General features: G+C 64.4%; 58 protein-coding genes and 1 pseudogene (1 of these 59 running past the window's edge). 25 read left to right on the top strand and 34 right to left on the bottom strand.

The window, feature by feature from the left end:
* Both KXR83_RS00295 and KXR83_RS00290 read right to left on the bottom strand, forming a co-directional pair.
* Positions 1-531, bottom strand: partial view of an esterase/lipase family protein gene (locus KXR83_RS00295; RefSeq protein ID WP_243404426.1) — the 5' portion only. 420 nt of this gene lie to the left of the window's left edge; only the first 531 of its 951 coding nucleotides appear in the window; it begins with the start codon at positions 529-531; the stop codon falls past the left edge of the window.
* Between the two features lie 112 nt (positions 532-643).
* A complete protein-coding gene (locus tag KXR83_RS00290) occupies positions 644-1,021 on the bottom strand; it encodes a winged helix-turn-helix transcriptional regulator (RefSeq protein WP_437423066.1) in 378 nt (125 codons plus the stop codon).
* A gap of 118 nt (positions 1,022-1,139) precedes the next feature.
* Here KXR83_RS00290 and KXR83_RS00285 point away from each other — a divergent pair, with 118 nt between their 5' ends.
* Positions 1,140-1,997, top strand: coding sequence for an SDR family oxidoreductase (locus tag KXR83_RS00285; protein ID WP_437423065.1), 858 nt, complete (start codon positions 1,140-1,142; stop codon positions 1,995-1,997).
* An 18-nt stretch (positions 1,998-2,015) separates the two neighbouring features.
* On the opposite strand, the gene KXR83_RS00280 is transcribed toward KXR83_RS00285, so the two are convergent.
* Genes KXR83_RS00280 through KXR83_RS00270 form a run of 3 tightly spaced genes read right to left on the bottom strand, consistent with a single transcriptional unit; the run spans position 2,016 to position 6,451 of the window.
* On the bottom strand, positions 2,016-2,762 hold the full coding sequence (locus KXR83_RS00280) for a hypothetical protein (RefSeq protein WP_437423064.1): 747 nt from the start codon (positions 2,760-2,762) through the stop codon (positions 2,016-2,018).
* Positions 2,759-5,647 (bottom strand): DEAD/DEAH box helicase, encoded by a 2,889-nt coding sequence (locus KXR83_RS00275; RefSeq protein WP_437423063.1) that lies wholly within the window; start codon positions 5,645-5,647, stop codon positions 2,759-2,761. Before KXR83_RS00275 ends, KXR83_RS00280 begins: the two co-directional genes overlap by 4 nt.
* Positions 5,648-5,698: 51 nt before the next feature.
* A complete protein-coding gene (locus KXR83_RS00270; protein ID WP_030165905.1) occupies positions 5,699-6,451 on the bottom strand; it encodes an isocitrate lyase/PEP mutase family protein in 753 nt (250 codons plus the stop codon).
* Positions 6,452-6,655: 204 nt separating this feature from the next.
* Here KXR83_RS00270 and KXR83_RS00265 point away from each other — a divergent pair, with 204 nt between their 5' ends.
* From KXR83_RS00265 to KXR83_RS00255, 3 genes are all read left to right on the top strand, one after another.
* Positions 6,656-7,792 (top strand): GGDEF domain-containing protein, encoded by a 1,137-nt coding sequence (locus tag KXR83_RS00265; protein WP_437423062.1) that lies wholly within the window; start codon positions 6,656-6,658, stop codon positions 7,790-7,792.
* A 73-nt stretch (positions 7,793-7,865) separates the two neighbouring features.
* Positions 7,866-8,249: a VOC family protein gene (locus tag KXR83_RS00260; protein ID WP_437423061.1), complete on the top strand. Its 384-nt coding sequence runs from the start codon at positions 7,866-7,868 to the stop codon at positions 8,247-8,249.
* A gap of 119 nt (positions 8,250-8,368) precedes the next feature.
* Entirely contained in the window at positions 8,369-8,656 is a 288-nt protein-coding gene (locus KXR83_RS00255; RefSeq protein ID WP_437423060.1) for a hypothetical protein, read from the top strand.
* A 63-nt stretch (positions 8,657-8,719) separates the two neighbouring features.
* Here KXR83_RS00255 and KXR83_RS00250 read toward each other — a convergent pair whose 3' ends face one another.
* From KXR83_RS00250 to rnhA, 6 genes are all read right to left on the bottom strand, one after another.
* On the bottom strand, positions 8,720-8,938 hold the full coding sequence (locus KXR83_RS00250; RefSeq protein WP_437423059.1) for an ANTAR domain-containing protein: 219 nt from the start codon (positions 8,936-8,938) through the stop codon (positions 8,720-8,722).
* A gap of 117 nt (positions 8,939-9,055) precedes the next feature.
* Entirely contained in the window at positions 9,056-9,490 is a 435-nt protein-coding gene (locus tag KXR83_RS00245; protein WP_437423058.1) for a GAF domain-containing protein, read from the bottom strand.
* Positions 9,491-9,675: 185 nt separating this feature from the next.
* On the bottom strand, positions 9,676-10,806 hold the full coding sequence (locus KXR83_RS00240) for a PQQ-dependent sugar dehydrogenase (protein ID WP_437423057.1): 1,131 nt from the start codon (positions 10,804-10,806) through the stop codon (positions 9,676-9,678).
* A gap of 137 nt (positions 10,807-10,943) precedes the next feature.
* Positions 10,944-11,153 (bottom strand): dodecin, encoded by a 210-nt coding sequence (locus KXR83_RS00235; RefSeq protein WP_099382577.1) that lies wholly within the window; start codon positions 11,151-11,153, stop codon positions 10,944-10,946.
* Between the two features lie 182 nt (positions 11,154-11,335).
* Positions 11,336-12,253: a D-isomer specific 2-hydroxyacid dehydrogenase family protein gene (locus tag KXR83_RS00230; protein ID WP_437423056.1), complete on the bottom strand. Its 918-nt coding sequence runs from the start codon at positions 12,251-12,253 to the stop codon at positions 11,336-11,338.
* The gene (gene rnhA / locus KXR83_RS00225) at positions 12,250-12,735 is read right to left on the bottom strand and encodes a ribonuclease HI (RefSeq protein WP_062796499.1); all 486 of its coding nucleotides are present in this window, start codon (positions 12,733-12,735) and stop codon (positions 12,250-12,252) included. The genes KXR83_RS00230 and rnhA overlap by 4 nt, the downstream gene beginning before the upstream one ends.
* A 98-nt stretch (positions 12,736-12,833) precedes the next feature.
* Between rnhA and KXR83_RS00220 the strand changes: the two genes are divergently transcribed.
* The 4 genes from KXR83_RS00220 (at position 12,834) to KXR83_RS00205 (ending at position 17,576) form a co-directional block, all read left to right on the top strand.
* Positions 12,834-13,856, top strand: a complete 1,023-nt coding sequence (locus tag KXR83_RS00220; protein ID WP_437423055.1) for a nitronate monooxygenase — start codon at positions 12,834-12,836, stop codon at positions 13,854-13,856.
* Positions 13,857-14,167: 311 nt separating this feature from the next.
* A complete protein-coding gene (locus KXR83_RS00215; protein WP_437423054.1) occupies positions 14,168-16,003 on the top strand; it encodes a hypothetical protein in 1,836 nt (611 codons plus the stop codon).
* On the top strand, positions 16,003-16,251 hold the full coding sequence (locus KXR83_RS00210; RefSeq protein ID WP_437423053.1) for a hypothetical protein: 249 nt from the start codon (positions 16,003-16,005) through the stop codon (positions 16,249-16,251). Before KXR83_RS00215 ends, KXR83_RS00210 begins: the two co-directional genes overlap by 1 nt.
* Positions 16,248-17,576, top strand: coding sequence for a hypothetical protein (locus KXR83_RS00205; protein ID WP_437423052.1), 1,329 nt, complete (start codon positions 16,248-16,250; stop codon positions 17,574-17,576). The genes KXR83_RS00210 and KXR83_RS00205 overlap by 4 nt, the downstream gene beginning before the upstream one ends.
* Before the next feature lie 8 nt (positions 17,577-17,584).
* Here the strand turns inward: KXR83_RS00205 and KXR83_RS00200 are convergent, their stop codons facing one another.
* From KXR83_RS00200 to KXR83_RS00185, 4 genes are all read right to left on the bottom strand, one after another.
* Positions 17,585-18,361: a glycoside hydrolase family 16 protein gene (locus KXR83_RS00200; RefSeq protein WP_437423051.1), complete on the bottom strand. Its 777-nt coding sequence runs from the start codon at positions 18,359-18,361 to the stop codon at positions 17,585-17,587.
* Positions 18,362-18,366: 5 nt separating this feature from the next.
* Positions 18,367-18,516 (bottom strand): hypothetical protein, encoded by a 150-nt coding sequence (locus KXR83_RS00195; RefSeq protein ID WP_437423050.1) that lies wholly within the window; start codon positions 18,514-18,516, stop codon positions 18,367-18,369.
* 86 nt (positions 18,517-18,602) lie between these two features.
* Entirely contained in the window at positions 18,603-19,037 is a 435-nt protein-coding gene (locus tag KXR83_RS00190) for a VOC family protein (protein ID WP_437423049.1), read from the bottom strand.
* Positions 19,038-19,102: 65 nt separating this feature from the next.
* Positions 19,103-20,101 carry an arsenic resistance protein gene (locus KXR83_RS00185; RefSeq protein ID WP_437423048.1) on the bottom strand — a complete coding sequence of 333 codons (999 nt, stop codon included), beginning with the start codon at positions 20,099-20,101 and terminating at the stop codon, positions 19,103-19,105.
* 70 nt (positions 20,102-20,171) lie between these two features.
* Between KXR83_RS00185 and KXR83_RS00180 the strand changes: the two genes are divergently transcribed.
* The 5 genes from KXR83_RS00180 to KXR83_RS00160 all read left to right on the top strand — a co-directional run bounded on the left by KXR83_RS00180 (position 20,172) and on the right by KXR83_RS00160 (position 25,490).
* Entirely contained in the window at positions 20,172-20,405 is a 234-nt protein-coding gene (locus KXR83_RS00180) for a DUF3263 domain-containing protein (protein WP_437423047.1), read from the top strand.
* Between the two features lie 70 nt (positions 20,406-20,475).
* Complete coding sequence (locus tag KXR83_RS00175; protein WP_437423046.1) at positions 20,476-20,688, top strand: hypothetical protein; 213 nt, start codon at positions 20,476-20,478, stop codon at positions 20,686-20,688.
* A 256-nt stretch (positions 20,689-20,944) separates the two neighbouring features.
* Positions 20,945-21,769 carry an FAD binding domain-containing protein gene (locus KXR83_RS00170; protein ID WP_437423045.1) on the top strand — a complete coding sequence of 275 codons (825 nt, stop codon included), beginning with the start codon at positions 20,945-20,947 and terminating at the stop codon, positions 21,767-21,769.
* Positions 21,766-24,483, top strand: a complete 2,718-nt coding sequence (locus KXR83_RS00165) for a molybdopterin-dependent oxidoreductase (protein ID WP_437423044.1) — start codon at positions 21,766-21,768, stop codon at positions 24,481-24,483. Before KXR83_RS00170 ends, KXR83_RS00165 begins: the two co-directional genes overlap by 4 nt.
* 32 nt (positions 24,484-24,515) lie before the next feature.
* Positions 24,516-25,490 (top strand): antibiotic biosynthesis monooxygenase, encoded by a 975-nt coding sequence (locus tag KXR83_RS00160; protein WP_437423043.1) that lies wholly within the window; start codon positions 24,516-24,518, stop codon positions 25,488-25,490.
* A gap of 22 nt (positions 25,491-25,512) precedes the next feature.
* On the opposite strand, the gene KXR83_RS00155 is transcribed toward KXR83_RS00160, so the two are convergent.
* The 6 genes from KXR83_RS00155 to KXR83_RS00130 are packed head-to-tail and all read right to left on the bottom strand — an operon-like array spanning position 25,513 to position 30,567.
* Positions 25,513-26,262 (bottom strand): maleylpyruvate isomerase family mycothiol-dependent enzyme, encoded by a 750-nt coding sequence (locus tag KXR83_RS00155; protein ID WP_437423042.1) that lies wholly within the window; start codon positions 26,260-26,262, stop codon positions 25,513-25,515.
* A 40-nt stretch (positions 26,263-26,302) separates the two neighbouring features.
* Positions 26,303-28,222: a signal peptidase I gene (locus KXR83_RS00150; RefSeq protein ID WP_437423041.1), complete on the bottom strand. Its 1,920-nt coding sequence runs from the start codon at positions 28,220-28,222 to the stop codon at positions 26,303-26,305.
* Positions 28,219-28,866, bottom strand: a complete 648-nt coding sequence (locus KXR83_RS00145; RefSeq protein WP_437423040.1) for a SipW-dependent-type signal peptide-containing protein — start codon at positions 28,864-28,866, stop codon at positions 28,219-28,221. The genes KXR83_RS00150 and KXR83_RS00145 overlap by 4 nt, the downstream gene beginning before the upstream one ends.
* On the bottom strand, positions 28,853-29,464 hold the full coding sequence (locus KXR83_RS00140) for a signal peptidase I (protein ID WP_437423039.1): 612 nt from the start codon (positions 29,462-29,464) through the stop codon (positions 28,853-28,855). Before KXR83_RS00140 ends, KXR83_RS00145 begins: the two co-directional genes overlap by 14 nt.
* Positions 29,461-29,964, bottom strand: a complete 504-nt coding sequence (locus KXR83_RS00135; RefSeq protein ID WP_437423038.1) for a hypothetical protein — start codon at positions 29,962-29,964, stop codon at positions 29,461-29,463. The genes KXR83_RS00140 and KXR83_RS00135 overlap by 4 nt, the downstream gene beginning before the upstream one ends.
* A 39-nt stretch (positions 29,965-30,003) precedes the next feature.
* A complete protein-coding gene (locus KXR83_RS00130; RefSeq protein ID WP_437423037.1) occupies positions 30,004-30,567 on the bottom strand; it encodes an alternate-type signal peptide domain-containing protein in 564 nt (187 codons plus the stop codon).
* Between the two features lie 371 nt (positions 30,568-30,938).
* Here KXR83_RS00130 and KXR83_RS00125 point away from each other — a divergent pair, with 371 nt between their 5' ends.
* Positions 30,939-31,973 (top strand): AraC family transcriptional regulator, encoded by a 1,035-nt coding sequence (locus tag KXR83_RS00125; protein WP_437423036.1) that lies wholly within the window; start codon positions 30,939-30,941, stop codon positions 31,971-31,973.
* A 294-nt stretch (positions 31,974-32,267) separates the two neighbouring features.
* Here KXR83_RS00125 and KXR83_RS00120 read toward each other — a convergent pair whose 3' ends face one another.
* The 6 genes from KXR83_RS00120 to KXR83_RS00095 all read right to left on the bottom strand — a co-directional run bounded on the left by KXR83_RS00120 (position 32,268) and on the right by KXR83_RS00095 (position 38,091).
* Positions 32,268-33,167 (bottom strand): universal stress protein, encoded by a 900-nt coding sequence (locus tag KXR83_RS00120; protein WP_437423035.1) that lies wholly within the window; start codon positions 33,165-33,167, stop codon positions 32,268-32,270.
* 129 nt (positions 33,168-33,296) lie between these two features.
* Positions 33,297-33,446, bottom strand: a complete 150-nt coding sequence (locus tag KXR83_RS00115) for a hypothetical protein (RefSeq protein ID WP_165842475.1) — start codon at positions 33,444-33,446, stop codon at positions 33,297-33,299.
* A 145-nt stretch (positions 33,447-33,591) separates the two neighbouring features.
* Positions 33,592-35,202: a regulator gene (locus KXR83_RS00110; protein ID WP_437423034.1), complete on the bottom strand. Its 1,611-nt coding sequence runs from the start codon at positions 35,200-35,202 to the stop codon at positions 33,592-33,594.
* Positions 35,203-35,216: 14 nt separating this feature from the next.
* Positions 35,217-35,915, bottom strand: a complete 699-nt coding sequence (locus KXR83_RS00105; RefSeq protein ID WP_437423033.1) for a cysteine hydrolase family protein — start codon at positions 35,913-35,915, stop codon at positions 35,217-35,219.
* Positions 35,912-37,342, bottom strand: coding sequence for an allophanate hydrolase (gene atzF / locus KXR83_RS00100; protein WP_437423032.1), 1,431 nt, complete (start codon positions 37,340-37,342; stop codon positions 35,912-35,914). The genes KXR83_RS00105 and atzF overlap by 4 nt, the downstream gene beginning before the upstream one ends.
* 56 nt (positions 37,343-37,398) lie before the next feature.
* Positions 37,399-38,091, bottom strand: a complete 693-nt coding sequence (locus KXR83_RS00095; RefSeq protein ID WP_437423031.1) for a GntR family transcriptional regulator — start codon at positions 38,089-38,091, stop codon at positions 37,399-37,401.
* A 192-nt stretch (positions 38,092-38,283) separates the two neighbouring features.
* Between KXR83_RS00095 and KXR83_RS00090 the strand changes: the two genes are divergently transcribed.
* Positions 38,284-38,658 carry a nuclear transport factor 2 family protein gene (locus KXR83_RS00090; protein ID WP_437423030.1) on the top strand — a complete coding sequence of 125 codons (375 nt, stop codon included), beginning with the start codon at positions 38,284-38,286 and terminating at the stop codon, positions 38,656-38,658.
* Here KXR83_RS00090 and KXR83_RS00085 read toward each other — a convergent pair.
* Entirely contained in the window at positions 38,651-39,412 is a 762-nt protein-coding gene (locus tag KXR83_RS00085; RefSeq protein WP_437423029.1) for an SDR family NAD(P)-dependent oxidoreductase, read from the bottom strand. The genes KXR83_RS00090 and KXR83_RS00085 overlap by 8 nt on opposite strands.
* 111 nt (positions 39,413-39,523) lie before the next feature.
* Between KXR83_RS00085 and KXR83_RS00080 the strand changes: the two genes are divergently transcribed.
* Both KXR83_RS00080 and KXR83_RS00075 read left to right on the top strand, forming a co-directional pair.
* Positions 39,524-40,318: a helix-turn-helix domain-containing protein gene (locus KXR83_RS00080; protein ID WP_437423028.1), complete on the top strand. Its 795-nt coding sequence runs from the start codon at positions 39,524-39,526 to the stop codon at positions 40,316-40,318.
* Between the two features lie 65 nt (positions 40,319-40,383).
* A complete protein-coding gene (locus KXR83_RS00075; RefSeq protein ID WP_437423027.1) occupies positions 40,384-40,761 on the top strand; it encodes a DUF427 domain-containing protein in 378 nt (125 codons plus the stop codon).
* A 5-nt stretch (positions 40,762-40,766) separates the two neighbouring features.
* Here the strand turns inward: KXR83_RS00075 and KXR83_RS00070 are convergent, their stop codons facing one another.
* Positions 40,767-41,789, bottom strand: coding sequence for an oxidoreductase (locus tag KXR83_RS00070; protein WP_437423026.1), 1,023 nt, complete (start codon positions 41,787-41,789; stop codon positions 40,767-40,769).
* A gap of 147 nt (positions 41,790-41,936) precedes the next feature.
* Between KXR83_RS00070 and KXR83_RS00065 the strand changes: the two genes are divergently transcribed.
* On the top strand, positions 41,937-43,136 hold the full coding sequence (locus tag KXR83_RS00065; protein WP_437423025.1) for a hypothetical protein: 1,200 nt from the start codon (positions 41,937-41,939) through the stop codon (positions 43,134-43,136).
* Between the two features lie 67 nt (positions 43,137-43,203).
* Here KXR83_RS00065 and KXR83_RS00060 read toward each other — a convergent pair whose 3' ends face one another.
* Positions 43,204-44,163, bottom strand: coding sequence for an alpha/beta hydrolase (locus KXR83_RS00060; RefSeq protein WP_437423024.1), 960 nt, complete (start codon positions 44,161-44,163; stop codon positions 43,204-43,206).
* A gap of 302 nt (positions 44,164-44,465) precedes the next feature.
* On the bottom strand, positions 44,466-45,917 hold the full coding sequence (locus KXR83_RS00055; protein ID WP_437423023.1) for an MFS transporter: 1,452 nt from the start codon (positions 45,915-45,917) through the stop codon (positions 44,466-44,468).
* Between the two features lie 453 nt (positions 45,918-46,370).
* Here KXR83_RS00055 and KXR83_RS00050 point away from each other — a divergent pair, with 453 nt between their 5' ends.
* Complete coding sequence (locus KXR83_RS00050) at positions 46,371-47,495, top strand: alpha/beta hydrolase family protein (protein WP_437423583.1); 1,125 nt, start codon at positions 46,371-46,373, stop codon at positions 47,493-47,495.
* A gap of 52 nt (positions 47,496-47,547) precedes the next feature.
* Here the strand turns inward: KXR83_RS00050 and KXR83_RS00045 are convergent, their stop codons facing one another.
* Both KXR83_RS00045 and KXR83_RS00040 read right to left on the bottom strand, forming a co-directional pair.
* Entirely contained in the window at positions 47,548-48,480 is a 933-nt protein-coding gene (locus KXR83_RS00045; RefSeq protein ID WP_437423022.1) for a 3-oxoacyl-ACP reductase, read from the bottom strand.
* Between the two features lie 80 nt (positions 48,481-48,560).
* Positions 48,561-49,055 carry a nuclear transport factor 2 family protein gene (locus KXR83_RS00040; RefSeq protein ID WP_437423021.1) on the bottom strand — a complete coding sequence of 165 codons (495 nt, stop codon included), beginning with the start codon at positions 49,053-49,055 and terminating at the stop codon, positions 48,561-48,563.
* A 163-nt stretch (positions 49,056-49,218) separates the two neighbouring features.
* On the opposite strand from KXR83_RS00040, the gene KXR83_RS00035 reads away from it, so the two are divergent.
* Complete coding sequence (locus KXR83_RS00035; protein ID WP_437423020.1) at positions 49,219-50,112, top strand: IclR family transcriptional regulator; 894 nt, start codon at positions 49,219-49,221, stop codon at positions 50,110-50,112.
* Positions 50,113-50,145: 33 nt separating this feature from the next.
* Here KXR83_RS00035 and KXR83_RS00030 read toward each other — a convergent pair whose 3' ends face one another.
* Positions 50,146-50,649 (bottom strand): flavin reductase family protein, encoded by a 504-nt coding sequence (locus tag KXR83_RS00030; protein WP_437423019.1) that lies wholly within the window; start codon positions 50,647-50,649, stop codon positions 50,146-50,148.
* Between the two features lie 185 nt (positions 50,650-50,834).
* On the opposite strand from KXR83_RS00030, the gene KXR83_RS00025 reads away from it, so the two are divergent.
* The 5 genes and pseudogenes from KXR83_RS00025 to KXR83_RS00005 form a co-directional block, all read left to right on the top strand.
* Entirely contained in the window at positions 50,835-51,704 is an 870-nt protein-coding gene (locus KXR83_RS00025; RefSeq protein ID WP_437423018.1) for an alpha/beta fold hydrolase, read from the top strand.
* Between the two features lie 2 nt (positions 51,705-51,706).
* Positions 51,707-53,410, top strand: a complete 1,704-nt coding sequence (locus KXR83_RS00020) for an FAD-binding protein (protein WP_437423017.1) — start codon at positions 51,707-51,709, stop codon at positions 53,408-53,410.
* Positions 53,410-54,195, top strand: a complete 786-nt coding sequence (locus tag KXR83_RS00015; protein ID WP_437423016.1) for a 2-keto-4-pentenoate hydratase — start codon at positions 53,410-53,412, stop codon at positions 54,193-54,195. The genes KXR83_RS00020 and KXR83_RS00015 overlap by 1 nt, the downstream gene beginning before the upstream one ends.
* Before the next feature lie 10 nt (positions 54,196-54,205).
* The gene (locus KXR83_RS00010; protein WP_437423015.1) at positions 54,206-55,108 is read left to right on the top strand and encodes an acetaldehyde dehydrogenase (acetylating); all 903 of its coding nucleotides are present in this window, start codon (positions 54,206-54,208) and stop codon (positions 55,106-55,108) included.
* Between the two features lie 32 nt (positions 55,109-55,140).
* Positions 55,141-55,586, top strand: a pseudogene (locus KXR83_RS00005) (4-hydroxy-2-oxovalerate aldolase); the annotation flags it as partial.

Here is a 55,586-nt window from a genome sequence, read left to right as displayed (position 1 = left end):
CAGGGAGATGTACTTGTCGACCTTGTCGGCTCCACCCAGGAACTTGATCCAGTAGGTGGGCATCAACGTGCCCTGCGAATGCCCCACGATGTCGACCTTGGCCGCGCCGGTCGATGCGCGCACCCTGTCGACAAATGCGGCCAATTCGGCCGCACTCTTGTCGATGGATGCGAAGCCGCCGAGTGCGCTGATCGGCCACGGCGCCCACGGGATGGCGCCATAGGTCAACGCGAAGACGCAGTAGCCGTTGTTCGCCAGGAGCGGCGCGTAGGTACCCCAGTTGGTCTGGGCACCCCCGCCCGTACCGTGCACAAGAACGACGGGCCGCGGATGCTCGGGAGTCGGCTTGCAATTCCAGTCGTTGGACCCGGGCAAGGAGCCGCCGGGCCGAGTGAGCTCGCTGGGGATACCGGCAAAGAAGTTGTAGTCGACGGGCAATGGATCCTTCGCCGCCACCGGACCGGTCCCGAACACCGTCCCCAGGGTCAACACGAGAGCAGCGATCACCCCGGCGATCTTCGCTCGTTGCATTCTGCTCCCACTGCCCATCGCAACTGGTTAGCTACGCTTCGAGGATAACCGGCAGCTCAGGCGGGGAGTCGGGATCGGTGAATCTCGCAGGAGTTCCCGACGGGTGGGACGATCACTGGTTGTCGTAGGCGGCGCGAGCGGCATAGACCACGTCCATGTTCGACTGCACAAGCTCGATCAGACCGTGCAGCCGTTCGGCGATCTCCCGGCCCATCGGCGTCAGCTCGTATTCGACCTTGGGCGGGATCGCCTCGAGCACCGTGCGAGTGAGCATTCCGTCGCGCTCGAGGTTTTGCAGTGTCTGCGACAGCATCCGTTCACTGACTCCGTCGACTCGTCGGCGGAGTGCGCTGAATCGATAGCTGCCCTCGGCGAGCGCCGCAAGAACCAGCAACCCCCAACGACTGGTGACGTCCTGGAGTGTCTCGCGGGATGAACAGTCGCGCGCGAAGACGTCTGCTTCGAGGGAGTTGTCCACCTGGTCGGCCATTGCTCCACGATAACCCAGCTGTGACCAGGATGGTTACTCATTGGCTTGCGCTTACTAAAAGTAAGTGCATACTGAAACGGTAGCGCCGAGAACGGCGCTTGGAGACGGAGGATTTGAAATGCCAACAGCGGTCACCGGTGCCACCGGCCAACTGGGAACACTTGTCATCGACAGCCTTCTCGATCGAGGTGTGCCATCGACCGAGATCGTCGCAGTGGTCCGAGACGCCTCGAAGGCGACAGCCCTGCAGGACAAGGGCGTCGACGTTCGATCTGCCGACTACAACGATCCGGCGGCGCTACGCGCGGCGCTGGCGGGAGTGGACAAACTGCTTCTCGTGTCGGGCTCGGAGGTCGGCCGACGGGTTGCTCAGCACAAGAACGTGATCGACGCGGCCGAACAATCAGGTGTCCAGCTGATCGCGTACACGAGTCTGCTGAACGCTGACCGGAGCAACATCTCCCTCGCCCCTGAGCACCAGGCCACCGAGGCCCACCTCGCCGAGTCGTCGGTGCCCAGCGTGCTGCTGCGGAACGGTTGGTACTGGGAGAACTATGCGGCAGCCATCCCCCAGGCGGTCGAGACGGGGAAACTGTACGGCGCCGCGGGCGAAGGTCGCCTCGCCGCCGCGACCCGGGGCGACTTCGCCGCCGCCGCTGCTGCAGTCCTGACGCTCGACGATCAGGGCGGCAAGATCTACGAACTCGGTGGTGGCGAACGCCTCACCTATGCCGAGTTCGCCAAGGCCATCAGTGAGATCTCAGGCGCGGAAGTGACCTACCAGGACCTCCCGCAGACCGACTACGCCGCTGCACTGGAGCAGGCCGGCCTGCCGGATCCGGTCGCTGCCATGCTCGCCGACGCGGACGCCGGTATCTCGCGCGGCGAGCTGGACACGGCAAGTGGCGATCTGCAGGCACTCATCGGACGGGAGTCGACCCCGGTCTCCGAGGTCATCAGGTCGGTTCTCAACTGAGCTCCACCACAGAGTCGCTCAGCGGATGATCCGGGCGTAGAGGTCGGCCAGCTCGTCCACTGCCTGCGCCACATCCATCGCCGCCGAACCCGATCGGCGTAGAGCCGCCGTGAGGGCAGTGGTGTCCAATTCGGACAACACGTCGATCGGCGGTGGATGTGGCAGTCCGGGCATCTGGCGCCCGTCACCGTAGAAATCGATATCGGCCGGCGGTGCAGGGGCTTCGTCAGGCTCATCCGAATCGGCTGATGGTGCGTCCCGCAGGTGGGCCAGCAAGACGCCGAGTTCAACCCCCATCACGGTGAGCAGGGTGCTGGGCTCTTTGTCGATCGCCGCCGCGATCTCGAAACACACCGACAACACGTGGATACAGCGGTCACTGTCGTCGGGGCAGGTGCAGTCGACTCGCAGATCAGACGCCTCGGTCGGGGTCACCAGCGAACCGAGCAACTGCGGCTGCTTGCCGCGTGTCAGGGCGACGAGATCGTCCGTCTTGCCCTCATGCCGCAGCATGGAGACGACAATCGCCGGATCCGCTGCGAGTGTGTTGATCTCCACCTCGAAGGGGTCGAGCTGGCTACCCTGCACCAGGGCGCTGACCCGACCCGACCGCATCACCAGGTCGATGACGTTGCGGTCCCGAAAGTAGCTGCGCGCCTTGACGATCTTTCGCTGTTCGGCAGTCGGCTCGACGGCCAGCAGGAAAGCCTTGGACCACGGCGTGAGGCCGTAACCGCGTTCAGGCGCCTTCTTCTTGCGGCTCATTCGCTCACCGCCTCGTCGTGCAGGCGCATCAGCTCATAGAGCTCATCGTCGCCGGTGTCGGCGAGCCAGTTCTCGCCGGTGGCCACGGTCAGCTCCGACAGCTCACGTTTGTCGGAGATGAGCTGGTCGATGCGCTCCTCCAAGGTTCCGACGCAGACGAACTTGCGTACCTCCACACGGCGCTCCTGGCCGATTCGGTACACCCGATCGGTGGCTTGATTCTCGACGGCAGGATTCCACCAGCGATCAAAGTGCACAACATGATTGGCGGCGGTGAGATTGAGTCCGGTGCCCCCGGCCTTGAGCGATGCGATCATCACAGGTGGCCCGTCTGCCTCGCCGAACTCGGCCACCAGTTTGTCGCGGGCCGGGCGGCTGAGGCCTCCGTGCAGGAACGACAGGGGATGTCCCAGGCGGTCGGACAACCATGGTTCGAGCATGGTGCCGAATGCGGTGAATTGGGTGAAGACCAGGGCCCGCTCGCCGTCGGCGACGATGTTCTCGAGCATGTCCGCCAGCAATTCGACCTTGCCCGAGCGGTGTTCGTTCCGGCGGAGGATGGGGGAGCCGTCGCCGAGGTAGTGCGCGGGATGGTTGCAGATCTGTTTCAGCCGGGTCAGCGCTGCGAACACCGTTCGGCGTCGCTCACTCCCGGGCTGCCCGCTCTCGCCCTTTCCGAGTGCATCCATCAGGTCGTCGATGACGGCGCGGTAGAGCCCGGCCTGCTCGACGGTGAGGTTCGCCCGAACGGTCAGTTCCGTCTTCTCCGGTAGATCGGAGATCACGCTCGGATCGGTTTTGACCCGTCGCAAGATGAACGGCGAGGTGACCGCTGACAGTCGGCGTACCGCATCGCGATCGCGTTCGCGCTCAATGGGTTCGGCGTAGCGGTTCTTGAACACCGACGCGGTGCCCAGCAGTCCGGGATTGACCAGGTCGATGACCGAACGAAGATCTTCGAGCCGGTTCTCCACCGGGGTGCCCGTGAGGGCGACACGGTGACGAGCCGACATCGCCCGCACCGCTTTGGACTGTGCGGTGTTCACGTTCTTGATGTGCTGGGCTTCGTCCACCACGAGGCGGTCCCACTTCACCGCGCCCAGCAGCGCGCGGTCGCGAGAAGCGATCGCAAACGTCGTGATGACAACATCCACCTTCGCCGCGGCCGGTTCGAAGTGCCCCTTGGTAAGGCGTCCTGGTCCGTGATGGACCAGCACCGTGAGGTGGGGGGCGAACTTGGTGATCTCACGTTCCCAGTTACCGACGACCGACATCGGGCACACCAAAAGCGTTGTGCGCGAACCGACATCATCTGGAGTCTTCTCGCCGCAGATCAGGGCGAGCACCTGAATGGTTTTACCCAGTCCCATGTCGTCGGCGAGCACCGCGCCGATGCCGAGCGAACTCAGATGCCTCAGCCACTCCATCCCACGGTGTTGGTAGGGCCTGAGTTCGGCACGCAACGATGCGGGAGCCTCGAGCGGCGGTGGTGCCAATTGTCCACCGCGCTTGATGTCGTCGAGCCATGACAGACCTTCCACCCGCCCGACCGGTAGTGGCAGCCGGTCATCTCCGTCGGTGACGAGGTTGAAGAGTTCACCCATGTCGGCCGGCTGCCCGGACTCGGCCAGTGCCCGCTGGGTCTGGATGAACGCAGCCGACCTCGACAAGGCCGCGTTGTCGGCGCGCACCCACTTGCCGCGGATCCTGACCAGATCACCCTTTTGGCGTGCCAGTGCCTCGAGTTCGGAGGCGTCGAGAATGTCGTCGCCCAAGGCCAATTGCCATTGGAAGTCCCGGATCTCACCGAGCCCCACCATGACAGCGCGAGAACGCGGCCCACCCTCGGGCTTGCCCCGCAGCGTCAGGGTCGGCCTCACATGGGCGATGGACCGGGGGAGCAGTACCTCGAACCCGGCGTCCGCCAACGCGGCGACTCCGCCGTCGAGCAGAGCCAGCACCGTGTCGGTGGAGAGCAGGAAATCCAGGGAGTGGTGGTCGTGGTGGGCGGCCTTGAGGTCGGGAAAGGCGCGTACGGCTCCGGCGACCTCGGTGGTGATCTCATCGATCTGGTGCGGATCCAGCCGGCGCAGCTCCACGGGTTGATCCGGGCGGTCCATGGTTCGACGACACACCTGCAGGCGCCACCGGGTCACCTGGTCGGAGTCGTCGTTGTCGTCTTCTTCGGGCTCGCACAGCCGGAGCACCAGCGCGGATTCGCCCTGCCGGAGGCCATCGGCCCAGCTGGCCCACGCAGCCGCCGCGGACGCGGCCCGTTCCGCCGACATCTCCGGTGAATCGATATCCGGCAGCAGGGCCCGGACTAGGCTCGACCGCACTGAGTTGGGAGCGATGTCGGAGCAGCGGATGCGACACAGGTGGTCGGTCATCTCGCCGCAGAAGTCCATGATGGCGGTGGAATCGCCGTTCTCCAGGATCACCGGGGGCGCGGACGCGATGGCCGTGGAGAGCCAGGCCCGCCAGCCCGCCGTGGTGAGCGGAGCCCAGCGCACCGCCCACTCGCCGGCGACCCGATTCACCGCCGGAGCAACAGCCCCGGCGCTGACGAAACGCTCGGTGGATTCCAAAAGGAAACGGTAATAACGTAATTCACCACCGACGGCAGGGTCATCGTTTACTGACCGCAGCAGGTCGCAGGAGGCGGCCGGGCCCAGTGTCAGCGATGAGACGTCGCGACGGGTGGGCCCGGGGCCGGTAACGGTGATGGTGCGCCGCAGTGACCGTCCCGACACCGCCGTGGCGACCGGATCCGGTAGCCCGTCGGGCACGTGACCGGTGCAGGGTTGGCCGTCTGCGTCGGTGAACCACAGCGACAACCCCACCCCTGAGCGCCACAAAGCGTGCGCCGCCGCTGTCGCAACCACGTCAACATGGTGGCACGCCGGTGCGACAGCGGACGCCGAGCGGGCCGCTGATCACTTCCAGCGTGCGAGTACCTCGCCTGCGCGTTCGGCCAAAACCATCTGCAGGATCGGACCGAAGCTGACCCGGGCGACACCGAGCGCAGCCAGGGCGGCCTTGTCGTCGTTGGCGGGGTGACCGATCGCATTGACGGGGAGGGGTAGCTCAGCGGTGAGGCGCTTGTGGACGTCGTCGGAGTGGAAGCCGACGGGGTAGAGCACGTCGGCGCCGGCGGCGGCCGCCAGTTTCAGACGGTCGATGGCGCGGTCGACGCGGTCGTTTTCATCGCCGACCTGTTTGACGAAGAGGTCGGTGCGGGCGTTGATCACCACGTGGGTGTCGGTGGCGTCCGATGCCGCGCGCAGTGCTCCGACGAAGTCGGCGTGCTCCTGTGCCTCACGCAGACGGCCACCTTCGCTGTGCACGGTGTCCTCGATGTTCAGACCGACGGCGCCGACGCTGAGCAGGCCATCGATCAGGCGCTTGGGGTCTTCGCCGTAGCCGGACTCGATGTCGACCGAGATCGGTACGTCGACAGCCTCGGTGATCTGCTTGATGCGGGTGATCAACTCGTCGAAGGTGATGCCCTCGTTGTCGGCCTTGCCGATCGAATCCGATACCGGGTGACTGCCCACGGTCAGGGCCGTGAAACCGGCGGACACGGCGAGATTCGCCGACCACGCATCCCACACCGTCGGGAGGATCACCGGGTTTCCTGGCTGGTGGAGTTCGAGCAGAGTGGTTGCCTTGCTTGCGAGATCAGTCATGGTTCCTACAACTACGCCCGTCCGAGCGGCCATTCCATTGATTCCCACATGCTGGACGCCAGCGCCGGCGCCGTCCATTTCGATGTGGTCTGCATCTCACCGAGCAATCTCGCGGCGCCTCGATGCCGAATTGACAGAGTGACATTTTCGCAGCCTGTTCACCTATTGATTCGTACCGCCCACTAACTGCTTGGGAGACGCCGCATGCACTTCATCCGGAGGTGGTGGCGGCAGCCGTTCGATTATCAGTGGACGCTGAACTACCACCGCTCGCGCGGATCCCTGGTCGTCAACCGCCAAGCCGTCGGGATGTGGTCGTTCTTCTACGGGGTGGCCGCGCTGCTGTCGCTGGGGTCGCCGGCCGGTCCACGCGAGACCATCGCCGCGCAAGGTGCGGTCGCGGTTGCTGCGGTGAGCAGTATGGTCGTCGGCCTGGCTTGGCTTCGAGGCCCGTGGCCGTCCAGGCGAGGTGCGCAACTGTTCCTGGTCTACTCCGACCTGGGTGTTGCGGTGGTGCTGTTCACGTTCGCCGACCCGTTCATCGCGATGATCGGCTGCGTGTTGTTCGCGGTGACAGCCGCCCACATCAGCGCATTCCACAGCCCACGATGGCTGGCCGCGCACCTGGTGTTCGGCACGTCGACCACGGTCGCGTTGTACCTCAAGGTGCTGGTCACTCCCGGGCAAGATCTGTTCATCGCATCCGCTCTGCTCGCTGTCCTGCTGTCGGTGCTGTTGTCGGCGCCGATCATGATGCAGTCCGGCCTGTTGAACCTCGGCCACGACGCCAGCGATGCGTTTCGCGATCACCTCACGCAGCTCCGCAACCGACGCGGCCTGGAAGTGGATTTCCCCCAGCTGCGCTTCGAAGGTCCCCGGACCTTGCTGGCCGTGCTGATGCTGGACATCGACGAGTTCAAGACGGTGAACGATCAGCACGGGCATCACGCGGGCGACACCGTCCTCGCACTCGCGGCCTCCAGACTTTCCGCGACGGCAGGTCCGGCAGCGCTGGTGGCCAGGGTTGGTGGCGAGGAATTCGCGGTCGCCGTCACGGGCTCGGTCGGGCAGCTGGTCGACCTCGCCGAACGGCTCCGGCTCGTACTGCGCAATCCGCATGACGCCTACCCGATCACGGTGAGCGTCGGGGTTGCCGTGGCGGCGCACTGCATGACCAAGTCCGGACGCCTTCGACCGACAATCGCTCTTTTGAGTGCACTTGCTCCGTCGGCTGACGCCGCGATGTACCAGTCGAAGAAACGCGGAGGAGATGCGGTGACCTTGGCGCCACCCGCCCTTGAGCACGATCTGCCGCCGAAGAACACCGGGGTCGACCGATGAGTTGAGGGCAGACCGGTGGTCGGTATTGGCAAGGCGATGACCATCGGCGGTGACCGCCGCGAGGAGGATCGACATGCTCGACATCAACAACGCGTTCAGTGGGTTCGCGGTCAAGGACATCGAGGAGGCTCGGAGTTTCTACGCCGACACACTCGGCATCGAGGTCGAGGACGGTCCGATGGGGTTGCTCAACCTGCACCTGACCGCCAGCACCAACGTGCTGGTGTATCCCAAGCCCGACCACGAACCGGCAGTGTTCACCATTCTCAACTTCGAGGTCCCCGACATCGACGCGGCGGTGACCGCGCTGACCGAACGAGGGGTCGAGTTCAACCGCTACGACGACTTCGACCAAGACGAGCGGGGGATCTTTCGTGGATCTCGAAACGACCAGGGACCGGACATCGCATGGTTCCGGGACCCCTCAGGGAATGTGTTGTCGATCATCGGGGTGTGACGGCCGGCGGTGAGGCTGTCGCGGCGGGCACCCTCATCACTGGTGAGGCCCGTGAGTCAAACAGATGAACATTCCGTGATAGGCGACGCGAGTTTGCGATAAGCGGCAGAATGTACACCGTGACTTTTCTTGAGCGGCCGAGTCGCCAATCGCAGGTCAGGCCAGTGCTGGTCCGTCCTGATGCGCGGCGGACGGTTCGTCGCGAGATGACCGGGGTGCTCTGGGACCCCACCGACGGGGGCCACCGACCCCCGCGGCCCTCTGCCGCGCGCCCGACCCGCCACGACGTGCCCCGCGAGACACCGCGCATCTCCATCACGGGCAGCGACCTGACGATGTTGCTGTCTATGTCGGGGGTGCTGGGCGGAGTGCTCGGGGTGGTCGGGCTGATCGAACTCAACTCCTGAGCGCATCACCTGGGCGGTTGTCGCCCCCGGTATGACGTCGCGGCGTCCGGATCATCCGCGTGCTCAGTGGTCTTCCAGGTCGAGGGTGCGCAGGTTCATTCGACGGGCGACCACATCGTCCGCGACGTCGTTGAGTGGACGGTTGTGGCGGAACGAGAATGCGCGCAACCTGTCGAGCGCCTCGTCGGCGGACACGGCCAGTTGGGCGGCGACCATCCCGGATGCGAGATAGACATCGGACCGGGAGAACCTGTCCGTGGTGTGGTCTTGTGTGTGACTCATGTCGGCCGCCGCCGTGGCAACACGGTCGTCGTAGTCGCCCTGGGTGGCGAGGTACTCGTGCCAGTTGCGGGTGACCGTGTACCCCGCTGTGGATGCTGCGGCCGTCGCGGCCGCGTACTACTGGGGACTCAGTTCGCCGGCGGTCCGCCGGTACAGCTCGAGGACGGCCAGAGGCGTGCCGCCGGCAGCGACCGGAAAGGCGAACAGTGCCCGTGCGCCGAGTCCGATGGCCTCCCCGACAAACGTCGGCCACCTGTCGACTGTGTGACTGTCCAGGTCTGCGAGCAGCCGGGTGTCGTGATTTTCGTAGGCCTCCAGGCAGGGGCCCTCTCCGAGCGTGAACTGCAGGTCGTCCAGTTGTTGAGCCAGCGAATCCGTGGCGTAGACCAGGTCGCGCACCCGGTTCGAGTTGGTCAACAGAGTCAGTGCGGCACCATCGACACCGGCTGCATCCAGGACCCCCTCGCAGAGCGGAGCCAGGCCCGTGGAGACCGAACCGCATCTCGCAAAACTGTTGTCGCCGCGATCGTCGCGAGCTTGCCAACTGCCCATGGGTCTCCCTTCCCTGCACGACTGGGCGCCGGTGGGTGCCGTTCGAGACCACTCCCGGATCGCGTCGGACCCGTGTCGTCTCGTGTGAAAAGCCAACCCTGGACGAATAGCCGTGAGTGCTGTCAGTCAAACATTGCGGAAAACTGTTGCGGCCCTACATATTTTGAACGGGGAATCGCCCAGTCTCAGCCAGACTGTGCTGTCACCCGCTTGATTCGGTCGTCGCCGTCTCGCGCATCGCCGCGACCGTCGGTGTTGTTGGTGAGCAACCAGAGCGACCCGTCGCGCGCAACGGTGACATCTCGCACCCGTCCGAACTCGCCGACGAAGAGGTCGCGCCCGGTCTCGGGGGCGGCTACCGGAACGGCGCGAATGCGCTCACCGCGCAGGTTGGCGATGTAGATGGTGTTCTCGGCGATGGTCATCCCGCTCGGGCTGGCGTCGTCGGGATTCCACTGCTGAACAGGATCGATGTACATGCTGTCGAACTGTTCGCTCTTGCCCTCCACGCGGGGCCAACCGTAGTTGCCGCCCTTTCTGATGACGTTGAGCTCGTCCCAGGTGTCCTGGCCGTACTCGGACGAGAACATCGTGCCGTCGGCTGCCCAGGCGATGCCCTGGACATTGCGATGTCCGAGCGACCACATCGGGCTGCCGGCTGTCGGATTGTCAGCGGGCACGTCTCCATCCGGGGTGACCCGCAGGATCTTGCCGGAGAGACTGCTGGGATCTTGCGCTTTCGGCCGGTCCTGCGCGTCGCCGGTGGAGATGTAGAGCATTCCGTCCGGACCGAATGCGATACGGCCGCCGTTGTGGGTTCGTCCGCCCGGGATGCCGGCAAGAACGGATTCGACGGGGCCGAGTCCGAGATTCCCGGTTGATCCGGTCAGCCGATATCTCACGACGCGGTTGTCGCCGTCGTCGCTGGTGAAGTAGACGTACAGGAACTCCTCCCGCACGGCGAGACCGAGCAACCCGCCCTCGCCTGCGGGTGCGACATCGACCACCGCGCCCACCACCCGGGTACGGTCGCCGACGACTTCGAGGATGTTGCCGGAGTCGCGTTCGCTGATGAGCGGTGCATCGTCGACGAAGACGATGGACCATGGCGCGTCGAGCCCGGTGACGACATCGGCGGGTTTATCCGCAGGAGCGATGGTCGCCGATGGCTGACTCGAATCGGCCGACGACCCGGTGGACTCGGAAGACTCAGTGGAATCGGCCGACGAGCCGGGTCCGTCGGCGTTGTCCGAGGCGCCACATCCGGAGACGAGCACGGCGCCCGCGAGTACCAACGCGGCGAGTCTGTGTGTCATGAGCGCTTCCGGTCGGTGGAGTAGGCCGGTCGAACGCGCCGTTGCCGGCGGCGGGCGTTTCGGTCCGCTGGTCCCGTGAAAACTGGCCCTGGGAAAAACGGTACCCGGACGCCGCGCCGCCGACCTGTCCGCGCAGGTCAGTCGGCCAGCTTGAAACCGACCTTCACCGTCACCTGGAAATGGGCGATCTCGCCGTTCTCCACATGGCCACGGGTTTCGACCACCTGGAACCAGTCGATGTTCTTCAGGGTTTCAGCGGCGCGGGACAGCGCGGTCTTGATCGCGTCATCAGAGCTGGTCGTCGAGGAACCGACGATCTCGGTGACCCGATACACGTTGTCGCTCATACTTCTCGATTCTGTTGTAGGGCGGATCCGGCTGTGGCTCAGCCTCGACACCGGGAGATGCCGACTGTTTCAGCCTCGCCATACCGATGAGACAGCGCAACCATTACGGCGCGGGAGATTCCATCACCGTGCCGCAAACTCTCTCCGCCGGTCGCCGGAGCCGTGCCAGTCCAGCGCTACAACTAGTAGTCGGCACCGGGCCGGACCACCGCGAGCATGTCGTCGCCTGCCGCGAAACGTCGTAGGTTCTCGGCCAGCCACGGCGCCATCGTGCGGGTCAGACCCGCGGACGGATTGGCCACGTGCGGGGTGATGATCACATTCGGCAGATCCCACAGCGGGTCGTCGGCGGCAGGCGGCTCCGGATCGGTCACGTCGAGCGCGGCGCCTGCGATCTCCCCGGCCATCAAGGCGTCCCGGAGTGCGACTTCGTCGACGAGTGGACCGCGCGCCACATTGATCAACCAGGCATGCCGGGGGAGCGCAGCAAGGGTGCGGGCGTTGATGAGATGCCGGGTCTCGTCGGTTGCAGGAGCCGCGAGGACCACGTGGTCGACCAGGCCCCAGACTTCGTCGATCTTGCTCGCCGGCAACGTCGCCGACGCGCCCTCGACGGGCCGGCCAGATCTGTTGACCGCGATCACCTGGGCTCCGCAGGCGTTCAACCGGGGGATCAGTGACCGGGCGATGCCACCGGCACCGATGATCCCGACCGTGGAACCGTGTAGCGACCGCACAGCCGGGTCGATGGCCTTCTCATCCCAGTGCCGCAGGACCGCGACGTTGATCTGGCGAAGGCCGGCCAGCAAGAGCGCGAGGGCGTGCTCTGCGACGTTCTCGGCGTAGAACCCCGACGCATTGGTCCAGATCCGCCGATCGTCGAGCAACCCCGCGCGCAGGAACGACTCGATGCCTGCCAGCCGTAGCTGCACCCATTCGATGGTGTCGGGCAGTGGATCAGGGAAGCCGTCGACGTTGCCGATCCACACGAGGGCCCGCGCCTCGGCGAGGTCGGCGAGTGTGCCACCGGCGGACGCGATGGCTTCGGCGAGGTGGGGATCGGAGTGGGGCAGCAGAGCCACCGGGATGGGGGCGGTCATCCGGCCACCTGGCCCGTCGGCCCGCCGTCGCGCAGTGCCCTAGCAGCGGTGGTGGCGAGTTGGTCGGCGATCTCGTTGTAGTGGTCGCCGGCGTGACCCTTGACCCACCGCCACTCCACATCATGGCGAGCGCACTGGGCGATCAGTTCACGCCAGAGCTCGCTGTTCTTGACCGGCTTCTTGTCCTTGGTGAGCCAGCCGTTGTTCTGCCAGCCGGTCGCCCACTTCATGATCCCGTTGCGCACGTAGGTGCTGTCGGTATAGAGGATGACCTTCGATGGCTTCTTGAGCGCCTCGAGCCCCTTGATGGCCCCGGTCAATTCCATCTTGTTGTTCGTGGTCGCAGGATCGGCGCCCGACAACTGTTTCTCGTGGTTCTTGTACCGCAGCACCGCGCCCCACCCGCCCGGCCCGGGATTACCGAGGCATGCTCCGTCGGTCGAGATCTCGATCGGAGTCGCCATGTCGATGTCGTCGGCCATGGCGAAGAGGCTACCGTCGCGTCGAGACCGAATGCAGCAGCCCGACTGCCGCACACCCGAGCCGGTGACCGCAGGCTCAGATTCCCGGGAGGTATCACGTGCCCACCTTCGACCTTCGTGACCTGGACGCCCCCGTGATCGGCGCTCCGATGGCCGGTGGGCCCAGCACGCCGGCGCTTGCGGCTGCGGTGACAAATGCCGGCGGTGTGGGCTTTCTGGCCGGAGCCCTCTTGAACGGCGAGAAGCTGGCAGCGGACATCGAGAAGGCGAGGTCTCTGACGTCGGGCCCGTTGGGGGTCAATCTCTTTGTCCCGCAACCAAATGCCGGTGACCCGGCGCAGATCGAGGCTTACGCAGCAGAACTCGCGCCATTGGCAGACATGTTCGGTGCTTCGCTCGGTGAGCCGCGATACGACGACGACGCCTGGACGGAGAAGTTCGAGGTGTTGCTCGACCTCAAGCCTGACGCAGTGTCCTTCACGTTCGGGTGCGCCACGGCCGACGAGATCCGGCGACTGACCGATGCAGGCATCTTCACGCTCGGCACCGTGACTACGGCGACCGAGGCGGACATCGCACTCGGCCGTGGAGTCGACGCGCTGGTGGCCCAGGGCCCAGGCGCCGGTGGGCATCGCGGGACCTTTGACCCCACCGCCGAACCCGCGCCGGGCAGCCTCGACGAGCTCCTCGCCGACGTGGTCGGGCGGGGAGTCGACGTGGTCGCGACCGGAGGCATCACGACGCCGGAGGAAGTGCGCCGGGTACTCGCCCTCGGCGCACGGGCGGTCCAGGTGGGTACGGCGTTCCTGCTCGCCGGCGAGGCGGGGACCAATGCCGTGCACCGCGCCGCCCTGGTGGATCCCGAGTTCACGACGACGGGAGTCACGCGAGCGTTCTCGGGACGCTACGCGAGGGGTCTTCACAACCGGTTCATGCAAGAACACGACGCTTCCGCGCCGTTCGCGTACCCGCAGATTCACCATCTGACCGGGCCTCTGCGGAAGGCTGCGGTCGCTGCGGGTGATCCGCACGCCACCAATCTCTGGGCCGGTACGGACTTTCGCAACGCCACCTCCGGTACGGCTGAATCCATCGTGGCCAGGCTCGTCTCGGCTCTCTGAGGTTGTCTCGGACCGTTCGCCGATCGGCCCGGATGTCTTCGAGTTCTGACTTCGAGACCCAATGGATCTTGACACCCGGCGTTGTAACGTACAAAGTCAGGTGAACGCGTGGTTACAGATGGCGGAGCCTGTGGCCCACTTCGGCGTTCAGTGTACGGCTGTGCACTGAACTGAATCCTAACAGCCTCCGCATTTTCCCAGGCACTGGTCATCTTGCCCCCTTGTGGGTGCACGTGCGTTTACTGTATTTTTACTGAGAATCTTCAGCTGAGTGGATTCGGCCCAGTGTGGTGTGAGGTGGCGGGGAGTCGATGTTGACACAAGGTGAGCACGTGCTGGCGGCGTCCGAAGGTGGCGGAGCGGCACTGGATCAGGTCTTCATCGTGAGCGCGGCTGCCGGGGTGGTCTCGGTGATGCTGCTCTGGGTTGGCTACCTCCACCGAACCCGGAAGATCACCTGGCTTGCATCGGTAGCCGAGTGGGCCGGTCGCCGCCTGAACCGCCCGCCATGGGCTGCGCTACCCATATTCCTGTTCACCAGCACCATCATCTGCGCCCTGTTCGGGTTCATCTGGGACGTCAGTCTGCATATCGGCAAGGGTCGCGACGAGGGTCCGCTGGCAAACCCGGCTCACTACTTCATCCTGGTCGGTCTGTTCCTGCTCTTCATCGCGGGGATGTTGGCCGTCTTCTTGCCGTACGACAAGCCAGGTCCGGCGGCCATTCGCATCACGCGCACCTGGTACGCACCGGTCGGCGGGGTACTGATGGCCGGCTGCGGCTTCTACGCCCTGGTCGGTTTCCCCCTCGACGACATCTGGCACCGCATGTTCGGCCAGGACGTCACCCTGTGGGGCCCCACCCACCTGATGTTGATCGGCGGCGCGGGGTTGTCGCTGATTGCGGTGGTGCTGCTCGACCGTGAGGGCCGCGCCGCGATGGGCGAGAACGCGCCGGCCGACGGATGGGGCAACTGGCTCACCCGGTGTATGGCGTTCGGCGGACTAGTCATCGGCCTGTCGGTCTTCCAGATCGAATACGACTTCGGTGTCGAGCAGTTCCGGCTTGTCCTGCAACCCATGATGATCGCCGGTGCGGCAGCTTTTGCCCTGGTCGCGGTACGTATGACCCTGGGGCCCGGATCCGCAATCGCCGCAGCGCTATTCGCAATCGCCATCAGGGGGATCGTCGCGCTGGTCGTCGGTCCGGCACTCGGAGCGCCGATCAGCTTCTTCGCGCTGTATCTCGGCCCGGCCGTGGTGGTCGAATTGCTGGCCCTGACCCCGTTGATACGACGGCCGGTGTTGTTCGGAGCTGTCTCCGGCCTCGGTGTCGCCACCATCGGTTTGTGGATCGAGTCGTGGTGGATCGATGCGGTGTACCACTACCCGTGGCCGACCGGGATGTGGGCAGAAGCCCTGGCGATGGCGATCCCGGTCAGCATCGCCACCGGTGTGTGCGGCGCTCTGCTGGCCGTCATCTTGCGAGGTGAGCCGCTGCCGCGTCCTCGCCTGAGCGCTGTGGCAGTGGTGCTCACGGTCCTGATCGTCGGAGGGGCCGTTGCCAACGGGTTGCGCACCGAGGTGCCGGAGAATGCCCGCGCCACAATCACACTCACCGATGTGCCGAGCACGGACGGTCGCATGGTGACGGCCGAGGTGACAATCGACCCGCCGGGGCTGGTCAGTGACGACCCCGAATGGGTGTCGATCCTCTCGTGGCAAGGCGGCATCGAGAACGACCGTGGTCTGTTCATCGATCCGCTCGAACGCGTCGGTGCCGGTATCTACCGCTCCACGGAGCCGGTGCCGGTGTCGGGGACGTGGAAAACGCTTCTGCGCGTGCAGGATGGCACGACGATGACCGCCGTGCCGATCTTCTTGCCCGCCGACCCGGGCATCGGGGCCCCTGAGGTGGCTGCGGAATCGACGATGACACGTGAGTTCATGCCCGAGATCAAGATCTTGCAGCGAGAGCGCAGCTTCGACTACCCGAGCTGGCTGTTCACGGTCGCCGGCCTGGTGGTGTTGGCGTGCTCGTTGATCTTGATCGCAGCGCTGGCGTGGGGCGCGGGCCGGATCAACAACAAGCAGCAGGAAACCGGGGCCCGGACGGACACGCGACCGACAGTGCAACCGCAGACCTGATGGGCGACAACAACGTCCAGTATCTGGCCGGCCACTCGCTGCTGTTGGCCGCGCCTGCGTTCTTCCCGGCGCTCATCCTGGTGATCGTCATCGTTGTCATCGCCGTCAGGGATCGACGGCGCGGCGACGATGATGGGCCCGGTCTCGATGGCGACATCGAGCACGACACCGTCGAGCACAACACCATCGAGCAGGACGGGGACGGATACGTTCGCGGCGACGGAAACGCCGGAGACACACGCGGATGATCGTTGCGCATGGCCTGGGCGGATCCGAGGACCTGCCCATCCCGTACACGTCTGTGCTCATCGGCGGGGCATGGGCTCTGACGTTCTCGTTCGCAGTGGTTGTTTTCGCATGGCGTACACCGAGGTTCGGTCCGGACAAACCAGGGCGGCCGGCACCGCAGTGGGTTGAACGCTTCGTCGATTCTCGGGTGACGCGCACCGTGGCGTCGGTGATGGCTCTGGTGTTCGCGGTGTGGGTGATGATGGCCGGGGTCTTCGGTCCGGATTCGGACGACAACCCTTTCGCAGGAAGCTTTTACGTTCTTCTCTGGGTGGGGCTCGTTGTTCTGTCCGTGCTGATCGGCCCGGTGTGGCGGGTCATCTCCCCGGTCCGCACCGTCTATCGACTCGGTAGCCGAGTTGTCGGCCGATCGCGATCCAACCGCACGCGCGTCTACCCCACGACGTGGGGTTACTGGCCCGCAGCCATCGGTTTGTTTGCTTTCGTCTGGCTCGAACTCGCCTCACCTGAGCCGGATTCGGTCCCGGCCATCCGGATCTGGCTGCTCTGCTACGTGGTGATCATGGTCGTAGGCGCTGCTGTCTGGGGGGACCGCTGGCTCACCAGATCCGACCCGTTCGACGTCTACAGCGTTGTCGCTTCCCGTCTTTCGGTGTTCGGTCGGGACCGGGCCACCGGGCGCATCGTCGTCGGGAACCCGATGAACCACCTGACAACGCTTCCGATTCTGCCCGGCACGGTGGTACTGCTGTCGGTGCTGCTCGGCTCCACCGCTTTCGACAGCTTCTCCGACTTCCCTCAGTGGAAGGACTACGTGGAGTCGATCGGCGGCGGCGAGGTGGGTTCGTCGGCGGCGCACACCCTTGCCCTTGTCGTTTTCATCGCGGTGGTGTTCGGAACCTTCACGCTCGCCACCCGGGCGACCGGTGGCGTGAGTCCGGCGCAGCGACAAGCACTTCCGGGCCAACTGGCACACACGCTGATCCCCATCGTGATCGGGTACGTGCTGGCCCACTATCTGCAATACCTGGTGGAGAAGGGGCAGGAGACGTTCCTGGCTCTCGGTGATCCGCTCGGCCGAGGGTGGAATGTGCTGTGGCTGCAGGACGCCCACCCCGGTTATGTACTCTCACAACATCCGACGGTGGCGGCCACGCTCAAGGTCGGGTTTGTCCTCGGCGGTCACATCGCCGCAGTCATAGCCGCGCACGATGCGTCGTTGCGACTTCTTCCGCCACGTCACCAGCGCACCGGGCAGTTGGCGCTGCTGCTGACGATGGTTGCCTACACCTTCCTCGGTCTGTACCTGCTGTTCGGCGGTTGACCGCCCGGTCAGGCGTAGCCACGAAGATGATCGATCACCATTTCTGGCACCAGATCATCGTCGGCCCCGTTGGACCGCTCCGGAAAGTCGAAGACGGCCAGCATCATCTGCATGGGATAGGTCGGGGGATTGACGCATCGCCGTACAAACGTGCCGTCGACGTAGAACTCGACTGCATCGGTGGTCCACTCGACCGCGTAGTCATGGAAGTCGCCCACATCGATGGGCAGCACCGTTGTCGTGAAATCATCGACCACCGACGGATCGCGAAACGGATGCAGACCGGTACCCACCGCGGCAGAGGGCGACGAGGTGATGGTGTCACCGAAGATCTCGGCCACACAGATCTCCGCGCTGCGCTCGGGAACGTCTTCGAGGCCCACCATCCACCAGGCGAACATGGATCTGGGTGAGACGGTGGCACGCATCCGGATCTCCAGGTAGCCGCCCGTCGGCGTCCAGCCGCGAAACTCCGGTTGGTGCTCTCGCACCACGGCGCCGTGGAAAGGCGGTTGCTGTCCCAGGGTGCTGCCGACAGCTCCGGATCCGTTCCCCGACTGGATACCCGACACCCGTATCGGGGGGTGCTCGCCTGCCAGCCACAGCGGCTGCTCCGGTGGGATGGACAGATGTAGACAGGATTCGGAGATCTTGTAGGTGGCCGCGGTGTGCGCCCGCGAACTCCAGGCGGGCAAGTAGTGCGGGGACCACACGCCCGGGTCCAACTCGTGGTTGTCGAACCCTTCGGAGAAGGTCAGGCGTCGGCCGCCGATGTCGGTGACCACGTCAGTTACTGCCCGTCCGTGGAACCCTCGGTTCCACCCAGAGCATGACCGCGGTTGATCTCATGCCCGTGCTCGCCGGCCTCGTAGACCGCGCCTTGTCTGCGGAGCTCATCGGTCTCACCGATGGGCTCTTCGTCTTCGAATGGAAAGGTCATCGATCCTCGCTGGTGATGGTCACGTGCTGATCCCACCGTACGTCGCCACCTGCTGGTGCCGACCGAAAAGCATTCGAAGAACCGAGTCAGGCGAGGACCACTGTTCCGTCGGCCTCGACGTGCCAGCCGGGGTTGTGCGCGATCTCCCAGATGAGGCCGTTGGGATCACGGACCTGTGCGTGGAAGATGCCACCGAAAGCGCCCGGTTGTGGTGGTTTGAGTACGGACGCGCCTGCCGCGACCATGGCGTCGGCGACCGCCCGGACAGCGTCCTGACTGCCGACGTTGTGAGCCACTGTTGCGCCGGATATGGATGGGGCAGCCGTCACGCCGATGTCCTCGGCGAACTTGCCGGCGTCGAAGAACCCGAGGACAACGCCAGGAGCGATTTGGAAGAAGATGATCTCGTTCTCCACGTCCATCAGCGGCTTCCATGCGAGGCCGTTCACATAGAACTGCCGCGCGGCGTCGAGGTCGGCGGTGGCGAAGGTCAGGAAGTGGATCTGCTGTTCGAGTTGCACCCTTTCCACGCTAGGTCAGGACGACCACGGTCTCGTGAACGTTTCGGACATCGGCGCAGGCGATGTCAGCGGGAAGGGATCAAGTGCGGGATCACGCGGACGTAGACGACCATGCCGACCACCTCGACCAGGGTCTGCGTCACCACCACGGCCGCTGCCAGTTCGTAGCCCGCCGGTAGGGCGAGGGCCAGCGGGAGCACCACCAGTGAGTTGCGGGTGGCGCCGCTGAAGACCAGCGCGCGGCGACCGGGGTTGTCGAACGCGAACCTCGAGGCCACCCAACGACCCACATAAGCCATCACGACCAGGAAGAGAACGTAGAACGGCACAACCGCGACGACGTCGCCGAGGCTGCCGGACACCTTCGGTATCTGCGACGCGACAACCACGAGCAGCACGATGACCATCAGCGGCACCATGGCGGCCGTTGCACCCGAACTCACTCGACGCGCGAGCGGCAAACGTACCGCCAGCGTCTGGGTGGCCCACGCGAGCAGCAGTGGTACCACGATGAGGATCACAAAAGCCTCGACGAGAGGTCGTATCGCGATGATCTGGGCGAGGTCCGACCCGAGGAACACGGCGAGGTAGACCGGCAACAACAACATCTGCGCCAAGAGCAGTAGAGGGGTCGCAGCCAGCAACCGATGTGCGCTGCCACCTGCGAGCCCGGAGAAGACGATCACGTAATCGATACAGGGACTGAGCAGCACGAGCAGCACCCCGAACCGGACTGCCTGGTCGTCCGGCAAGAACACGAACATCGCCGCAACCACCAACGGGACGATGACGAAGTTCAGTAGTCCGACAGCGACAAGGAACCGGCGGTCTCGCAGTGACCGGGCGAGGTCACGGGTGGGGATCTGCAGAAACGTCACGTAGAGGAGCGCGCCGAGAGCCGGGTTGATGGCCCAGTCCAGCGACTCGCCGGCGCTCGGTGCGACGAGGCCGAGGACGCTGCCGGCACCGATGGCCGCTACGTAGACGATCACTTGCCGGCGGTCGAGGACTTCGATCAACGTCGACAGTCGATGACGCACTGCCCCTCGCTTTCTGGTCCGCATGATCTTCTCAGACGGCTGGTCCGGTCCTTTCTCGGATGCGAAGTTCGGTCGCAGGATCGATAATTGGTCAATGACCACTCTGAGCAACATCCCTCCGGACGAGGTGGAGCGGATGCTCGACTTCGCCCGGCAGTGGTACCCGTACGGCGGAGGGTCGGCCGACGACATCCTGGTGGAGTTCGGGCTCGGGGAGCGGGACTACTTCGAACGCCTCACCGATGTGCTCGACACTGGTCAGGCCAGTGGCCACGACCAGTCTGTCGTCGCCGCGATCCGTCAGGTGTGCACCCGCCGCCTCGCATGACTCCTCGGGTGTGAACTGGGCTTCCCATCTGGGTCGGACAGGAACTATAGAGCGGCTACAATTTTGCGCCATGACCTCCGGGCAGTGGGAGCAGGACTCGAACGAGGCGCAGGCAACGTATTTCGCCGCCCAGCTCGAGTTGTGGGCAACGCAGATCGAAGACGAGCTGACCTACAACAAGGTGTCGGCGGAGACACACTCGCGCAAACGGTTCGAGCTGTACGAGGTCCGCCGTCAGATCGATGCACTTCGCCGACGATTTCCCTCAGCCTTCGGTGCCTGAGCGTTCAATCTTGCTCGTATGACGCCGCTTTCGCTGGGCGACAACAACTGGTTCAGAATTGCCGGAGGTTCAGGGCGGCGGACCAATTTGTCCACATAGCAGGTGAGAGGGCGCCTGCTCACGTACGATTGCGCCGCCAGGAACTAGAACGACGCGCTTCGCGCTCACGTCGAGGTGTGTACCGCGGATGCGGTGTGCGATTGGATCCAGTTCGGACGGCGACCGTGCGTCACCCGACCCCCGGAAGGGGAGTTCCATGGATCTCAACACCATCACCGAAATCGTTCGACAACCATCTGCTCGTCCCGGCGCAGACTGGCGTGAGGGCGACGCGTGGCTCGCAGGTGGCACTTGGTTGTTCTCAGATGAACAGCCGGACCTGCGCCGGCTTGTGGATGTCACGTCCCTGGGATGGTCGAACCTGGAGGCCTCCGAGGCCGGATTGCAGATCGGCGCGACATGCACCATCCGGGATCTGTACGCGTATGTGGCACCTGCCGATTGGGTTGCAGCGTCGTTGTTCACCACGAGTTGCGAGGCATTCCTGGCCTCGTTCAAGGTCTGGAACTCAGCCACGGTCGGGGGCAACATCGCGATGTCGCTCCCGGCGGGACCGATGATCACCCTGACGGTTGCCCTCGAGGCCCGCTACACCGTCTGGTCGCCCGATGGAACCGAGCGAATAGTCGACGCGACCGACTTCGTGACCGGCAACCACGCAAACGTGCTCGCTCCCGGTGAATTGTTGCGTCGCATCGATATTCCCGCACATGCTTTGCGTAAGCGTCATACCCACCGACGCTTCACCCTCACCCACATGGGCCGCTCGACCATTTTCATGATCGCCACGCAGAGCCCCGGGACGTCGGATCTGTTGCTGACGATCACCGCAGGAACCACTCATCCGGTGCAGTTGCATTTCCCGACGGTTCCAGATGCGGACACCATGGCCGCTGCGATAGACGCCATTGCCGACGATGTCTGGTTCGACGATCCCAATGGCACACCCGCTCATCGGCGGCACCTCGCAGAGCATTTCGCCGAAGAGATCCGTATCGACCTGGCAGGTGAAACGCTGTGAGCTACACCGTGAATGGCAATTCGTTCGAGCAAGAGCCGGCAGCCGGTCAGTGTCTGCGTACCTTCATGCGATCGCTGGGCCACTTCGGTGTCAAGAAGGGCTGTGATGCCGGCGATTGCGGAGCATGCACGGTCTGGCTGGACGGCCGACCCGTCCACAGCTGCATTACCCCGGCGTTTCGTGCCGACGGGCACGAGGTGACAACGATCGAGGGCCTCGGAACTCCCGACAAACTGCATCCGATGCAGGAGAACTTCCGTGCCGCACCAGGATTCCAATGTGGTTTCTGCACGGCCGGCATGATCATGACGGCGGCGTCGCTCACCGACGAGCAGAAGGCGAACCTGCCACGTGCATTGAAGGGAAACCTGTGCCGCTGCACCGGTTATCGCGCAATCGAAGATGCGGTCAACGGCGTTGCCGAGATCGAAGAAGCGAAGCCCGGAGCGGCGGTGGGTATCAGCGTCGGTGCGCCGGCGGCGCGTGAGGTGGTGACAGGGCACGCCGAGTACACGATGGATGTGGCGATGGCCGGAATGCTGCACATCAAGGTGCTGCACTCACCGCACGCTCACGCGCGTATCGTCTCGATCGACAAATCGGCGGCGCTCGCGGTTCCCGGGGTTCATCGCGTGTACTCGTGGGAAGACGTGCCGCGCAAACTGTTCACCACTGCCATCCATACCGACCACCTGGTCGACCCCGACGACACCTACATTCTCGACAATGTTGTCCGGTTCGTCGGTCAGCGGGTGGTCGCGGTGCTGGCCGACAGCATCGCGGCGGCAGAAGAGGGCTGTCGCGCGGTGGTGGTCGACTATGAGATCTTGCCGGCGGTGTTCGATCCCGAAGAAGCGATGGCCGAGGGAGCACCGGCGCTGCACGGGTCAGATGACCCGTTCGTTCAAGACCCGGAACACAATGTGCTGCTCGAGATCCACGGTCATGTCGGCGATGTCGACAAGGGGTTCGCCGAGGCAGACGTCATTCATGAGGGCACCTACTTCTCCCCGAGAGTCCAGCACGCGCATCTGGAGACTCACGGGTCGATCGCGTGGATGGAGGAGGGCAGACTGAATGTGCGAACGAGTTCACAATCGCCGTCGATCGCGAAGGTCAAGCTTGCTCACCTGTTCGACCTGCGTCCAGATCAGCTACGCGTGTTCTGTAAGAGGGTCGGAGGTGGATTCGGTGGCAAACAGGAAGTGATCGCCGAAGACCTTGTGTCACTGGCCTCCCTGGATACCGGTCGGCCGGTCAGTTTCGAATACACGCGCACCGAAGAGTTCACCACTGCATCGCCGAGGCACCCGATGAGGTTGACGGTCAAGCTGGGCGCGACGGCGGACGGAAAGCTCACCGCCTTCGAGGTGCGCAACATCTCCAATACCGGCGCCTACGGCAATCACGGCGGCGAGACACTGTTCGCCGGCAGCGCAGCGGTCGCGATCTACCGGTGCGCCAACAAGAAATACGACGCGTACTCGGTTTACACGAACACCGTTCCCAGTGGGGCGCTGCGCGGGTACGGCATGACCCAGCCGGCATTCGCCGTCGAATCGGCCATGAGCGAACTGGCGGTCGCGTTGGACATGGATCCGCTGGAGCTGCGCCGCCGCAACATCGTCAAACCCGGCGACGCGCTGATCGGGTTGGAAGACGGTCCAGACGATGTGGAGTTCACCGAAGACGGCCTCGGACAATGCATCGATCTGGTCGACGCGGCGCTGGCCCGCCATCGCGGCACCGCACCTCCGGGGGATGATTGGCTCATCGGTACCGGCACCGCAAGCTCGGTACACGAGACAGCGCCGCCAACCGAGCACATATCGGACGCCTGGGCGACCTTGGGTGACGATGGAATGTACGAGATTGCTGTCGGCACAGTCGAATTCGGCGAAGGAACGTCCACTGCTCATGTGCAAATCGCCGCAACTCAGCTCGGTACCACTCCCTCTCGTGTGCGTCTGGTCCAGTCCGACACCGACCGCACAGGCTTCGACACCGGGGCGTTCGCCAGCGCCGGGCTGTTCGTCGCCGGAAACGCGGTCTTGAAGGCGTCCACCGCTCTGCGCGACAGAATCCTCGGGTTCGCTGCAGCACATACGCAAACGTCGCTGTCGGAATGTTCGATGGATGATGACGGAGTCCTGTGCGGGAAGACCCGAATGACTCTTGCTGCGTTGATCGAGGCGGGACGGCAGCGCGGAATCCGGTTCACCGAAGCACGCAAAGCCTACGGATCGCCGCGCAGCGTCACCTCCAACACCCACGGGTTCCGGATCGCGGTTCACCGCATCACCGGTGAGATTCGCATCCTCTACAGCGTCCACGCGGCCGACCCCGGCGTGGTGATCAACCCCGCACAGGTGCGCGGTCAGGTCGAAGGTGGTGTCGCGCAGGGGATCGGGTTCGTGTTGACCGAGAATCATCACGTGGACGACACCGGCACCATGATCAATCCGAACCTGCGGAACTACCGCATTCCCACCTACGCCGACATCCCGCGCACCGAGCTGCTGTTGGTGGACTCGTCGGACTCGGTCGGTCCGCTGCGCTCCAAAGGCATGGCCGAATGCTGTATCAACCCCGTTGCCCCGGCGTTGGCCAACGCGCTGTACGACGCGACCGGTGTGCGCTTCCGGGAGTTGCCCCTGACCCCTGAACGCATTTTCAGCCGGATCGGCGACCGGCAGCCGGCCACAACCGCCTGACTCAAAGCGCAACCGATCAAGAGGAGATGGCGATGACCGCCGAAACAAAGACGACGAGCAACGCTGCGACGGTGATCATCGGACAGAAGGTACGTCCCGGAGCCGAACGGCCGTTCGCCGTCTGGCAGGACGACATGAACGCCGCGGCGGCCCGATATCCGGGGTTCATCGCCGCCGAGACGGCTCAACCGACAGACGTGCAGCCAGACTGGGTGGTGGTGTACCGCTTCGATTCGGTTGCGCACGTACAGGCTTGGATCAACAGCGCCACCCGGCAAGAACACCTCGACAAGGGCCGGGAGTACTTCGACGGCCCCGCAACGCAACAGGTCATCACCGGTGGCGCGGCCCCGGTGGATCCGCTTGTCACCGTGGTGGTGACACACCGCGTATCGCCGGAACACATCGACGACTTCCTCGAATGGCAGGGCCGCATGCGCGAGGCCGAGACCGGGTTCAAGGGGTTTCGCGGTACCGAACTGTTCCGGCCCATCGAGGGCCTGCAGAACGAGTGGACGGCGTTGTACCGCTTCGACAGTGCCGACGACCTCGACGCGTGGCTCACCTCGAAAGAGCGTCAGGTCCTGCTGGACGAGGGCAAGAAGTTCAACGAGTTCGAGTTGCGCACCATCGACAACTCATTCGGTAGCTGGTTCGCGTTCGACCAAGATGGTCACCGTGCGCCGATACCGTCGGACACGAAGATGTCCACTGCCGTCTGGGTAGGCCTCTACCCCACCGTGGTGCTGCTGTCACTTGCCCTCTCGCCCTTGGGGATGCCGCTGTGGCTGGGGCTTTTGATCGGCAACCTGCTGTCGAGCTTTGTGATGACGTTCTTCACGATGCCGTACTACGTCAACAAGATCCTCGGTCACTGGTTGTACCCGATACCGAACACGCCGAAGAAGCAGACCAATCTGCGCGGGTTCGCCGTGATCGCCGGCGTGATGGCGCTGTGGACTTTGGTGTTCTACCTCGTCACAGTGGTGTTCTGGACGCTGCCATGACGATGGCCGATCAGAACGCCGATCAGAACTGGGTACGTTCTAGCCAGGTGTCCCACACCTGACGGTCGCCGAGGATCTCGATGTCCGCTTCCTCCGCCGTCTTCCGGCGGCTGATCGCCAGCAGTAGGTTCGTTGCCTGCCCTCGCACTGCTGTGTCTGCTTTCGCATGGCGGTGGTCCCACACCACCGTTCCTTCGTCGCCGCGGATGAACCACTCACCGGCCGAGCCGAGATCGGCCTCGGCAGCGTGCAGGTGCAACGTGGCCCCGTCGTTCAGGGGAGCCGTCGGGTCTGCCGGTCGCGCCGCGATCAGAGCCAGCCACTCGGAAATCCCGTCGGCAGCGACATCGGGTCGTTCATGGTACGGAATACCGAGTGCCAGTTCGGCATCGGCGCGGTGCACCGTGGATTCGTGGAGTCGTCGTCGGATCCACCACGACGCGGGCTGTGGCCCGGTGAATGTCCACACGGGGGTGTCGGGGCCGGTTTCGGCGACCGCGTCGACGAGTGCTCGAACGCCTTCGTGGAACCACTCGATGGCACCGTCGAGATCCCCCGGTGGCTTGCCGTTCGGCACCTGGCGCGGGTCGGCCGGGCTGTCACGTTTTTCGCCCACGATCTGCGCCGCCCAGCGATCTCCACGTCCGACGTGCCGGAACAACTGCTTGATCGTCCACCCGGGGCAGGTGGGCACGGGCTGCGTGAAGTCGGCGTCCCGGATCGCCTCGCCGAGGAGCCGGTTCTGTTCTACAAGTGCATCGGTGTAGTCCACGATCGGACAGTACCGCGTTGTGGTGGTGCCAGAGGGCTTCTCATGGCGACGTTGTTGCACTCGTGGTGGCAGGGGCATCTACATACGGGGTCTTCGTCCAGTCTCCGGTTGTGCGACTGATGGTCCAGGCTCCTGATGACCCGGTTATGCGCAGCTCGTCCGAACCGGTGACCCACTGCAGGGTGTCATCGGCCGCGGCAGAGGTGCGGTATGCCTCCACCCCAGATGCGTCGCGGATCAACACAACCGGACCGGTAGCCGTTTGCATGAGCTGCGCCGAGTAGTTACCGGAGGTGGAGTCGGAGGCCTGCGAAAGGGGCTGCTCAGCTGGTGTCGTGGGCACGGTCGTGGTTGTTGTCGGAGCAGCGCTCGTCGTGCTCGTCGACGTTCCCGATGGTGACGTGGTGGACGGCGGGGTGGTCGTGGTGGTGCTTTCGGCCGGCGCCGCTGTGGTGCTGGTGGTGCTCGGCGGTGGCGTTGTCGTGGTGGGCGCCACCCGGAGTGCGGATGGCCCTGCCGCCGCACAAGCCACCGTTGTAGAACTGGATGTCACGGTCAACTGATACGACACGAACCCGGTGGACTGTGAGGCATCGATTGCCTGGGAACGGATTTCGACGGTGGCGGCGGTCCCCGTGAGTATTCCAGCGGTGAGATTGTTGTAGGCGATGGTGGAACTCACGGGTTGTCCGACCGGCGTGCCCGTGGCACTGACACTGGTGGTGTAGGCGATGTTGCCTGTGGTGGGATTTCGGACGATGAGCCTGTAGGTGTATCCGGTCGCCACGTGAGGCCAGGACACGGTGGCGGTTTTCGGCACAGCGTTGGTCACGCAGTTGATCGATGCCGGCGGGGGAACGTAGCTGCCGGTGCCCGAGGTCGCGATCAACCGGCACGTCAGATTCTCGCGGTTGATGCTGAGCGAATCCTGGTACACGCGTTCACCACGCCAGTCCGGAGAGACGGCGCCACCGGGAAGCATGGTGTGAATCTCGGCGTCATAGTCCCACTGCACGGCGCGATCGGGAAAGCCCGTTGCCCCGAACGTTGCCGACACCGTAGAGCCGGCGACGCTCCCGGCGGGAGGAACCACGTCGATGGTGCGCCAGACGTTGCCTTGGAGGTCTCGCAGGATGATGCGGTACTGGTACGGGGGGCCGATGTGCTTCCAGTTGAGCGTGACCACGCGCGCATTTGTGGGGCCGCTGGTGGCGCAGGTGGTGTAGCTGAGTCCGACGACGTGGGTGTTGATGCGTGGCACGAAGTCGGCCCTGGACGCGAACGATCCGGTGGTTGCGGTGGCCGAACTGGTGTACACCGCTGCGGTCCCGTGAACGTGTCCGATGCCGATCATCGCAGTGACGGTCATCGCGATGAGGACGAGCGAGGGCGCCACGCCTGCTGCATGTTTGGGCTTACCTGTGTCGTCCTTCTCAAGTGACCGGCGGCGGCCGGTGGGAAAGATCGTGATCCAGACCAGGGCGGCAACGATCAGCGCGCCGACGGCCATGGCAGCGGAGGTGTTCAGCCAGGCGATGGCATAGCCGAGGCCGTCGACATGAAAGGCCACCCGCTTGGCGGAGGTGATCACGTAGGGCTGAGCGTCGGGTATTCCGTTGGCGTCACCTTTGAGCGTGACTGCCGCGGCATCCCCTGACACCGAGTCGACCGACACGACACGGTGGGTGATCCGGATGCCTTGCTGATTGTCCACACTGATGACGTCGCCGGGTTTGATGTCGTTGGCAGGCAGGTCTTTCGCGATGGCGAGCGCGCCGGTGGGGATGGTCGGTTCCATCGACCCGGAGCGCACTATCAACGGAGTGATGCCGAATAGGAGGGCTGCGGCTGCGACGAGGATGCACACCAGCCCGATCACCGCGCCAAGGGTCAGTGCAATCTCGCGCGCAATGCGCGCTCGGTTGGTTCGCGCGGGCTCGATGCCAGTGATCTCGCTCATGAAGTGGTCGCTGAGAACGTCAGGATGATTGCAGAAACTGTCCGGCTCTGCTCGCTCAGTGGAGTATTCGCTGCGAGTGAAACAACGATACAGAGGTCTTGCACACTGCCGGTTGCGGTTGCTGCGGCAAGCGGCCGCGGCGCCGTGATGACCGGCACCGACGTGGTCGCACTGAGCGTCGCTGAACCGAGTTGAGTACCGCCACAACTGCCGGTGGCGAGACCGCCTGACGTTGTGTTTGTGGGGGAGGCGCTGCCGGTCACGGTCATGCGGAGATGGTTGGCGAGCGTGGGGCTCCCCGCTGGGGTGGTCGCTGCCATGGTGTAGGTGACGGGAATTGTGGACAGCGTGTTCTGTACCTGCAGAGTTGCTGCCCTGCTCTCACCCGGGAGCATGTTGGTCATGGTGAAAGGCGTTGTTGTAGCGCTGAACACGTACGTCTTCGACCCGTTGACCCGCAGATCCACCACGCCCGTGCGGAAGTCTCCCGACGTGGTCACCGCGGAGTTGCTCCAGAGGGCAAGCGTGCCAACGGCTCCCAGGCCCAGGACAATGCCGAGGGCCAGGATGGCGCGTACCCGAGTGCCGAGGGGCCCAACGAACTTCTTCCAGAGCCGGGTCGAGGCCGAGTCAGTGGACAGCATTATGAGTCTCCTCCGCCCCCATCTCCATCTCCGCCTTCTCGCGTCGAGTTCGTCGCCCATCCCGAATGCTGCCGACGGTCAAGAGGCCCGCGTAGGAGAACAGTCCGATCACCAGTCCGCCGATTATCCAAGCGCGTTGCTGGCCGGTGAGCCAGGTGTTCACATAACCGAGGTAGGGGACGCTGTACCATACTTCGCCCCGAACTTGTTCGGCGATAACAGGTTTCGAATCCGGTGCGTCGTTGGCGTCACCCTGCGTGGTGTACGAACGTTGGCCCATCGCGTTCTGTGAGGTGGCAACGATCCTGTGCGTGACCACCGCCGACTTGCCGGTTTCTAACTGGTAAGTGATTGGAAGCCCGATGCGCAGCTCCTCTTTTTCAACGGGTTTCACCACGATCAGGCTCCCCGGTGGATACGTTGGCCGCATCGAACCGGTCAGCACTGTGAATCGCTCTGCGCCGGCGACCGCAGGGATGAGAATTGTCACGACCAGCACCGCGAGCATGGCAAGCAGCAAGGCCCAACTCGCCGTCGTTCGAATCCACCACCAGGGCCCGGTGTGCTCGTCAGCCGAGGCGGAGTCGATGTCGTTCATGGCTGTTGATCCGCCCGGAAAGTCAGTGTCACTTTGGTTGTCTTGTTCTGCCCTGCATTGGCGTCAACCGTGGCGCGCAGGCACCACACTTCCGAGGTGTTGACGGTCACGGGCCGGGCAACGGTAGGAGCAGGAAAACTCGTCCACGGCCCGGCCACCACGCCTGTGGGAGCGCCCGTAGGAGGGCATCCGGCGGTGCTGCCGACAATCGACGCCGAAAACCCCAGCGGCAGATCGGTAGACGTCGCTGTCATCGACTGGAGTCGATAACTCACCTTCAGCTTCGCGGTACCCACGACCGAGACGGTCAATGGCTTTTGAACCACCGAATTCTGCAAGAGCGCAGTGCCGCCGAAGTCGCTCCAGAGATAGCTACCCGACCCGCCGGCCAGGATTTTCAGCTCGCCTGAAGTGACGGTGGCGCCCGCCGTTTGCTCCTGATCGCGCCACGTCGCCCCGGTTTGTTGCGCTGACAACAGGACCAGCGCAACAACCGTCACGGCACCTCCCGCGGTCAACCACCGGAGTCTGTTCACGGGCTATGGAGTGACGATGGGATTGGTGTTTTGCTGCAGAGTCAGTGTGGTCGCTGCCAGGTTGATGGTTTGAGTCTGCGCCGTCGTACCGGTGGTCAGTGGGTCGAATGTCATTGTCACAGTGACCACGATGGGCTGAGTGGCCACCGAGGGAGAAATCTGTACTCCCGTCGTACCGCTGGGTAGCGCCGTGCCATTTGCTGTCGCGCTCACCGTCGGATTCAATGCCGCACGCAGGTCTGCGTCTCCGGTCACCGCGCCGATGTTGGCGGTCAGCGTCGCCGTCAGATTGTTGCCGGTGGCAGTGATCGAGGTGGCGCAGTTGTAGGACACCTGATCGCCCGGCACGATACGGAATGCGGTGATGTCCGCGATGACGGTGCCCCCGTGGTTCACGTCAGTCCAGGTTCCGCCGCCTGTGCAGTCGCTGAGCGAGAGGGTGCCCGAGCTGATGTCTGCTCCGGGGGCAGTACTGCTGTCGTTCCAGTAGGCCAAACTCCCGGCACCGCCGAGTAGAAGGATTGCTCCCGCGCCGGCGGCCGCTGCTGCTTTGGTCTGCTTCTTCATTGCGCTTCTTCCTGTGGTGGACCCGACTGGACCCGCTGAAATGGAACGGTGGACACGGTTCGACCCGAACTCGACATGAACCCAAGGTCAGACGAAATTGATCTCGTCCACAGCGCCGACCGGCCCGAAACGGATATCCAGAAACAGGAACATCACCCAGCGCTCACCCAGTATGTCGCATTTGTGCGTATTTTGTTACAGATCTCTTTCTGCAGCGCAAAAGACCAGGTCACACCGTCAACAAGTTAGCGTAGGAAATAGATATCGCAAAGTTTCCCCCGGGAAGCGCAACCATGCAGCGCCGACTGTTGGAATTGAACGGGGTATTCGCATTCTTCACGGTCGTTATATGGCCTTACTATCCTCGTTTTATGGATAGTGGCGATGTCGACAGTGGGTCCGACGGGAGGTTTGATGTGGTACAGGGACAGTCGGATTTCCGCACCGCTGACGTCGATGAGGCGCGTGAGGCTCTGGGGCGAACCTACCTGGCGACGGAGCTCGTGCTCCTCCAGGGACACGCGCTCGACGCTCGGCTACAGGCCCTTGAGTTGCCGACCCTCACGTTGGGCCGCCTCGGCTTCGGGGGCGCGGTGAGGACCCGGGCAACGGATATCAGCGATTACTACATCAATATCGTGTCGACCGGTTACGCGGTAAACACCTGGGACGGGGTCGACCGGCCAGTTGTCACGGGGCCCGGCTCGGCTGCGGTGTTCGCTCCTGGAACGTCGGGTGGCATCGCATGGTCCGACGGCTGCAGCCAGCTCTGCCTCAAGGTTCGGCCCCCGAGTCTCCGTAGGGAGTTGGAGATGATGCTTGATCGACCGGTCGGCTCGAACCCGGTGTTCCCGACGGGGTTGAACATGGCCACACCAACTGCATCGACCTGGGTGACCCTGGTCAAGATGCTTGCACAAGACGGAGTGCGGCCAGACGGGATCTTCGGCAACCGCCTTGCGGTCGCAAACGTGCAGCAGCTCCTGATCCAGGGTCTGCTTCTCACCCAGCCACATACATTCGCCGACGAAGTGACGGGTCGGATCGCGAGCAGTGCGGGCGGGAAAGCGGTAAAGCAGGCGGTCGACCTCATGCACGCTCAGCCGGAACGTGCGTGGACCACTGCCGAGCTCGCCGGTGAGGTCGGTGTCAGCGGGAGAGCGCTGCAACAGGCATTTGCCGACGCCGGCGAACTTTCTCCCATGACCTATCTCCGACAACTGCGGCTGCATCGCGTTCGTGCTGAACTGAGCGACGAAAGTTCCTCGTGTACAAGTGTGGCTTCGGTGGCCCGCAAATGGGGTTTTGTCCATCTGGGACGCTTCGCACAGCATTACCGCGAACTCTTCGGTGAGCCGCCTTCGGTCACGATGCGATCAGCAACCACCAGGGGACGTTCCGGGTGATTACGTTGGGCCGCCGTGTCGGCGAATGCGGTCTGCCTTGAATCAACCGGACGTACACGTACACCGACGCCGCCAGGGAGAATGCTGGGTATCCTAGCGGCAGGGCGCATTAAAAATCGTTTTTTCAGATAAATATCGTTGATGTGTGAAACGGGATCAGCGGCCGCCGAGCATCGCCGTACCGAAAGCGGCTGTTGGCAGTGTGCCTAACCAGACGGTGGTCGAGAGCTCGGCGCGGGTTCGAGCGTTGCGCTCGTCTGAACCAGTGCGCTGGCCGCACGACCGCATCGTCGATCAATGGACGACGAGCACCGAGCAATCCGCGTGGTGGATGAGACTCTGGCTGACCGAACCCAGCACGGCACCGGCGAGTTTGCCGTGTCCTCGGCTGCCGACGACCACTAGTTGTGCGGATCGGGAGAGTTCTTTGAGCCCCTTGGCCGGCCCGGTGTCGGTGTAGACCTTGTTGACGTGGGCACCGGGGAAGCGCGCGCGCAACGGTGCGACCAATTCGTCCAACTTCTGTTCCTGGTTGGATTGCAAAAGGTGCAGGAGGTTCCAGTCGACCGGCCCTTCGCCGTAGCCGAGCCCGACCGCGGCGCCCGTCTCCCACATGTGTGCAACCGTCACCGGTGCGCGCAGCGTGTCGGCGAGTTCGAACGCCGATTCCAGCGCGCGCGTCGAGTTCTCCGACTCATCCACTCCGACAACAACGGGCAGCGTCTCGTCGGTGTCGGGGCAGGCGGTCCTGCGCCACACCAGGACCGGGCAGCGCGAGTTGTTGACGATCCGGATCACATGGCCGCCCAGGATGAGATCGCTTGCCGCGCTGGTCCAGTGAGAACCGATGACCACCAACCTCGCTGTGGCCGACACCTTTTCGAACGCAGGGCCGACGGCCTCGTTCACGATGTGCCGTTCGATGGTCAGATCAGGATGCACCGCCCGGATGGCGGATTCCGCCTCGTCGATCTTCTTGCGGCCCTCCTCGGCGAGTTCGGTGGCCAACGCCTCGGGCGTGAACACCATCGCGTTGGCGAAATACCAGTCGATCCGAGGTATGGCGTGGAAGAGGGACAAGGGTGAATGGCTTGCTGCGGCAAAGTCCGCCGCCCATCGGGCGGCGCCGAGTGCGGCCTCGGAACCATCGATCCCCACGACGATGGCCGGTGCGTTGCTGGCGTCGGTGTTCATTTCACATCCTCGGTCCGTGAACCGGATGATCGAGGCCAGCGGATCGCTGGAAACAGTGCCCGGCTCGCTTCGAACCCTATGTCGGCGCTGTCGGCGACATCAACGGATTCGGGTCCGCGACGCGGTCACCTACTGACCGTCGGACGTGCCCTCGCTGCCACCGAGCGCGTGGTCGCGTTCTTCTCCGGTGCCTTCTTCGCCCGCCTCGTAGGTCTTCTTCTGCTCGGCCGTCTCGTCGGTCTCGCCGACAGGCTCTTCGTTTTCATGCGGAAAGGTCATGCGGTCCTCCTGATCGGTGACACCTGGTCCTGTTGTGACCACCGTACGGGGCCGCCGATCGCGCCGATCAGTCGTCCGTGGTGATCAACCGAGAGCCCCACGGCGTGCGTGGGGCTCTCGATGACCGTCGCGTTTTGCTCGTGCGCTACTCGCGGGCGGCCTCGACGCCATCGGCCTTGACGTCATCGGTCTTGATCTCGTCCCTCCCGTTCGGGAGGAAGTGATAGCCGAGGCAGACGATCGCGAAAAAGAGGTAGCCAAGAGCTATCTCCGGGGCCGCTGCCCATTCGACCTCGGGAGCGTGGATGAGACCGATGAATGTCAGCACCGCACCTGCCACAGAGGCGAGTGCTGCGTAGAGGAACTTCTTGTCGATGATGAATGTGACCATGGTGCCGAGAACCAGGCCCACCAGTACGGCGCCCTCCCCGAGCGCTTTGAGTCCCTCATAGACCACACCGGCGCCGTCGAGCGAGTCGTAACCGACCTCACCGGCGGTGGTGCCTGCGGCGCTGAGTGCATTGTCGATGAGCCCTGTCGCCCATTGCGCGAGGTTGGGGATGATCGCGATGACCACCGCCACTGCGTGGATGCGGGGGACGGCCTGAAAAGCCTGCGCCCCGATGAGCAATCCGATGTACAGGAGGATGGGGACGATCGCTGGGACGGGTAGTAGGGAGTCGAGCACACCGAAAAGACCGAGGAAGCAGAGCAATCCGATCGCGACGCCGCTGGCGAGTGAGTAACTCGTGCGACCGCCGGCGTCTTTCCAGCCGGGATGGCCGATGTACACCGCGGGTGGGAAGGGTGAGCCGAAGGCCGAACCGATGACCGCGCCTGCGCCATCGGCGAGGAGCACACTGCGCAGGTTGTAACTGTCTCCGGCCGCTGCCGCGCTCTCGACGTTGCTCATCGCCTCGGTGAAGTTGTACACGCCGAGCGGGATCGCGGTACCGAGCAGTGGGGCAAGATCCTTCAAACCGTCGAACAGCATGTCGAATCGCTGGTCGGGAACGCCGACGGCGATGTCGCTCACGGCGTCGGACACCGCCGGCGCGTCCATGAATCCGCCGGCCCATCCGATGGCGGTTCCCACCAGGAGAGCGGCCAGCCCGACCGGGATGTTGCCGGGCAGACGAACATTGGTGAAGAAGCCGATCAGGATGATCGCGAGCACCGGGAGACCGATCCATGCCGCCTCCCACATCTGGGCTGCCGGGCGCATGGAGATGAACGTGATCGAGATGCCGGCCAGTGTGCCGAGCATGGCCGCTCGCGGAGTGATCTTGCGGATGTATGGCCCGACGAATGCACCGATCATCACGATCACACCGATCATGAACGCCCACGCCAGACCCGCCTGCCATGCCGCCATCGCGTCGTTGGTGTTGAGGTAGACGGGCAACATCACGACGAATACGACGATGAACATGTGTGGCACGCTCGGCCCGTACGGCAGGGCGGTGACGTCGGTGCGATTCTCCTTGGCGGCCAGCCGGCGTGCCAGGAATGTGTAGTAGAGATTCCCCAGGATCAGGGCAACGCCAAGCGCGGGAAGGACTGTGCCGAGAACATCGCCGGCAGGCACGCTGACGACACCGATCATCAGCCCCGTCAAAGTCAGGACGTTGACCAGGATGTTGAATCCCAACCCGAAGAAGGCATTGGTGTCGCCGCGGGTCCACCAGGCGACGGTCACCTTGTGGTCGGTGGGGGAGGGAGGAGTAGCCGCCGATTCGTTGACTTCTGTACTCATTGTCGTGCTTCCTGTCAGCTGTGTTGCGAAGGATCGGGGATGAGAGACAGGGCGGCGATGGCCGCCGTGGAATCGGCAACCCAGCCGAAAATTCCACCTTGCGCGCTGATCATTTCCAGGCCGACGCGCTGGAACTCGGGAAAATACGAACCGACACAATCGGATACGACAAGGCATTCGTACCCGCGGTCGTTCGCCTCCCTGGTTGTGGTGTGAACACACACCTCGGTGGTGACCCCGGTGACCAGCAGTTGGGTGATGCCCGCATCGGTGAGGATCTGCTGCAGATCGGTCGCGTAGAACGCGCCTTTCCCGGGTTTGTCGATCACGACTTCGCCTGCGACCGGAGCCAGCTCGTCGACGATGTCGTGGCCGTACTCGCCCTGGATCAGGATCCGGCCGTACCGACCAGGGTCGCCTATCCGCTTCGAAGCCGCCCCCCGGCGGAGTTTGCTTGGAGGGCAATCGGATAGGTCGGGCTTGTGGCCCTCGCGGGTGTGAATGATCATGATGCCGGCAGACCGGGCAGCATCGATCAAAGCCGCGAGTGGTGGAACCACGTCGAGGAGCAGGCCCACTTCATTTCCGAGGCTCTCACCGAAGCCGCCCGGCAAGAGGAAGTCTCGTTGCATGTCGATGACGAGTAGGGCTGTCCGGCCCGGTACAAGAGGAAACGGAGCCGGCACCGCGGTGTCGACGGTGACCACGGTCATGGGTTCTCCTCGAGGGATACGGCTGGGGTGGTGATGGTTTGGTGCAACTGGGCGAGTGACGAGATGTCTCGTGGCTCATCGAGGAAACGTGCTGCGAGGTCGAGCACCGTGTCGTCGGACAAGGCCGGTCCGAGGATCGTCACGCTGAGCGGACGACCATCGCCGGTGTGACCTACAGGGACTGCTACGCCGGTGAGATCGAGCAGATTGCCGAAGTGTGTGTAGTGCCCCAACATAGTGTTGCAGTCGATGGGTCGCTCCAGCACTTGCGCGACTGTGAAGGTGGTTCCGATGGTGGGGACAACCAGCACGTCCATCTGACGCCACAGACGCCCGACCTCTGCGCGCAACTCCTGCAGCTTCTGTTGTGCGGCGAACGCGTCGACCGCGGTGTATCGCTCGCCGCTCCGCAGGATGTCGCGCACCACGGGATGGATCGAGTCTGGTTGTGCAGCAAGGAAATCGGCGAACTCGACCAGTCGTTCGGCCACCCATGGCCCGGAATAGAGCAGGGCGCCGGCCTCGAGGAACGGGGACAGCGGGGCGTCCACCACCGTCGATCCACGCGAAAGCCGTTCGCGGAAGGCAAGATGGGCGATCTCCATATCCGAGTCGCCGAAGAAGTCGAGTTCCTGCGGTGACGGCAGGCCGACACGGGTCGGCGCACCGCTGTGTCTCTGGCCTCGTGCGCGCGACCATGAGTCGTTCTCGTCCTCGGCTGCCATCACGTCGAACGCGCGGTCGGCGTCGTTGATCGATCCGGCCATGATCGTGATGCAGTCCAACGACTTACATGCCGGCACCAGACCCACCGCACTGATGACGCCCCGCGATGGCTTGAACCCGACGACGCCGTTGAGCGCGGCGGGAACCCGGCCCGATCCCGCGGTGTCGGTTGCGACGGCGAAAGGAACCTGGCCGAGGGCAACGGCCAACGCCGAGCCCGAACTGGACCCTCCGGAGATCATCTCGTTGCCATAGACGCTGCGCGGCACGGTGAGTGGCGTTCGCGTGCCGTTGAGTCCGGTGGCGAACTGATCGAGATTGGTCTTACCGACATACAGAGCGCCCGCGTCGAGCAGGCGCTGGACCACCGCCGCGGTGACCTCTGGCACGTACGCGAAGTCGGGGCACGACAGGGTGGTCGGGACATCGGCGACATCGATGCTGTCCTTGACCCCGAATGGCACCCCGTACAGCGGAAGGGTGCGCGCCCCGGGCCGTCTCTCGATGGCTTCGGCGGCGGCGATCAATTGTTCACGCGGCACCGTGGAGATCCAGGTGCCGTCGTCACCACGTGCGGCGATGGCGTCTGCGACACGAGCTGCGGTGGTGGCCGGGGTACCGGTGCCGGTGGCGTGCGATTGGAGTATCTCGGCGATCGAGGGCCCGAGCGTCGGGCCGCGTACCGGTTTCCGGAAAGTCATAATGTCGATTGTCGACAGAATCGTGGCGACGGCGGAACGGTTGTGTGTCGATCGTGTTAGTTGTTGCTCTCAAGCCCCAGATAGGCGAGTTGTCCGTGGTTCTTGGCCGCTTCCACGGCAACTCGTGCATCGTTGGTCTCCAGTGCCTCGAGAATCCGCTCGTGCCGACGGATTCCGTCACTGGGGTCGTGGACCCGCGCCTCCGAGCGCAGATTGATGGCCATCGGCAGCTGTAACTTCAGCAGCACTGGTTCCATGGCGATGTCGAGCTGCCGGTTGCCGGCCAATCCGACCACTGCGGCGTGAAAGCGACGATGGGCATCGTCCTTCTCGAGGTCGTCGTCGCGTTTGCCGGCCTCTCGCATGTCGTCGAGCGCAGCCCGCACCGGGCTCAGGGCAGTGGTCACATCGGCAAGCGGTAGAGCCTTTTCGATGGCGTGCCGTTCGAGTACGTGCCGTAGCTCGAAGAGCTGCAAGATGTCCTGTGGCGACCACTCGGTCACCCTTGATCCGCGCCGCGGGAGATGCTCGACCAGCCCCTGCTGCCCGAGAAGTCGCAACGCCTCGCGCAGTGGGGCCCGGCTGATGCCCAACCCCGCACACAACTGTTCTTCGACGATCTTGTCGCCCGGTTGCAGTGCGCCGCTGAGTATCGCGTCACGAACCCGCCTCGCGGCCACGTCGACCAGACTCACCGGTAAGCCGTCGCCTCCCACGGCTCGTTTCGGTGCTCCCACAGGTGAACCCATCCCCTCCGTCGTCGGCGTCTTCACCATTCTGTCGACAATCCTAGAGCGCGCCGACGGATGCGGGCGTTGCCGGCCGGAGCCGGCGCGCGGCAAGTGGTCGATCGAAAGTGTTACCTCGGAGGTCATCGCTTCAACACACCGCGGCGCAGCAGCATGGTCATCACAACACCAACGCAAGACGAAGGAGATGCGATGACCGAGATGACTGCCCTGGTCGACGACTACCTGAGCGCCTGGAACGAAACCGATCCAGGCGCACGGCGGGCGATCGTCGACAAGGTGTGGGTCCCCGAGGGTGTCTACACCGATCCGCTCGCGTCGGTGACGGGCACAGAAGCGATCGATCAGGTGCTTGCCGGGGCCCAGCAACAATTCGCGGGGATGCAGTTCGTTCGGGGTGACGTGTTCGAGACCCACCACAACATCGCCCGCTTCACCTGGGAACTGGTGCCGCAGAGCGGAGGAGAGGCAGTGGTGATCGGCTTCGATGTGGTCGTGGTGAACGACGAGAAGGTCACCAGCGTCTACGGGTTCATCGACAAGATGCCGGGCCAGCCCGCTATGTGATGGTGAGGCCGCCGTCGACCACGATGGTCTGCCCGGTGACATACCCGCCGGCCGGTGAGGCGAGCCAGACCGCGGTGGCCGCGAGTTCTTCTGGGTCGCCACTGCGGGGCAGTACCTGCCGTGCAGCCATCTGCTGCAGATAGCCGTCGGGGTACTGGGCGGTCATCTCGGACTCGAAGAATCCAGGGGCGATCGCGTTCACCCGGATGCCTTTTCGCGATCCCCACTGCTGCGCGAGATCGCGCGTGAGTCCCGAGATGGCGGCCTTGCTCGCGGAGTAGGCGGCCTGCGGAAGGCCTGCGGTGGTGATGCCGAGGACGCTCGAGATGTTGACGATCGAGCTTCCCGGCTTCATCACCCGGCCGCAGGCCTGTGCGGCCCAGTAGGAACCGTTGAGATTGATGTCGATGACCGACCGGAATTGCTCGGGAGTCTCGCGGGTGGCCGGCACGGCCGTTCCCACGCCGGCGTTGTTGATCAGGACATCCACCTGGCCGAACTCGGTGATCGCAGCCTCGACCATCGCGGTGGCCTGCTCGACCTGCGTGATGTCGGTGACCACCGACAGGGAGGTGCCTCCCACGGACTCGACCAGCGCAGCGGTCTTCTCGAGCTTGTCGGCGCGGCGGGCGGCGAGCACCACACGGGCTCCGGCCTCGGCGAACCCTTTGGCGAAGGCAACCCCCAAGCCGGACGAGGCGCCGGTGACGATCACCACCCGGTCATCGAGCCGGAAGCGGTCGAGCACGGTCATGAGAACTCCTCTTCGATCGTCGAACACCCACCCACGGGCAGCAGTCGACCATGCGCTCGGTGCACAACCCGCAGTCCATAATGCTGACAGATCAAACCGGGAGATCAGTACATGACCGAAGAACAGCGTTACCTTTTCGGTGACCTGCTGCGGCAGTGGCGCACCACCCGCAAGGTACCGCAACTGGAACTCGCGTCAGCGGCCGACGTCTCCGCGAGGCATCTGAGTTTCCTGGAAACCGGCAGATCGGTGCCGAGCCGCGCCATGGTGCTCAGACTGGCCGAGCATCTCGATGTGCCGCTGCGTGAGCGCAACCAGATGTTGCTCGCCGCCGGATATGCCCCGTCCTATGGTGAGACGCCGCTCGACGGTTCCCGAATGACCATGGTGCGGAGTGCTTTACGTCAGGTGCTGGCCGCGACCGAACCGTACCCGGCCTTGGCGGTGGACCGGCACTGGAATCTCGTGGACGCCAACGCGGCGGTTGCCGCCTTCACCGACGGTGCTCCCGACGACCTGCTGGATCCGCCGTTCAACGTGCTCGAGTTCAGCCTCGACCCGCGGGGGCTGGGGTCCAGGATCATCAACCATCGGCAGTGGCGCAGGCACTTGTTCGAACGACTCGACCGGCAGATCAGGGTGACCGGCGACCCCGAACTGAAAGCGCTGCTGGCGCGCCTCCAGCGGTACCCAGTCCCCGACGCCGACGAGGATGCCGACGCAGATGCCACACTCTCCGGCGATGTTGCGATCTACCTGAGGCTGCGTAGCGACCAGGGTGAGCTGTCGTTCTTCAGCACGGTCACCACGTTCGGTACCCCGCTGGACGTGACGGTCGACGAACTCAGCGTCGAGAGCTTCTACCCGGCCGACGACAAGACGGCGGAGTTCCTGCGACTTCGCTGATCGGTGACGCGGGGAATGCTCGGCTGCGGAAAGCGTTGGCATCGAGGGAGAGAAAGAGGCAAACCATGTCGAGAACGCAATTGATCCCCGGCCCAGACCATCCGATCACGGTGGAACCGAGCACCCACTCGGTGACCGTGACCGCAGGCGGCACACTCGTCGCCGACACCGACAAGACGCTCACCCTGCGTGAGGCGTCCTACCCGCCGGTGGCGTACGTGCCGCTGGCTGCGGTCGATCCAAAAGTGCTGCAACGCAGCAGCACCGAGAGCTACTGTCCGTTCAAGGGCAGTGCCTCCTACTTCGATGTCGTCACCGACGAAGGCGTCATCAAAGATGCGGCCTGGACGTACGAGGAGCCCTACGACGCGGTCGCGCCGATCGCTGGGCACCTCGCCTTCTACCCCGACAGGGTCGACATCGCCGTGAACCCTGCGAGCTGAGTCCTTCAGAACCCGCCTGCCACCCGCACCACGGCACGGCCTGAGAACTCTCCCGCGCGAACCTGATCGATAACGCCGACCACGTCTTTGACGTCGACCTCCGAGACGATGTGCGTGAGGTGCCTGGGGGCGAGCGATCCGGCGAGTGCACCCCAGATGGTTCGTCGAGGCTCGATCGGCATCTGCACCGAGTCCATGCCGAGCAGGGCGACACCGCGCAGGATGAACGGCAGCACGGTGGTGGCCAACGCAGGTCCGCCGGTCAGGCCGCTGGCCGCCACGGCGCCGCCGTATTTGATGCCGCTCAGCACATCGGCGAGCGTCTTGCCGCCGACACAGTCGACGGCGCCGGCCCACTGGGCCTTGCCGAGCGGGCGTGGTTTGGCATCGGGGTCCAGTGGCAGTCGGCCGATGACGTCGGTGGCACCGAGTTGTCGTAGCCGATCGCCGGCGTCCGCCTTGCCCGTGGACGCGACCACCTCGAAGCCCTGACCCGCCAGGATGTCGACGCTGACCGAACCGACGCCGCCTGTCGCGCCGGTCACCAGTATCGGGCCGTCGGCGGGGGAGATCCCGCGATCGAGCAGTGCTTGCACGCTCATCGCCGCGGTGAACCCGGCGGTCCCGATCGCGGCACCGTCGCGCGGCGAGAGTTCCCCGAGGGCAACCACCCAGTCGGCCGGAACGCGTGCGTACTCGGCGTAGCCGCCGTGGCGGCCGGTGCCGATCTCGTAGCCGTGGGCGAGAACCAGATCGCCGACCGCGAAGTCGGGTGACTTCGACTCCACGACCTCGCCGGTGAGGTCGATGCCGGGAACGATCGGATAATCGCGTACCACACCGCCTTTCGGCGTCAGAGCGAGTGTGTCCTTGTAGTTGACACTGGAGTACAACACCCGGATGGTGACGTCGCCGGTGGCCGCGGTCGGAGTGCCGCCCTCAGGCAGGAACGATTCGTCCACGGTCTCGATCGCGGTCTCGATACCGTCGTCGGTCTGTCGCGCCACCAGGGCTGAGAACTGATCCATGAGGCGACGTTAACGCCACCGATGCCACGTGCGGGCGACGGGGGAGCCCGAACGTATGAACTCATGCCGCAGGGCGGTACCCCTGTCGGCGGCACCGGGAGGGCTGGCACCATCGATTGCGGATCATCAGCGGAGGAAAGGTGAGAGATGTCTACGCCCGTCACTCTTGTTCCATCGTCGGACTCGGCCGACGCTCGCCGCATCAGCGCGTTGCTGATCAACGGTGAACGCACGGTCAGGGTTGCGACCACGGCAAACGTTCCCTTGGCGGGTGATGCGACGCCGTGGCTGGCTCCCGCAACCCTGATCGGGATGCGGAACAAACGCGACGTGGTGGTGTACGGCGACGTCAGCGAGACAGCGGTGCAGGGCAGCGTGAAGGCCCAAGACACCCTCGGTTCGTGGTTTCCGGACATCTTGGACGAGGTGACCATCATGGCCCCCATGTCGGTCGACACCACCAGGCCCTCCGGCCGGCGCGGGGTGGGTGCCTTCTTCTCTGGTGGCGTGGATTCGTACTACACCACGCTCAAACACCTCGACGAGATCACGCATCTCATCTTCATCCACGGTTTCGACATCGATCTGGCCAACAACGATCTCGCCGAACGCACCCTCGACGCTCTACGGAAATCGGCGTCCGAGCTGGGTAAGGAACTCATCGAGGTCAAGACCGATCTGCGTAGCCGATTGGACCGGAACCGGCTCAACTGGGGATTGCAGGGCCACGGTGCGTTGCTGGCGCATGTCGGGATCGCGTTGTCGACCGTTGTCGAAAAGATCTACGTCCCTTCGAGTTACACCGCCGACCAGTTGCACCCATGGGGTACCCATCCCGACCTGGATGGGCATTGGTCCAGCGACGCAGTCGAGTTCGTCCACGACGGTGTCGAGGCGAGTCGGGCGGCGAAGATGGAGAAGTTCATCGAGGAAGACGCCGCGATGAACAACCTGCGAGTGTGCTGGTGGAATCAGGGCAACGCCTACAACTGCGGCGAATGCGAGAAGTGCCTGCGCACCATGATCAACCTCTACATCGCCGGTGGTCTCGAGCGGTGCGCCACGTTGCCGGACAAGATCTCGGTCGAGGCGGTCGACCGGTTGCACTTCAATCGCGATGCGAAACTCTTTGTGGCAGAGAATCTTGCGGAACTGAGGGCGGGAGACATCGACGACCCGGAGCTCGAAGCGGCGCTACAGCGGGTTCTCGACAGGTCGAGGTCCAAGGACTTCTCGACGATGGCGAAGTTCGTGGCCATCGGGGTGAAGAACATCCTCACGCCACAAGGTGTGCGATTCCTGATCGGTCTCTACCGGCCGGCGCTGAACAAAGACCTGGTGGCCTGAGCACAGCAACAACGACGTCGGCCGCGACCCAAGAACTCTGGGGCGCGGCCGACGGACTGTTGTGGGACTAGACGCCCAGCGAAGGAGCGAGCGTTCCGTACCAGGATTCCTTGAGGCGGTCTTCCCAGTGGGTCCACCAGTGCACACCCTCCGGCGTGATGTGGACCTGCGGGTTGACGCCGGCGACACGAAGGCTGGCGATGTATAGCTGGCTGCTGATCGACGCCGCGGTCTCAAGCGGCACCATCTGGGAGAACTTGATCGGGTCGAACGACGGGCTCGCCGGGTTGAAGATCGGGTTCGTTCGCGGCGAACCCGCACCCGAGGACACGTACACACGCTTGCCGCGCAGGTTTCCGGTGTGCAGCGAGGGATCGTTCGCCGTCCAGGCTCCGGCCGGCCACAGGCCCCACATGTTCACCGGGTTGCCGCCCATTTCGAGCACGGATGCGGCGATGCCTTGCGCAAACCCCGGGGTGCTGACCGTGGGGTAGCCGCTGTACGACGCGACGCCCTGGTAGAAGTTGGGGTGCTTGGAGGCGAGGTTCAATGCGGAGGTGCCGCTCATCGAGAGCCCGGCAATGGCGTTGCGCCGGTTGTCGCTGTTGAAGGCCGACTTCAGGTAGGCAGGAAGCTCCCGGGTGAGGAACGTTTCCCACTTCTGCCGGCCCAGGGTCGGGTCGTCGCGCTGCCAGTCGGTGTAGAAACTGCCGCCGCCGCCGAAGGGGATCGCCACGTTCACGTTCTTGCCGGCGAAGAACTGCTGCACATCGGTCTCGATGAGCCAGCCGCTGTTGTTGTTGGGTGCACGCAGGCCGTCGAGCAGGTAGAGGGTGGCGTGGCTGCCACCACCTGACGCGGGGAGGACGCGAACGGGAATGTTCTTGTTCATCGCGGCGGAGTAGACGTAGACCGTCTGGGGGGCTGCCGACGCAGTGCCGGGTGCCGCGGCCACCGAGACCGCCACTCCGGCCACAAGGGCAAGGGCTCCGGCGACGAACTTCCGCCAGGCGTGCTTTGCGCGCATCAGTTTCCTTTTGTACGTGGTGCCAGTGAATGGCCCGATCCGGACCGGTGCTTGCCCCGGTGCCGCATGCGGCACCGCGGGAAAGATAACAGCAAAATAACAGGGCCTTCTGCCGCATGCACGCCCGGCAACGTCGCTGATGGCGGCGGAAATCGTGAGCTTTGCGAGCGACCCCGCGTCACCTGCATCGCTGTCGATATCTAACCTGCCGCAAACCCGATGATGTGCCCTTATGGCGAAGATATCCCCAGGTGGGGTCGCCAGAAGGGCACATCATCGGGATCAGGTGGGGTCAGGTGGGGTCAGGCGTCGGCATAGACCGTCCCGCCGCGCAGCATCAAGGTGAGGCCGACGGTCAGTCCGGTGCCGACAAGGATGACGATGGCGACGGTGTTGAGCCCGGTCACGGTGGGCGCGACGCTACCGGCGACCGCCGACGACGCCAGGATGGTCGTGGCGATCGACGTTCCGACTCCCTGCCCGGCAGTGCGCACAACGGTGTTCAGACCGGTTGCCTCGCTGGTGTTCTCGACGGGAACCTCTTCCACGATCAGGTTCGGCAGGGCCGTGTAGGCAAACGACGTCGCGATGGACACGGTGACCACCATGACAAACATTCCGACCTTGGAATCGTGGAACATCATCAGCATCACGCCCGACACCCCGTACACCAGGCCGCCGATCAGGAGTGACACCCGCGATCCCATCGTGCGTGTGATCCGGCCGCTCAACGGTGTGAAGGCGAACCCGAGCAGTGCTGCGACGAAAGCCAGCAGTCCGGCGTCGGTCGGGGTCATGCCCAGGCCGAAGGGCGCGCTCGTGGGCGTCTGCAGCACCAGGGGGACGATCATGTTGCTGATACCGAAAGGACCGGCGGCCAGCGTCAGCGTCGCGAGCATCGTCAACGCGACCTTGCGATGGGCGAGCAGTCGCACGTTTGCGATCGGATCGGTGACCCGCAATTCCCACAGCACCCAGAGCGCCAGTACCACCGCACCACCGATGAGCAGGCCGAGCGTCTTTGCGTCGCTCCACCCCCAGGCACCGGACTTGTTGATGGCGAGCAAGATTGCCGCGATTGCCGGGGCGAAGGCGATGGTGCCGAGGAAGTCCACCTTCTGGCTTGTGCCCACCGGTCGACGCCAGGGCAGCACGAAGAGGACAAGCAGCAAGGTGAATGTGGCGTAGACCGCCGCGACGATGAAGATCATGTGCCAGCTGGCGTGATCGATCATCAAACCGGCAACGTAGGCGGACGCGGCACCGGCGGCCACCGCCGTTCCGGAGATCAGGGCCACAGCGACAGGGACCTTCACATTGGGCAGGTGTTCGCGGGCCAGTCCGATGCACAGTGGCAGGATCGCGCCGGCGACGCCCTGGATCGCACGACCGATGATGATGGCACTGATGCTGTCGCCGAGGGCGCTGATCAGTGACCCGATGGTGGCGGCGGCGAGGATGAACACCAGAACTCTCTCGCGTCCGTACATGTCGCCGAGCCGACCGCAGACGGCCGCAGAGGCCGCGGCGACCAGCAGGAAGGCCGTCACCGCCCAACCGACCGTCGCGGCGTCGCTGTTGAAGTCGGCGATGATGGTCGGGATCGCCGCGAACACCATCGAGGTCTCGAAAGCGCTGATGATCTCGACCAGGACCAGGATGCCGATGATCACCCCGGTGGAGCGTCGACGGTTGAATCGTCCGCGTTCGGGCAACGGCTTTGCCGGTGCCGTCGGGTCGGGGATCGTTGTCATGGATGTCCTCCAGGTAGACGTGGTGATGTGTGACGAACGCGGCTGTCGTCGACTGCGGCGTATCGGTCTGTGGCGCAGTACATGTGGATTCGATCGGGCGAAGACGGGCTGCCTTCGCCGCGGTGAGCCAAAAGCTACAGTGACCTAGCGCACACCAACCGCTCAGTCCCACTGGCCGGAATCGGATGTTGCTCGGCGCCACGAGTCGTCGCCGCGCCGGCTCGGAGAAGACAGGCGAGTCGCTGAGCCGGGCGATGTGTGATGCGGGACGGCCGATGAGGCAGGCAGGTCTCGCTCAGCGGGACGCTTCTGATCCCGGTGGGTGGGCGCTGTCACAGTGCCTGCATGAAAAGAGGCGCACGAATGAGCGAAAACCTTGCCGCACTGCATCGTCGGAAGTCGGTGCCCACTCGATGGTCGGCGATTGCTGCCACGGCCGTGGTCACCCTGGCGATGGTCTCCTGCTCATCCGGCTCGGACGAGAACGCGGACGGCGACAAGGCGCCCGTGAAAGCAGGCCGAGTGCTGTCCGAGGCCGTGGTCGACGGACCGGTTGCTCTCCGAGATGCGGCCCAGACCAGACTGATCACGTACTCGTCGGAGGACGCGAACGGGAACGCCATCGTGGTATCCGGAACGGTTGCGGTACCGCGACTTCCCGCCCCCAACGGTGGCTACCCGGTGATCAGCTGGGCGCACGGAACCACGGGTGTGGCAGATGCGTGCGCACCGTCCGCGGCTTTCGAAGGTGGCCCCACCCAGGCGTATCTGACCGAAGTCGATGCCGCACTAAATGATTGGCTGAGCAAGGGCTTTGCCGTGGTTCGCACCGACTACGAAGGTCTGGGCACCCCGGGGATCCATCCTTATGTCAACGCCGACTCGGAGGTGAACGCGCTCACCGACATCGTGCGTGCAGCACGTGAACTCGACCAGTCGATCGGCGACGATTGGTACGCGGTCGGCCACAGTCAAGGAGGCCAGGCCGCACTGTTCGTCGCCGAAGACGCCCCCGAACGCGCACCGGAGCTCAATCTTCGAGCTGCAGCGGCCATTGCGCCCGGGAGTGGGCTCGATCGACTACCGGCGTACTTCAAATCGGGCGTGCCCGGAATCGCTGCGGCACAATCGTTTCTCCCGCTGATACTGCTCGGTGCCCAAGCGGCTGACCCCTCGATTCGTCCCGAGGACCTGCTCACCGATCAGGCTCGTCCGCTCCTCGACTCCGCCAGGACCGGCTGCCTGGATGACATCCGCCGTGTGCCACCGGTGGTGGACGGCCAGGTGTTCCGGGCCGATGCCGACCTCGGCCCGTTGACGGACTACATGACGAAGCAGGAGCCCGCAGCGGTGAAAGTGGTTGTGCCGACGATGATCGCTCAGAGCAGCACCGACGCCGTGGTGCCGAAATCCGGCACCGATGTGCTGGTCGACGCCCTGTGCGCCGGCGGCAACCAGATCGACTATCGACTGTACGAGGGCGCCGACCACCGTCAGACCATCGGTGCCTCGCTGCGCGACATCCAGTCGTTCGTGTCGGCGGTGCAAGCCGGGGCCCCGACAGCAGACGGGTGTTGAGCGAGATCCCCGGCTTCTCAGCGGGCGACGGGACTGCGAAGACGCCGATCACTCATACGGTTGAGGGTGCGGTGGCCAGGGCGGGCTTCTCCAGCTCGGCCACCCCGTAGGCGGCGTACGTCTCGTACTCTCCACGGCCGGAGAAGTACGGCGTCAGCCGGCTTGCGAGCTCCTCGGCCGAGAACGCGGAACCGGCTGCGTCGAAACGATTCTCGACCTCCGGGGCGTGCATCAGCGCCACCATCTTGCCGTATACGACAAACACCTGACCGTTGATCTCGTCGGACGCGGGGGATGCGAGATAGCGAACCAGGGTGGCCACCCGCTCGGGCGAAAGCGGATCGCTCTCGGAGGCACCGTTGTTCGCCCCGAAGGCGTCCGCGGTCATCGCGGTACGTGCCCGCGGGCAGATGGCGTTGGCGCGCACACCGTAGCGGGATAATCCCTGTGCGGTCGAGAGTGTCAGCGCGGTGATCCCCGCCTTTGCCGCCGAGTAGTTCGGCTGGCCGGCCGAGCCGAACAGAAAGGCCTCTGACGACGTGTTGATGACACGCCCGAACACCGGTTGACCGGCGCTCTTGCTCGCTTCGCGCCAATGGACGGCGGCGGCGCGCGAGGTGGCGGCGTGGCCTTTGAGATGCACACGGATGACGTCGTCCCAATCGGATTCGGTCAGGTTGAAGATCATCTTGTCCCGCAGGATCCCGGCGTTGTTGACCAGGATGTCGAATGACCCGAATCGGGTGACCGCCTCCTGGACGAGGCGCTCGCCCATCGACCAGTCCGAGACGTCGCCGGTGAGCGCGACGGCCCGCCCGCCGGCGGCAGTGATCTCGTCGACCACGAGGTGCGCGTTGTCGCCCATGTCGTTGACGACCACGGCGGCGCCCGCCTCGGCCAGCGCGAGAGCTTCCGCGCGTCCGAGACCAGCGCCCGCGCCCGTGACGACGGCGACGCGGCCGGCCAGATCGAGAGTGTCCACCATGTTGAGCTCCTCAGTTTGTTGGCTACTGCATGGAAACTAGTATTCATTCTAGTTTCGACGCAAGTAGCCGACCTGCGATCTCAGTCCCGGACTCCCTCGGCCAGCAACGCGCGAGCGTCCGGGCGACCGTCGAGCAGGCGCCCGGTCCGGTACGTCACCTTCCACGTGCCGTCGATCTTCTGCAGTTCCCAGCGGGTCGCGGTCACCCGCAGGACCGTGAAGTGGTCGCCATCGCGAATGATCAACTGCGACTTACAGGTTGCGACCGCTGTGTTGCCGTTGACGATGATGTGACCGGGCTCCAGAACGTGCCCGCAGCCGCCGTCGATCCACGCCTGGTGCGCCTGCGACCTCACCATCGCCGTGATCGCGGCATGTCCTCGCATGATGCCGGTGTCCACGTCGTAGACGCCGTCTTCGGTCCAGAGGTGGGCCACGGCTTCGGCCGAGCCGCTGTCGACTGCCGGGCCGTAGGCCGTCATCAACTCGGTGATGGCCAGTTTGTCCTCGAGCAGGGTGATGCGCTCGATGAGCGATTCGACGAGAACTGCCACGTCAGGGGTGTTATCGGTCATGATCAGCCTTCTTTTCTGTAGGGCGGAGAGAGTGGGAGTTCGCAGCGTTGCCGAGAGCGGCTGCCGCGACTCACTTCCCAGTCACCGGGACTGCTGCTAGTATTACAAGAATTCATTTCAGTTTTGTCCTGGATCTCAGATTCGACCAGGTTATGGAGGCTCGATGACGGTCATTGATTCCGGTGCTGCACACCCCCGCCCTGCCGGAAAGCGGGATCTTCCGCCCTCGATGCTCGAACGTATGACGCTCATCCTCGACTCGTTCGGCGGCCCGGCGTCGTGGCTCACCCTCGAAGAGGTGGCCGGACGCACGCAGCTCCCCCGATCGACGGTGCACCGCATCCTCGACCAACTGGTGCGGTTGAACTGGGTGGAACACGCCTCGTTCGGATACCGACTCGGCCGGCGGTCGATGGGTCTCGGCGGAGGAGACGGTGGCCACGCACAGGTCCGTGCGGCGGCCGCGCCCCTCTTGCACGACCTGCACATGCAAACCGGGATGGTCGTCCATCTGTCGGTCCTCGACGGCGGCGAGAGCATCTACCTGGACAAGGTCGGTGGACGATTTGCCGCGTCGCTGCCGTCGCGAGTCGGCGGACGCGGACCGGCGTATTCCACCGCGGGCGGCAAGTCGATGCTCGCCTGGCTCGACCCCGAGCGCGTCGACGCGATCTATCAGCACAGGCTGAATCGGTGCACCGACCGCACGATCGCCGATCTCCCGACACTTCACCAAGAACTCAACCGCATCCGTCAGCGCAGCGGACTGGCATTCGAGCGCGGCGAGTCCGTACGCGGCGCCGCATGCGTCGGGGTCGCGGTCCGCGGCTACGACGGTCCGGTTGCGGCGATCTCTCTGTGCGGCGACGCACGGACCGCTCAGCTCAAACGGGTTGCTCCTCTGGTGGTTCGGGCGGCTCGGGAAGTCACGCGCACCCTGTATCCCGAGGCCGGTACAACCCGCCGGGGACGCAAGACCCCTCCGCTGCCGGACAACACGTGGTCGGCAGAGGCGTTGGACCGACTGCTCGCCGTGCAGTCGGGGCAGTGGCTGTAGACGGATCGACACGCGCGGGAAATCAGCTGCGCTTCAGGCGCGCAACAGATTCGAAGTGGTGTCGAGACCGAATCCGCCGCGGAAGAAGATCATCGGACGCTCATCGGTGACCGACTCCAACTCGAGGACTCGGCCGATCACCACGTCGTGATCGCCTGCGGTGTGCACGTCGTGGATCTCGGCGTGTGCCCGCATCAACACATCTGGGAGGGATGGCGTCGCCCACTTGCTCAGCTCCCAGTCGAGCCCGTCGTATTTGCGACCTCTGCTGGACCCGAATCGGGAGCACAGGTCGGTCTGGTTCTCATGGAGCACATTGATGCTGAAACGGCCGGTGTTCCGGATGCGGGGCCACGATCGCCCGCGGTGGTCCGCGCAGAACAGGATCAAGGGAGGATCAAGCGACACCGAGGCGAAGGACTGGCAGGCGAACCCAATGGGTCCTTCGTCATCCATGCCCGCGACCACGGTGACCCCACTGGCGAAATGGCCCAGTGCCTTTCGCATGTCGGTTTGCGACATCGTTTCGATCGACATCCGATCACCTCCGGTTCCCTTGTGTGGTCGAGTGATGGAGGCGACGCTATGGCGCCCGGTCTCGGCAGCCGTGCGTGGTCTCGCTCAGTGGAAGCGCCAGATTCCGGTTGGCCTTGGCGTGCTGGGCATCTCGCTCAACGAGACCTGGGCTGTGGATGAGGCACCGGGCTGGCAACGTTCGGCCCATGACAACAGACGTGAGCTACGAGCGCAGTCTGCGGGAGTTGAACACCGATCTCGGGGTGCTGCGCTTCCACGAGGCCGGCGTGGGCCCACCGCTGCTGTTGCTTCACGGTTCGGGGCCGGGCGTGACCGGATGGCGGAACTATCGGGGAGTACTCCCCGACCTGGCCGAGCACTTCCGTTGTCTGGTACTGGAGTTCCCCGGATTCGGCGTCAGTGATCCCGGCGACGGCCACCCGATGTCGATGGCGCAGTCCGCCGTCGAACTGTTTCTCGACGGTCTCGAGATCGAATCTGCACACATGATCGGGAACTCGATGGGCGGGATCGTCGCCACCAAGGTTGCGATCGATGCGCCGAGCCGGGTCGGCAAGCTGGTAACCATCGGTGGAATGGGCAAGGCGACCTTCTCTCCGGGGCCCAGCGAGGGCATCAAGCTCCTGATGGAGTTCACCGACAACCCCACCCGCGAAGGGCTGGTCCGCTGGCTCCGATCGATGGTCTACGACCCGGCCGTGATCACCCCCGAACTCATCGACGAGCGCTGGGAGCTTGCGACCGAGCCCACAACCCTGGAGATCGCCCGGCGGATGTACAGCAGCACGGCCTTTGCCGCCACCATGGTCGCGGCCGCGCGCTCGGACGCACCGCCGTACTGGTCGCAGCTCGGCAAGGTCAGAGCCCCCACGCTTTTGACCTGGGGACGCGACGACAGGGTGAGCCCGGTCGACATGGCAATGCTGCCGATGCGAGACATCCCGAACAGCGAGTTGCACGTATTCCCCAAGTGCGGGCACTGGACGATGATCGAGGCCCGAGATGCCTGGGTCTCTGCGGTGCTTGCCTTTCTCACCCGCAAGGACAGGACGTAGACATGGCCGACAACAATCGCTTCGGCACCCAACAGTTCGAGACAATCGTCGACTTCCTGGTCGTGGGAAGCGGCGGCGGTGGCATGGCCGCAGGAATCACCGCTGCGCACAGCGGACTCGAGACACTCATCATCGACAAGGGCGCCACTTACGGTGGGTCCACCGCCATCTCCGGCGGCGGCATCTGGATTCCCAACGCGCCGACACTCCGGGCGAAAGGTGTGGTCGACAAACGCAGTTCGGTTCGCCGCTACCTCGACGTCATCACCGACGGCAAGGTACCTGCGGATCGTCTCGACGCTTTTGTCGACAACGGGCCCGCGCTGATGGAACTGCTCGACAAGAGCCCACACATGAAGCTCTACTGGGTCAAGGGGTACTCGGACTATCACCCGGAGTTCGAAGGGGGCAGCGCGCTGGGCCGCACCATCGAGTGCAAGCCCTTCGACACCCGCGCACTGAAGGAAGACGAGAAGTTCCAGCGGCCGAACAGTATGAAAGGCCCGCTGGGACTGTGGGTCACCTCGAAGGACTACCACGACCTCGCCATGGTCAAGAGAACGTGGAAGGGGCGTAAGGCCTCCCTGGTCGCAGCGTGGCGGGTGTCCTCCAACGTGATCAGGCGCCGACACATGGCGACCGGCGGGCGTGCCCTGGTCGCACGGATGCGCATGGTCCTCAAGGACGCAGGCGTCCCCCTGTGGCTGAAGACGTCGATGACCGAACTGATCACCGACGACCGCGGAACGGTCATCGGCGTCGTCGCCGAGCGTGATGGCACAACCATTCGTATCGGTGCGCGCCGGGGCGTGCTGCTGGCCACCGGCGGATTCGACCACAACATGGAGATGCGGGCGAAGTACCTGCCCCAACACGGGGTTGTGGACGTCAGTTCGGGCGCCAGAGAGAACGTCGGCGACGGCATCGTCGCCGGCCAGCGTCTCGGGGCAGCAGTGGATCTGATGGACGACGCGTGGTGGATGCCTTCGGTGCTACATCCCATGGGCGCGGTCATCCCGCTGGTGTCGGAGCGTTGTATTCCGCCGTCCGTGATCGTGAACAGTGCAGGCCGAAGGTTCACCAACGAATCGGCTCCCTACGTGAACTTCGTGCACGAGCAACTCGAGGGTGGGCACGTACCGGCTTGGTTCATCATGGACACCAAGGCCAAGAACCGATACCCGTTCGCGCAGGTGCTACCGAATGTCGCCTTCCCACAGGGGTTTTATGACTCGGGCGTGGTACACAAGGCCGACACGCTGCGTGATCTCGCCAAAGAGATCGGTGTCCCGGCCGATGCGCTGGTGCAGACCATCAGCCGTTTCAACGGCTTCGCGCGCTCAGGTGTGGACGAGGACTTCGGTCGCGGCGAGAGCGCATACGACCGCTACTACGGCGATCCGACGATGAAGAACCCCAACCTCGACGAGATCGTCAAGGGGCCCTTCTACGCAATCCGTTGTGAAGCAGGCGACCTGGGCACCAAGGGCGGGTTGGTGTGTGACGCGAACAGCCGAGTGCTGCGCGAGGATGGAACGGTCATCGACGGCCTGTACGCCACCGGCAACACATCCGCGTCGGTGATGGGCAACGAGTATGCCGGCGCAGGAGCGACGATCGGACCGTCGATGGTGTTCGGCTACATCGCGGCCCGGCATGTGTCGGCTACCGAACGGGACGCAACGCTCGATTCGGCCTCCGCCTGATGCTGATCGATGACGAACGCTCGTCGGCCGCCGACCTCCTGTGGTACGCCGAGGCACACCGCTCCCCGATCGAACCTCTGAGCACGACGTTCGAGCAGATCGACGTGGTCGACGCGTACGAGATTGCGCTGATCAACATCCGTAGGCGCCTCGCGGCCGGCGAGAACGTGTACGGCCACAAGGTCGGCCTGTCTTCCGAGGTGATGCAGGCGATGATGGGTGTCGACGAACCCGACTACGGACATCTCCTGTCGTCGATGGTGTACTCCGAGGAATCCCCGATCGACACTGCCCAATTCTGTTACCCCCGTGTCGAAGTCGAGATCGGATACGTGTTGGGCAAAACGCTTCCTGGGCAGGGGTGCACCGAGGATGATGTGCTCGACGCGACCGAGTACATCGCCGCGAGCATCGAGCTCATCGATTCACGGATTCGGGACTGGAGGATCGGCCTCGCCGACACCATCGCCGACAACGCATCGTCGGCCGGGGTCATCCTCGGTGCTGGGCGGGTCCGTCCATCGGACATCGACATCGGAGGAATCCGCGCCGTGCTCTACGAGGACAACGTGGAGATCGCGCGCGGCGAGGCGAGCGCAGTTCTCGGGAATCCGACGAAGGCCGTCGCCTGGCTGGCTCGCAAGGTTGCGGACTTCGGTGTGCGACTCGAGGCCGGCCACGTGATCCTGCCGGGTTCCTGCACTCGTGCCATCGACGTACGTGCCGGCTCGACCTATCGGGCTGAGTTCAGTGGTATCGGCTCTGTAACAGCGCAATTCAAGTGAGGACGAACCCATGACCAAGGCGAAGGCCGCCATCGTCGGATCCGGCAACATCGGCACCGACCTGATGTACAAACTGCTGCGCTCGAACATCATCGAGCCTCGGTGGATGATCGGCGTCGACCCCCAGAGCGAGGGACTTCGGCGCGCGGGCGACGCCGGCATGGTGACCAGTTCGGAAGGCGTCGATTGGCTTCTCTCGCAAGATGAGAAGCCCGACCTCGTCTTCGAGGCGACCTCGGCCTATGTTCACCGTGCGAACGCACCCCGGTACGCCGAACTCGGTATCACCGCCGTCGATCTGACGCCCGCGGCGCTCGGCCCGGCGGTGATCCCGTCGGTGAACATGGGCGAGCACCTCGACGCACCCAACGTCAACCTCATCACCTGTGGCGGCCAGGCCACGATCCCCATGGTGCACGCGGTGTCTCGTGTCGCCGAGGTCGCCTACGCCGAGATCGTCGCGAGTGTCGCGTCACCGTCGGCGGGACCGGGAACGCGAGGCAACATCGACGAGTTCACCATCACCACCAGTCGCGGAATCGAGACCATAGGTGGGGCAAAGCGGGGCAAGGCGATCATCATCTTGAACCCCGCCGAACCGCCGATGTTCATGCGGGACACTGTATTCTGCTCGATTTCCGCCGACGCCGACCGTGATGCCATCGCAGCGTCCATCTACGAGATGGCGGGCTCGGTGCAGCAGTACGTACCCGGTTACCGCCTGCGGGCCGAGCCACAGTTCGACGAACCCAGCACAACGAGCGGTGGACTGGCGCGGGTCGAGATCTTCCTCGAGGTGGAAGGCGCGGGCGACTATCTGCCGCCCTACTCGGGCAACCTCGACATCATGACAGCCGCCGCCACCAAGGTCGGCGAGAGCTTCGCTTCGAACCTCCTCGCCGACGCCGTCTGAACCGCCCGAACTGATCTTCGTAAGGAACACTCATGCCCTACAGTCCTGATCTCGACATCCGGATCACCGACTCGTCGTTGCGCGACGGCTCCCACGCAAAGCGCCACCAATTCACCGTCAAGCACGTCACAGCGGTCGTTGCCGCCCTCGATGGTGCGGGTGTGCCGGTGATCGAGGTGACCCATGGTGATGGTCTGGGTGGGTCGTCGTTCAATTACGGGTTCTCGAAGACTCCTGAGCAGCAGTTGATCCGGGCGGCGGTCGAGACGGCGACGACGGCGAGGATCGCGTTTTTGATGTTGCCTGGTTTGGGGATCAAGGACGATATTCGGGCGGCGCAGGACAATGGTGCGCAGATCTGTCGTATCGCGACGCATTGCACCGAGGCTGATGTGTCGATTCAGCATTTCGGGTTGGCGCGTGAGTTGGGGCTCGAGACCGTGGGGTTCTTGATGATGTCGCACAGTCAGCCTCCCGA

It is taken from the genome of Williamsia muralis (genome assembly GCF_051487485.1).
GTDB lineage: Bacteria > Actinomycetota > Actinomycetes > Mycobacteriales > Mycobacteriaceae > Williamsia > Williamsia muralis_B.
Note: the sequence above shows the minus strand (reverse complement) of the source record. Positions and strands in the feature narration are given on the sequence as shown.

Coding starts and splice junctions, on each gene's coding strand:
- KXR83_RS00195 (WP_437423050.1), bottom strand. CDS start 18,516: ATGACCTTTCCATTCGAAGACGAAGAGCCCATCGGTGAGACCGATGAG.
- KXR83_RS00230 (WP_437423056.1), bottom strand. CDS start 12,253: ATGACCGCCCCCATCCCGGTGGCTCTGCTGCCCCACTCCGATCCCCAC.
- KXR83_RS00160 (WP_437423043.1), top strand. CDS start 24,516: ATGACCGCCGAAACAAAGACGACGAGCAACGCTGCGACGGTGATCATC.
- KXR83_RS00240 (WP_437423057.1), bottom strand. CDS start 10,806: ATGACACACAGACTCGCCGCGTTGGTACTCGCGGGCGCCGTGCTCGTC.
- KXR83_RS00105 (WP_437423033.1), bottom strand. CDS start 35,915: ATGACCGTGGTCACCGTCGACACCGCGGTGCCGGCTCCGTTTCCTCTT.
- KXR83_RS00245 (WP_437423058.1), bottom strand. CDS start 9,490: ATGGGCAGTTGGCAAGCTCGCGACGATCGCGGCGACAACAGTTTTGCG.
- KXR83_RS00045 (WP_437423022.1), bottom strand. CDS start 48,480: ATGGTGGACACTCTCGATCTGGCCGGCCGCGTCGCCGTCGTCACGGGC.
- KXR83_RS00010 (WP_437423015.1), top strand. CDS start 54,206: ATGACCAAGGCGAAGGCCGCCATCGTCGGATCCGGCAACATCGGCACC.
- KXR83_RS00055 (WP_437423023.1), bottom strand. CDS start 45,917: ATGACAACGATCCCCGACCCGACGGCACCGGCAAAGCCGTTGCCCGAA.
- KXR83_RS00075 (WP_437423027.1), top strand. CDS start 40,384: ATGTCGAGAACGCAATTGATCCCCGGCCCAGACCATCCGATCACGGTG.
- KXR83_RS00235 (WP_099382577.1), bottom strand. CDS start 11,153: ATGAGCGACAACGTGTATCGGGTCACCGAGATCGTCGGTTCCTCGACG.
- KXR83_RS00210 (WP_437423053.1), top strand. CDS start 16,003: ATGGGCGACAACAACGTCCAGTATCTGGCCGGCCACTCGCTGCTGTTG.
- KXR83_RS00145 (WP_437423040.1), bottom strand. CDS start 28,866: ATGCTGTCCACTGACTCGGCCTCGACCCGGCTCTGGAAGAAGTTCGTT.
- KXR83_RS00185 (WP_437423048.1), bottom strand. CDS start 20,101: ATGCGGACCAGAAAGCGAGGGGCAGTGCGTCATCGACTGTCGACGTTG.
- KXR83_RS00025 (WP_437423018.1), top strand. CDS start 50,835: ATGACAACAGACGTGAGCTACGAGCGCAGTCTGCGGGAGTTGAACACC.
- KXR83_RS00265 (WP_437423062.1), top strand. CDS start 6,656: ATGCACTTCATCCGGAGGTGGTGGCGGCAGCCGTTCGATTATCAGTGG.
- rnhA (WP_062796499.1), bottom strand. CDS start 12,735: ATGGCCGACGACATCGACATGGCGACTCCGATCGAGATCTCGACCGAC.
- KXR83_RS00285 (WP_437423065.1), top strand. CDS start 1,140: ATGCCAACAGCGGTCACCGGTGCCACCGGCCAACTGGGAACACTTGTC.
- KXR83_RS00140 (WP_437423039.1), bottom strand. CDS start 29,464: ATGAACGACATCGACTCCGCCTCGGCTGACGAGCACACCGGGCCCTGG.
- KXR83_RS00065 (WP_437423025.1), top strand. CDS start 41,937: ATGTCTACGCCCGTCACTCTTGTTCCATCGTCGGACTCGGCCGACGCT.
- KXR83_RS00175 (WP_437423046.1), top strand. CDS start 20,476: ATGACCTCCGGGCAGTGGGAGCAGGACTCGAACGAGGCGCAGGCAACG.
- KXR83_RS00115 (WP_165842475.1), bottom strand. CDS start 33,446: ATGACCTTTCCGCATGAAAACGAAGAGCCTGTCGGCGAGACCGACGAG.
- KXR83_RS00060 (WP_437423024.1), bottom strand. CDS start 44,163: ATGCGCGCAAAGCACGCCTGGCGGAAGTTCGTCGCCGGAGCCCTTGCC.
- KXR83_RS00205 (WP_437423052.1), top strand. CDS start 16,248: ATGATCGTTGCGCATGGCCTGGGCGGATCCGAGGACCTGCCCATCCCG.
- atzF (WP_437423032.1), bottom strand. CDS start 37,342: ATGACTTTCCGGAAACCGGTACGCGGCCCGACGCTCGGGCCCTCGATC.
- KXR83_RS00015 (WP_437423016.1), top strand. CDS start 53,410: ATGCTGATCGATGACGAACGCTCGTCGGCCGCCGACCTCCTGTGGTAC.
- KXR83_RS00030 (WP_437423019.1), bottom strand. CDS start 50,649: ATGTCGATCGAAACGATGTCGCAAACCGACATGCGAAAGGCACTGGGC.
- KXR83_RS00050 (WP_437423583.1), top strand. CDS start 46,371: ATGGTCTCCTGCTCATCCGGCTCGGACGAGAACGCGGACGGCGACAAG.
- KXR83_RS00180 (WP_437423047.1), top strand. CDS start 20,172: ATGACCACTCTGAGCAACATCCCTCCGGACGAGGTGGAGCGGATGCTC.
- KXR83_RS00270 (WP_030165905.1), bottom strand. CDS start 6,451: ATGACTGATCTCGCAAGCAAGGCAACCACTCTGCTCGAACTCCACCAG.
- KXR83_RS00040 (WP_437423021.1), bottom strand. CDS start 49,055: ATGACCGATAACACCCCTGACGTGGCAGTTCTCGTCGAATCGCTCATC.
- KXR83_RS00095 (WP_437423031.1), bottom strand. CDS start 38,091: ATGGGTTCACCTGTGGGAGCACCGAAACGAGCCGTGGGAGGCGACGGC.
- KXR83_RS00170 (WP_437423045.1), top strand. CDS start 20,945: ATGGATCTCAACACCATCACCGAAATCGTTCGACAACCATCTGCTCGT.
- KXR83_RS00280 (WP_437423064.1), bottom strand. CDS start 2,762: ATGAGCCGCAAGAAGAAGGCGCCTGAACGCGGTTACGGCCTCACGCCG.
- KXR83_RS00260 (WP_437423061.1), top strand. CDS start 7,866: ATGCTCGACATCAACAACGCGTTCAGTGGGTTCGCGGTCAAGGACATC.
- KXR83_RS00070 (WP_437423026.1), bottom strand. CDS start 41,789: ATGGATCAGTTCTCAGCCCTGGTGGCGCGACAGACCGACGACGGTATC.
- KXR83_RS00215 (WP_437423054.1), top strand. CDS start 14,168: ATGTTGACACAAGGTGAGCACGTGCTGGCGGCGTCCGAAGGTGGCGGA.
- KXR83_RS00150 (WP_437423041.1), bottom strand. CDS start 28,222: ATGAGCGAGATCACTGGCATCGAGCCCGCGCGAACCAACCGAGCGCGC.
- KXR83_RS00020 (WP_437423017.1), top strand. CDS start 51,707: ATGGCCGACAACAATCGCTTCGGCACCCAACAGTTCGAGACAATCGTC.
- KXR83_RS00120 (WP_437423035.1), bottom strand. CDS start 33,167: ATGAACACCGACGCCAGCAACGCACCGGCCATCGTCGTGGGGATCGAT.
- KXR83_RS00290 (WP_437423066.1), bottom strand. CDS start 1,021: ATGGCCGACCAGGTGGACAACTCCCTCGAAGCAGACGTCTTCGCGCGC.
- KXR83_RS00125 (WP_437423036.1), top strand. CDS start 30,939: ATGGATAGTGGCGATGTCGACAGTGGGTCCGACGGGAGGTTTGATGTG.
- KXR83_RS00110 (WP_437423034.1), bottom strand. CDS start 35,202: ATGAGTACAGAAGTCAACGAATCGGCGGCTACTCCTCCCTCCCCCACC.
- KXR83_RS00250 (WP_437423059.1), bottom strand. CDS start 8,938: ATGAGTCACACACAAGACCACACCACGGACAGGTTCTCCCGGTCCGAT.
- KXR83_RS00130 (WP_437423037.1), bottom strand. CDS start 30,567: ATGAAGAAGCAGACCAAAGCAGCAGCGGCCGCCGGCGCGGGAGCAATC.
- KXR83_RS00090 (WP_437423030.1), top strand. CDS start 38,284: ATGACCGAGATGACTGCCCTGGTCGACGACTACCTGAGCGCCTGGAAC.
- KXR83_RS00085 (WP_437423029.1), bottom strand. CDS start 39,412: ATGACCGTGCTCGACCGCTTCCGGCTCGATGACCGGGTGGTGATCGTC.
- KXR83_RS00035 (WP_437423020.1), top strand. CDS start 49,219: ATGACGGTCATTGATTCCGGTGCTGCACACCCCCGCCCTGCCGGAAAG.
- KXR83_RS00080 (WP_437423028.1), top strand. CDS start 39,524: ATGACCGAAGAACAGCGTTACCTTTTCGGTGACCTGCTGCGGCAGTGG.